At 71.6% G+C, this 56,291-nt stretch carries 52 protein-coding genes; 24 read left to right on the top strand and 28 right to left on the bottom strand.

From position 1 onward, the window contains the following. Window positions 1-105 precede the first annotated feature (105 nt). Both IEJ02_RS38320 and zapE read right to left on the bottom strand, forming a co-directional pair. A complete protein-coding gene (locus IEJ02_RS38320) occupies window positions 106-1,509 on the bottom strand; it encodes an alkaline phosphatase PhoX (RefSeq protein ID WP_191069014.1) in 1,404 nt (467 codons plus the stop codon). Window positions 1,510-1,712: 203 nt separating this feature from the next. Further along, a complete protein-coding gene (gene zapE / locus IEJ02_RS38325) occupies window positions 1,713-2,828 on the bottom strand; it encodes a cell division protein ZapE (protein WP_191069015.1) in 1,116 nt (371 codons plus the stop codon). A 67-nt stretch (window positions 2,829-2,895) separates the two neighbouring features. On the opposite strand from zapE, the gene IEJ02_RS38330 reads away from it, so the two are divergent. The 4 genes from IEJ02_RS38330 (at window position 2,896) to msrB (ending at window position 6,415) form a co-directional block, all read left to right on the top strand. Continuing rightward, window positions 2,896-3,753 carry a pyrimidine reductase family protein gene (locus tag IEJ02_RS38330; RefSeq protein ID WP_191069016.1) on the top strand — a complete coding sequence of 286 codons (858 nt, stop codon included), beginning with the start codon at window positions 2,896-2,898 and terminating at the stop codon, window positions 3,751-3,753. A gap of 75 nt (window positions 3,754-3,828) precedes the next feature. Beyond that, window positions 3,829-4,305 carry an indole-3-glycerol phosphate synthase gene (locus IEJ02_RS38335; RefSeq protein WP_137979937.1) on the top strand — a complete coding sequence of 159 codons (477 nt, stop codon included), beginning with the start codon at window positions 3,829-3,831 and terminating at the stop codon, window positions 4,303-4,305. A gap of 266 nt (window positions 4,306-4,571) precedes the next feature. Beyond that, window positions 4,572-5,993 (top strand): UDP-N-acetylmuramate--L-alanine ligase, encoded by a 1,422-nt coding sequence (murC, locus tag IEJ02_RS38340; RefSeq protein ID WP_191069017.1) that lies wholly within the window; start codon window positions 4,572-4,574, stop codon window positions 5,991-5,993. 14 nt (window positions 5,994-6,007) lie between these two features. Beyond that, window positions 6,008-6,415, top strand: coding sequence for a peptide-methionine (R)-S-oxide reductase MsrB (gene msrB, locus IEJ02_RS38345; protein WP_191069018.1), 408 nt, complete (start codon window positions 6,008-6,010; stop codon window positions 6,413-6,415). A gap of 100 nt (window positions 6,416-6,515) precedes the next feature. On the opposite strand, the gene treZ is transcribed toward msrB, so the two are convergent. Together treZ and IEJ02_RS38355 are read right to left on the bottom strand one after the other, a co-directional pair. Beyond that, entirely contained in the window at window positions 6,516-8,273 is a 1,758-nt protein-coding gene (gene treZ, locus IEJ02_RS38350) for a malto-oligosyltrehalose trehalohydrolase (protein WP_191069019.1), read from the bottom strand. 155 nt (window positions 8,274-8,428) lie between these two features. Further along, window positions 8,429-9,337 (bottom strand): GNAT family N-acetyltransferase, encoded by a 909-nt coding sequence (locus tag IEJ02_RS38355; RefSeq protein WP_191069020.1) that lies wholly within the window; start codon window positions 9,335-9,337, stop codon window positions 8,429-8,431. Between the two features lie 366 nt (window positions 9,338-9,703). Between IEJ02_RS38355 and IEJ02_RS38360 the strand changes: the two genes are divergently transcribed. Further along, window positions 9,704-10,282 carry an AMIN-like domain-containing (lipo)protein gene (locus tag IEJ02_RS38360; protein ID WP_191069021.1) on the top strand — a complete coding sequence of 193 codons (579 nt, stop codon included), beginning with the start codon at window positions 9,704-9,706 and terminating at the stop codon, window positions 10,280-10,282. A gap of 120 nt (window positions 10,283-10,402) precedes the next feature. Here IEJ02_RS38360 and IEJ02_RS38365 read toward each other — a convergent pair whose 3' ends face one another. The 3 genes from IEJ02_RS38365 to glgX all read right to left on the bottom strand — a co-directional run bounded on the left by IEJ02_RS38365 (window position 10,403) and on the right by glgX (window position 16,802). Then, a complete protein-coding gene (locus tag IEJ02_RS38365; RefSeq protein WP_191069022.1) occupies window positions 10,403-11,521 on the bottom strand; it encodes a lytic polysaccharide monooxygenase in 1,119 nt (372 codons plus the stop codon). Between the two features lie 271 nt (window positions 11,522-11,792). Beyond that, window positions 11,793-14,381, bottom strand: coding sequence for a malto-oligosyltrehalose synthase (gene treY / locus IEJ02_RS38370; protein WP_191069023.1), 2,589 nt, complete (start codon window positions 14,379-14,381; stop codon window positions 11,793-11,795). A 276-nt stretch (window positions 14,382-14,657) separates the two neighbouring features. After that, a complete protein-coding gene (gene glgX / locus IEJ02_RS38375) occupies window positions 14,658-16,802 on the bottom strand; it encodes a glycogen debranching protein GlgX (protein ID WP_191069024.1) in 2,145 nt (714 codons plus the stop codon). A gap of 221 nt (window positions 16,803-17,023) precedes the next feature. On the opposite strand from glgX, the gene IEJ02_RS38380 reads away from it, so the two are divergent. The 3 genes from IEJ02_RS38380 (at window position 17,024) to IEJ02_RS38390 (ending at window position 20,604) form a co-directional block, all read left to right on the top strand. Further along, entirely contained in the window at window positions 17,024-17,842 is an 819-nt protein-coding gene (locus IEJ02_RS38380; protein ID WP_191069025.1) for a Tat pathway signal sequence domain protein, read from the top strand. A 99-nt stretch (window positions 17,843-17,941) separates the two neighbouring features. Then, complete coding sequence (locus IEJ02_RS38385) at window positions 17,942-19,267, top strand: copper amine oxidase (RefSeq protein ID WP_191069026.1); 1,326 nt, start codon at window positions 17,942-17,944, stop codon at window positions 19,265-19,267. Between the two features lie 89 nt (window positions 19,268-19,356). Then, a complete protein-coding gene (locus tag IEJ02_RS38390) occupies window positions 19,357-20,604 on the top strand; it encodes a DUF5919 domain-containing protein (RefSeq protein ID WP_191069027.1) in 1,248 nt (415 codons plus the stop codon). Window positions 20,605-20,698: 94 nt separating this feature from the next. Here the strand turns inward: IEJ02_RS38390 and IEJ02_RS38395 are convergent, their stop codons facing one another. Further along, window positions 20,699-21,535, bottom strand: coding sequence for an ABC transporter ATP-binding protein (locus IEJ02_RS38395; protein ID WP_191069028.1), 837 nt, complete (start codon window positions 21,533-21,535; stop codon window positions 20,699-20,701). Next, the gene (locus IEJ02_RS38400; protein ID WP_223865153.1) at window positions 21,532-22,257 is read right to left on the bottom strand and encodes a FadR/GntR family transcriptional regulator; all 726 of its coding nucleotides are present in this window, start codon (window positions 22,255-22,257) and stop codon (window positions 21,532-21,534) included. Before IEJ02_RS38400 ends, IEJ02_RS38395 begins: the two co-directional genes overlap by 4 nt. Window positions 22,258-22,434: 177 nt before the next feature. Here IEJ02_RS38400 and IEJ02_RS38405 point away from each other — a divergent pair, with 177 nt between their 5' ends. Further along, window positions 22,435-23,157, top strand: a complete 723-nt coding sequence (locus tag IEJ02_RS38405; protein ID WP_191069029.1) for a 3'-5' exonuclease — start codon at window positions 22,435-22,437, stop codon at window positions 23,155-23,157. 217 nt (window positions 23,158-23,374) lie between these two features. Further along, window positions 23,375-23,968 (top strand): TIGR03086 family metal-binding protein, encoded by a 594-nt coding sequence (locus tag IEJ02_RS38410; protein WP_317986023.1) that lies wholly within the window; start codon window positions 23,375-23,377, stop codon window positions 23,966-23,968. A gap of 191 nt (window positions 23,969-24,159) precedes the next feature. Here the strand turns inward: IEJ02_RS38410 and IEJ02_RS38415 are convergent, their stop codons facing one another. After that, window positions 24,160-25,080: a phosphotransferase enzyme family protein gene (locus IEJ02_RS38415; RefSeq protein ID WP_191069030.1), complete on the bottom strand. Its 921-nt coding sequence runs from the start codon at window positions 25,078-25,080 to the stop codon at window positions 24,160-24,162. A 258-nt stretch (window positions 25,081-25,338) separates the two neighbouring features. Between IEJ02_RS38415 and IEJ02_RS38420 the strand changes: the two genes are divergently transcribed. The 4 genes from IEJ02_RS38420 to IEJ02_RS38435 all read left to right on the top strand — a co-directional run bounded on the left by IEJ02_RS38420 (window position 25,339) and on the right by IEJ02_RS38435 (window position 29,797). Further along, window positions 25,339-26,310, top strand: coding sequence for a carbohydrate ABC transporter permease (locus IEJ02_RS38420; protein WP_370467189.1), 972 nt, complete (start codon window positions 25,339-25,341; stop codon window positions 26,308-26,310). Window positions 26,311-26,369: 59 nt separating this feature from the next. Continuing rightward, window positions 26,370-27,239, top strand: a complete 870-nt coding sequence (locus tag IEJ02_RS38425) for a carbohydrate ABC transporter permease (RefSeq protein ID WP_191069054.1) — start codon at window positions 26,370-26,372, stop codon at window positions 27,237-27,239. After that, window positions 27,239-28,525 (top strand): ABC transporter substrate-binding protein, encoded by a 1,287-nt coding sequence (locus tag IEJ02_RS38430; protein ID WP_191069031.1) that lies wholly within the window; start codon window positions 27,239-27,241, stop codon window positions 28,523-28,525. Before IEJ02_RS38425 ends, IEJ02_RS38430 begins: the two co-directional genes overlap by 1 nt. Window positions 28,526-28,759: 234 nt before the next feature. Next, window positions 28,760-29,797 carry a CDP-alcohol phosphatidyltransferase family protein gene (locus tag IEJ02_RS38435; RefSeq protein ID WP_191069032.1) on the top strand — a complete coding sequence of 346 codons (1,038 nt, stop codon included), beginning with the start codon at window positions 28,760-28,762 and terminating at the stop codon, window positions 29,795-29,797. Here IEJ02_RS38435 and erm read toward each other — a convergent pair. Beyond that, entirely contained in the window at window positions 29,698-30,642 is a 945-nt protein-coding gene (erm, locus tag IEJ02_RS38440) for an ErmE/ErmH/ErmO/ErmR family 23S rRNA (adenine(2058)-N(6))-methyltransferase (protein ID WP_317986024.1), read from the bottom strand. The two genes, IEJ02_RS38435 and erm, sit on opposite strands and share 100 nt — an antisense overlap. A gap of 576 nt (window positions 30,643-31,218) precedes the next feature. Next, a complete protein-coding gene (locus tag IEJ02_RS38445) occupies window positions 31,219-33,498 on the bottom strand; it encodes an MMPL family transporter (RefSeq protein WP_191069033.1) in 2,280 nt (759 codons plus the stop codon). A gap of 382 nt (window positions 33,499-33,880) precedes the next feature. Between IEJ02_RS38445 and IEJ02_RS38450 the strand changes: the two genes are divergently transcribed. Together IEJ02_RS38450 and IEJ02_RS38455 are read left to right on the top strand one after the other, a co-directional pair. Then, window positions 33,881-35,101, top strand: coding sequence for a S8 family peptidase (locus IEJ02_RS38450; protein WP_191069034.1), 1,221 nt, complete (start codon window positions 33,881-33,883; stop codon window positions 35,099-35,101). A gap of 98 nt (window positions 35,102-35,199) precedes the next feature. Beyond that, window positions 35,200-35,523 (top strand): cupin domain-containing protein, encoded by a 324-nt coding sequence (locus IEJ02_RS38455; protein WP_191069035.1) that lies wholly within the window; start codon window positions 35,200-35,202, stop codon window positions 35,521-35,523. Here the strand turns inward: IEJ02_RS38455 and IEJ02_RS38460 are convergent. Next, complete coding sequence (locus IEJ02_RS38460) at window positions 35,520-36,119, bottom strand: Uma2 family endonuclease (protein ID WP_223865164.1); 600 nt, start codon at window positions 36,117-36,119, stop codon at window positions 35,520-35,522. The genes IEJ02_RS38455 and IEJ02_RS38460 overlap by 4 nt on opposite strands. A gap of 257 nt (window positions 36,120-36,376) precedes the next feature. Here IEJ02_RS38460 and IEJ02_RS38465 point away from each other — a divergent pair, with 257 nt between their 5' ends. Both IEJ02_RS38465 and IEJ02_RS38470 read left to right on the top strand, forming a co-directional pair. Beyond that, the gene (locus IEJ02_RS38465) at window positions 36,377-37,318 is read left to right on the top strand and encodes an STM4015 family protein (protein WP_275562016.1); all 942 of its coding nucleotides are present in this window, start codon (window positions 36,377-36,379) and stop codon (window positions 37,316-37,318) included. Window positions 37,319-37,356: 38 nt separating this feature from the next. Next, window positions 37,357-38,502, top strand: a complete 1,146-nt coding sequence (locus tag IEJ02_RS38470) for a wHTH domain-containing protein (protein ID WP_191069038.1) — start codon at window positions 37,357-37,359, stop codon at window positions 38,500-38,502. On the opposite strand, the gene IEJ02_RS38475 is transcribed toward IEJ02_RS38470, so the two are convergent. Both IEJ02_RS38475 and IEJ02_RS38480 read right to left on the bottom strand, forming a co-directional pair. Then, window positions 38,468-38,671, bottom strand: a complete 204-nt coding sequence (locus tag IEJ02_RS38475) for a DUF397 domain-containing protein (protein ID WP_191069039.1) — start codon at window positions 38,669-38,671, stop codon at window positions 38,468-38,470. The genes IEJ02_RS38470 and IEJ02_RS38475 overlap by 35 nt on opposite strands. Window positions 38,672-38,673: 2 nt before the next feature. Continuing rightward, window positions 38,674-39,531: a helix-turn-helix domain-containing protein gene (locus tag IEJ02_RS38480; RefSeq protein ID WP_191069040.1), complete on the bottom strand. Its 858-nt coding sequence runs from the start codon at window positions 39,529-39,531 to the stop codon at window positions 38,674-38,676. Between the two features lie 192 nt (window positions 39,532-39,723). Here IEJ02_RS38480 and IEJ02_RS49330 point away from each other — a divergent pair, with 192 nt between their 5' ends. Then, window positions 39,724-39,894: a hypothetical protein gene (locus tag IEJ02_RS49330; protein WP_223865154.1), complete on the top strand. Its 171-nt coding sequence runs from the start codon at window positions 39,724-39,726 to the stop codon at window positions 39,892-39,894. Next, complete coding sequence (locus IEJ02_RS49335) at window positions 39,891-40,049, top strand: hypothetical protein (RefSeq protein WP_223865155.1); 159 nt, start codon at window positions 39,891-39,893, stop codon at window positions 40,047-40,049. Before IEJ02_RS49330 ends, IEJ02_RS49335 begins: the two co-directional genes overlap by 4 nt. Before the next feature lie 413 nt (window positions 40,050-40,462). Here IEJ02_RS49335 and IEJ02_RS38490 read toward each other — a convergent pair whose 3' ends face one another. After that, window positions 40,463-41,158 carry an alpha/beta hydrolase gene (locus IEJ02_RS38490; protein ID WP_191069041.1) on the bottom strand — a complete coding sequence of 232 codons (696 nt, stop codon included), beginning with the start codon at window positions 41,156-41,158 and terminating at the stop codon, window positions 40,463-40,465. Window positions 41,159-41,234: 76 nt separating this feature from the next. On the opposite strand from IEJ02_RS38490, the gene IEJ02_RS38495 reads away from it, so the two are divergent. Then, the gene (locus tag IEJ02_RS38495; RefSeq protein WP_191069042.1) at window positions 41,235-41,792 is read left to right on the top strand and encodes a TetR/AcrR family transcriptional regulator; all 558 of its coding nucleotides are present in this window, start codon (window positions 41,235-41,237) and stop codon (window positions 41,790-41,792) included. 105 nt (window positions 41,793-41,897) lie between these two features. Here IEJ02_RS38495 and IEJ02_RS38500 read toward each other — a convergent pair whose 3' ends face one another. The 12 genes from IEJ02_RS38500 to IEJ02_RS38555 form a co-directional block, all read right to left on the bottom strand. After that, complete coding sequence (locus IEJ02_RS38500; protein ID WP_191069043.1) at window positions 41,898-42,650, bottom strand: sirohydrochlorin chelatase; 753 nt, start codon at window positions 42,648-42,650, stop codon at window positions 41,898-41,900. 49 nt (window positions 42,651-42,699) lie between these two features. Beyond that, entirely contained in the window at window positions 42,700-43,674 is a 975-nt protein-coding gene (locus tag IEJ02_RS38505) for an ABC transporter permease (RefSeq protein ID WP_223865156.1), read from the bottom strand. Further along, window positions 43,661-44,485: an ABC transporter ATP-binding protein gene (locus IEJ02_RS38510; RefSeq protein WP_191069044.1), complete on the bottom strand. Its 825-nt coding sequence runs from the start codon at window positions 44,483-44,485 to the stop codon at window positions 43,661-43,663. Before IEJ02_RS38510 ends, IEJ02_RS38505 begins: the two co-directional genes overlap by 14 nt. A 68-nt stretch (window positions 44,486-44,553) precedes the next feature. Beyond that, a complete protein-coding gene (locus tag IEJ02_RS38515; RefSeq protein WP_317986025.1) occupies window positions 44,554-45,711 on the bottom strand; it encodes an ABC transporter substrate-binding protein in 1,158 nt (385 codons plus the stop codon). Between the two features lie 204 nt (window positions 45,712-45,915). Continuing rightward, on the bottom strand, window positions 45,916-47,316 hold the full coding sequence (locus IEJ02_RS38525) for a sulfate adenylyltransferase subunit 1 (RefSeq protein ID WP_191069045.1): 1,401 nt from the start codon (window positions 47,314-47,316) through the stop codon (window positions 45,916-45,918). A 2-nt stretch (window positions 47,317-47,318) separates the two neighbouring features. Next, window positions 47,319-48,257, bottom strand: coding sequence for a sulfate adenylyltransferase subunit CysD (gene cysD, locus IEJ02_RS38530; protein WP_137979966.1), 939 nt, complete (start codon window positions 48,255-48,257; stop codon window positions 47,319-47,321). 121 nt (window positions 48,258-48,378) lie between these two features. Then, window positions 48,379-48,969, bottom strand: a complete 591-nt coding sequence (cysC, locus tag IEJ02_RS38535) for an adenylyl-sulfate kinase (protein WP_174890216.1) — start codon at window positions 48,967-48,969, stop codon at window positions 48,379-48,381. Further along, a complete protein-coding gene (locus IEJ02_RS38540; protein ID WP_191069046.1) occupies window positions 48,951-49,652 on the bottom strand; it encodes a phosphoadenylyl-sulfate reductase in 702 nt (233 codons plus the stop codon). The genes cysC and IEJ02_RS38540 overlap by 19 nt, the downstream gene beginning before the upstream one ends. After that, a complete protein-coding gene (locus IEJ02_RS38545; protein WP_020867772.1) occupies window positions 49,649-49,834 on the bottom strand; it encodes a hypothetical protein in 186 nt (61 codons plus the stop codon). The genes IEJ02_RS38540 and IEJ02_RS38545 overlap by 4 nt, the downstream gene beginning before the upstream one ends. A gap of 31 nt (window positions 49,835-49,865) precedes the next feature. Beyond that, a complete protein-coding gene (locus IEJ02_RS38550) occupies window positions 49,866-51,560 on the bottom strand; it encodes a nitrite/sulfite reductase (RefSeq protein ID WP_191069047.1) in 1,695 nt (564 codons plus the stop codon). A 221-nt stretch (window positions 51,561-51,781) separates the two neighbouring features. After that, window positions 51,782-51,865, bottom strand: a complete 84-nt coding sequence (locus IEJ02_RS50570) for a putative leader peptide (protein ID WP_309471194.1) — start codon at window positions 51,863-51,865, stop codon at window positions 51,782-51,784. Window positions 51,866-51,957: 92 nt separating this feature from the next. Beyond that, a complete protein-coding gene (locus IEJ02_RS38555) occupies window positions 51,958-52,491 on the bottom strand; it encodes a GNAT family N-acetyltransferase (RefSeq protein WP_191069048.1) in 534 nt (177 codons plus the stop codon). Window positions 52,492-52,564: 73 nt separating this feature from the next. On the opposite strand from IEJ02_RS38555, the gene IEJ02_RS38560 reads away from it, so the two are divergent. The 3 genes from IEJ02_RS38560 to IEJ02_RS38570 all read left to right on the top strand — a co-directional run bounded on the left by IEJ02_RS38560 (window position 52,565) and on the right by IEJ02_RS38570 (window position 56,149). Further along, window positions 52,565-53,797, top strand: a complete 1,233-nt coding sequence (locus tag IEJ02_RS38560) for a helix-turn-helix domain-containing protein (RefSeq protein ID WP_317986026.1) — start codon at window positions 52,565-52,567, stop codon at window positions 53,795-53,797. Between the two features lie 181 nt (window positions 53,798-53,978). After that, window positions 53,979-54,530 carry a hypothetical protein gene (locus tag IEJ02_RS38565; protein WP_223865157.1) on the top strand — a complete coding sequence of 184 codons (552 nt, stop codon included), beginning with the start codon at window positions 53,979-53,981 and terminating at the stop codon, window positions 54,528-54,530. Between the two features lie 227 nt (window positions 54,531-54,757). Continuing rightward, complete coding sequence (locus tag IEJ02_RS38570; RefSeq protein ID WP_317986027.1) at window positions 54,758-56,149, top strand: YihY/virulence factor BrkB family protein; 1,392 nt, start codon at window positions 54,758-54,760, stop codon at window positions 56,147-56,149. Window positions 56,150-56,291 lie beyond the last annotated feature (142 nt).

The raw sequence follows: 56,291 nt of genomic DNA on the forward strand, positions 1-56,291 counted from the left end.
CCCCGGCCACCGCCGCGAGGCGGCCCCCGGCCGCCACCGCGAGGCGGCGGCCTCTGAGCCAGACGCCGTCGCGCAGCGACACAAAGCTCCGCCGGGCGACAGACCCTAGTGGCGCCAGGGCCCCGTCACGGCGAACGTCGTGCCCGGGGTGTAGCAGTTCACGTACATCGTGCGGCGGTCCGGCGCGAAGGTGACGCCCGCGAACTCACCCCACTCCGGCTCCTCCGGTGTGCCAATGTTCTGCCGTCCCCGGGCCATCGCGTAGACCTCGCCGCGACGGGTCACCCCGAAGACATGCTGCGCGCCGTTGCCGTCCTCGCAGACCATCAGGCCGCCGCTGGGCGCGAGCGTGATGTTGTCGGGGGACTCGCCGGGGAGCTGGAGATCCGTCTCGGGGCCGAAGACGATCACCAGCGTGAGGCGCCTCCGATCGGGGTCGTAGCGCCAGATCTGGCCGAAGTGGTCGGCCGCCGAGCCGTCCGCGCTCTTGGCGAAGCTGGAGACGAAGTAGACCGACGTACCGCCCCAGTAGCACCCCTCCAGCTTCTGGGCGTGGGTGATGCCCCCGGGGCCGAAGTCCTGGAAGCGGATGGGGGTTTGGCGGGCGAGCGGGTCGGGGACGTCCACCCACTCGACGCGGTCGAAGGTGGTGCCCGGCTCCTGGATGGTGGACAGGTCGGGCACCCCCGGCACGCGCAGCGCCTGCAGCTCCCCGCCCGCGCGCAGCGAACCGATGCCGCCGAGCGGCTTCTTCGGCCGGAAGCGGTAGAAGAGCCCGAAGGGCTTCTCGAAGGCGTCCTCGGTCTCGTAGACGACACCGCTGCGCGGATCGACCGCGATCGCCTCGTGCTGGAAGCGGCCCATGGCGGTGAGCGGGACGGCGCCGGTGCGGCGCGGATCGTAGGGGTCGACCTCGAAGATGAAGCCGTGGTCCTTGGTGTAGCCGTTCGTACCGGCCCGGTCCTCGGTTTCCTCGCAGGTCAACCAGGTGTGCCAGGGGGTGGGGCCGCCCGCGCAGTTGACCGCGGTGCCCGCGATGGCCACCCGCTCGGACAGCACCTGGTTGCCGGAGTCGAGCTCCAGGGCGGTACAGCCGCCCAGGCCCATCGGGTCGTAGGTGAGGCCGGGCACGGCGGGGACGCGGATGGCGGCGTCCTTACGGTTCTCATGGTTGCGAACCAGATGCGTACGGCCGCGGTGGCCGCCGGCACGGCCCGGGAACGCGGCCATGCCGTCGCAGTGGCTGGGGACCTTGCCCTCGCCGGAGCGGAGTTCGTCGCCCTCGCGCGAGAGCACCCGGTAGCGGAATCCCTCCGGGAGGTCGAGCAGTCCGTCGGGGTCGGGGACCAGGGGGCCGTAGCCACCCCGGCCGAGCGGTGGGGAATCCGGTTCGGCGGCCGCGGCCGTCCCGGCGAAGAGCTCGGAGACGCTGCCGGTGAAGGCGATCGAGGCGATGGAGGCCCCCAGCGCGCCGGTGCGGCCGAGAAGCTGACGTCGTGTCGCTGACATGCGGTAACTCCCTGCTGGCGGACAGAGAAGATGACCGGACGTGTGTATCACGCGCGCGGGCGCGCGGGAACCATTCGATCAGCGATGCGCGGGAACCGTTCGATCAGCGATGCGCGGGAACCGTTCGATCAGCGATGCGCGGGAACCGTCCGATCAGCGATGCGTGGGAGCCGTCCGATCAGCGGTGCGCGGGAGCCATCCGATCAGCGCGCGTACGACGCGTCGGCCAGCCCCTTCGCGTCACGGGCGAGGGCGGTGAGCCGGGATATCGCCCGGAAGTACTTCTTCCGGTAGCCGCCGCTCAACATCTCCTCGCTGAAGAGCTGGTCGAACGGCACTCCGGAAGCCAGTACCGGCACCTCGCGGTCGTAGAGCCGGTCGGCCAGCACCACCAGCCGCAGCGCGGTCGACTGGTCGGGGACCGGGGTGACCCCGGTCAGGCAGACGGCCTGGACGCCGTCGCACATCGCGCCGTAGCGGCTCGGATGCACCCGGGACAGATGGTCCAGCAGGGCGGGGAAGTCGTCCAGGGAGGCGCCGGGGACGCGGTGCGCGGCCCGGGTGACCGTCTCGTCGGAGTGCGGGGCCGGGGCCGCGGGCAGTCCGCGGTGGCGGTAGTCCTCGCCGTCGATGCGCAGCGCACGGAAGTGGGCGGACAGCCCCTGTATCTCGCGCAGGAAGTCGGCCGCGGCGAACCGGCCCTCGCCCAGCTTGCCGGGCAGCGTGTTGGACGTCGCGGCGAGCGCCACGCCCGCCTCCACCAGCTTGCCCAGCAGCGTGGAGACCAGCACGGTGTCGCCCGGGTCGTCCAGCTCGAACTCGTCGATGCACAGCAGCCGGTGGCCGCTCAGGGTCTTCACGGTCTGCTGGAAGCCGAGCGCGCCGACCAGGTTCGTCAGCTCCACGAAGGTGCCGAACGCCTTGAGCTCGGGGGCGGCCGGGGTGGCGTGCCACAGGGAGGCCAGCAGATGGGTCTTGCCGACGCCGTAGCCGCCGTCGAGGTATATCCCGCGCGGGCCGCCGCCCGCGGCGGGCTTGGCCTCGCGGCGGAACCAGTGCCTGCGGCGCCCGCCCTTCGCGTCCGCGCCGCCGCCGAGCCGTGCGGCGAAGGCTCTCAGCGCCTCGACCGCCTCGGCCTGGCTGGGCTGGCCGGGGTCGGTGATGTAGTTGTCGAAGCTCACGGTGGCGAAGCGGGGCGGCGGCACCATCTCGGCGACCAGACGCTCCGCCGGAACCTGCGGCGCACGGGCGGTGAGGGCTGCGGGGGCTTCGGCGGCTATGCGGCCTGCCGAGCCGGATGCGGTGGTTGGTGCAGACACGGATGTCCAGGGTAGTCGCTCTTCACCCGACCACTGTCCGAGAGGGAGGCATGTCACACTGCGGCCTATGCGACGCCTGTTCCCCGTGCCTGTCCCCGCGCCTGCTGAAACGTCTGCCGAGACCTCTGCCGAAACGTCCGCCGAAACCTCTGCCGGCCCCTCTCCCGAAACATCCGTCGAAGACCGCGAATGGGCCCTTGACGAACTGGCCGACGCCTATGCGTATCCGGAGCCGCCGCACGGCCCCTCCGGCGCCTATCTGCGGGCCAACATGGTGTCCTCGCTGGACGGGGCGGCCCATCACGACGGCCGGTCGAAGCCCCTGTCCTCCGACGCGGACATGCGGATCTTCGGGGTGCTGCGCGGGCTCGCCGACGCCGTCGTCGTGGGCGCGGAGACCGTGCGCCGCGAGGGCTACCGCCCGGCGCGCGCCCGGGAGGCGTTCGCCGAGCGGCGGGCGGCGCTCGGCCAGCCGCCCGCGCCCGCGATCGCCGTCGTGAGCGCGAGCCTGGACCTGGACTTCTCGCGGCCGCTGTTCACCGAGCCGCTGGTGCCGACGATCGTGATCACGGGCGCGACGGCCGCGGAGGAGCGGATCGGAGCGGCCCGTGCGGCGGGGGCCCAGGTGGTCTTCGCCGGGGCCGGGCCGTCCGGGCGGGTGGACGCGGCGGCGGTCGTGACCGCGCTCGCGGAGCTCGGCCACACCCGGCTGCTCACGGAGGGCGGGCCCACGCTGCTGGCGGAGTTCGCGGCGGCCGGTGTGCTGGACGAGCTGTGTCTGGCGGTGGCCCCCCTGGTCATCGCGGGGGACGCGAAGCGGATCATGAACGGCCCCGTGCTGAGGGAACCGGAAGCCTTCACTCTCGCTTCCGTTCTGGAGGAAGCCGGGTTTCTTTTCACCCGCTACCGTCGGATTTACCAATAACTTACAAAAACGTCTGCAAACCCGCGAAGAGGACCGCGAAGGAGAAGGGCATCCGCCGTGTTCACGAGCGTATTGATGATCGAGAAGCCCCTGACCCCCGCCGACGTGGAATTCGTCACCACCCTGCACGGCGATGACCCGGTCTCCTTCGTCGTCCTGATGCAACCCCGGGGCAGCAAGGACCGGCTGCTGCGCGCGATCGACGACATCGCCCTCGGCGAGCTGGAGCAGGCCGCCCAGGAGGGGGACGAGCCGGAGGGCAAGGAGGCGCTGGAGCCCGCCGAGCGGGCGCTGACCCACTCGGTGGCGGCGCTCGAGGCGGCCGGGAGCCGGGCCCGGGGCCATGTCGTCCAGCGCCGTCCGCTGGAGGTGCTGCGCGGTGTGGTGGAGGAGACCCGGGCCGATGAGGTGATCGTCCTCACCGCCCCGCACTTCGTGGAGGAGTTCTTCCACCGGGACTGGGCCTCGCGGGCGCGCCACAAGGTGGGGGTGCCGGTGCTGAAGCTCTTCTCGCACGCGGTGGACGAGGACCAGCCCACGGCAGGCGGCTGAGCCGCGGCCCCGGCCCCGGCCCCGGCGGCCATCGGCTGAGCCTCGGTCCGGACCCCGGCTCCAGTCCCGGCCCCGGCCCCGGCTCCAGTCCCGACTCCGCCCCCGCCCCCGGCCCCGGTCCCGGTCCCGGCCCCGGTCCCGGCCCCGGTCCCGGTCCCGACCCCGGCCCCGGCCCCGCCTCCCCCCGCGGCCATCGGCGGGGCGGGCCGCCGGGGGTGCGAGAATCGGGCCGACAGCACACACCGCGAACCAGGGGAGACCCGTACATGGCACCGGCCGGCACCGCCTCCGACACGCTGGATCGACCGCACTTCATCGGCATCGGCGGCGCCGGGATGTCGGGCGTGGCGAAGGTCCTCGCCATGCGCGGCGCGCGGGTCTCGGGCAGCGACACCAAGGACTCGCCGATCGTCGGGGCGCTGCGTGAGCTCGGCGCGACGGTGCACATCGGCCACTCCGCCGATAACCTCGCCGCCGACACCACCAGCGTCGTCGTCTCCAGCGCCATCCGCGACGACAACCTCGAGCTGGTCACGGCGCGGGAGCGCGGCATCCCGGTGGTGCACCGCTCCGACGCGCTCGCCGCGTTGATGGACGGCTCCCGGCCGATCGCGGTCGCGGGCACCCACGGCAAGACGACCACGACCTCGATGCTGGCCGTCTCGCTGCGCACGCTCGGCCTGGACCCGTCGTACGTCATCGGCGGCGATCTGGACGCCCCCGGCTCCAGCGCCCTCCACGGCGCGGGCGAGATCTTCGTCGCCGAGGCCGACGAGAGCGACCGCAGCTTCCACAAGTACGCGCCCGAGGTGGCGATCATCCTCAATGTGGAGCTCGACCACCACGCCAACTACGCCTCGATGGACGAGATCTACGAGTCCTTCGAGACCTTCGTCGGCCGGGTCCGGCCCGGCGGCGCGCTGGTGATCTCCGCCGACCACCCCGGCGCCCGTGAGCTGACCGCCCGGGTCAGCGGGCGCGACGGGCTGCGGGTGCTCACCTACGGCGAGGACGCGGGCGCGGACGTGAGGGTCCTGGCCATTCAGCCGCACGGGCTGACCAGCGAGGTCACCGTGCGGCTCGCGGAGTCCCTGGGCGGCGCGGAGCTCACCTTCACCGTCTCCGTCCCCGGCCGCCACTACGCGCTCAACGCCGTGGCCGCCCTCACCGCGGGCGCCGCCCTCGACGTCCCGGCCGCCGAACTGGCCCCCGCCCTCGCCGCGTACACGGGCGTCAGGCGGCGGCTCCAGCTCAAGGGCACCGGGGCCGGGGTGCAGGTGATCGACTCCTACGCCCACCACCCCACCGAGATCGCCGCGGACCTCGAGGCGATCCGCGGCGGCGCCGGGGAGGGCCGGGTGCTGGTGGTCTTCCAGCCGCATCTGTTCAGCCGTACCCAGGAGCTGGGCACCGAGATGGGCGAGGCGCTCGCGCTCGCCGACGCCTCCGTGGTCCTGGACATCTACCCCGCCCGCGAGGACCCGGTCCCCGGCGTCACCAGCGCCCTGATCATCGACGCCGCGGCCCGCCACGGGGCGGATGTGACCGCCGAGCACGACCGCGCCGCGGTGCCCGAGCTGATCGCCGGAATGGCGAAGCCCGGTGACCTTGTTCTCACCATGGGCGCTGGCGATGTGACCGACCTCGGTCCGGAGATCCTCGCCCGTCTGCAGAGCCCGGAGAACTGAGGAGGTCCGTCCCCATGGCGTACGAGATCGACAAGCCGGAGGAGCAGTGGCGCGCGGAGTTGACCCCGCAGGAGTACCACGTGCTGCGGGAGGCCGGCACCGAGCGTGCCTTCACCGGTGAGTACACCGACAGCAAGACGGCCGGCGTCTACTCCTGCCGGGCGTGCGGGGCGGAGCTGTTCCGCTCGGAGACGAAGTTCGAGAGCCACTGCGGCTGGCCGTCGTTCTACGACCCGGCGGACAGCTCGGCCGTCGAACTGCTCGAGGACCGCTCGCACGGCATGGTCCGCACCGAGGTGCGGTGCGCCCGCTGCGGTTCCCACCTGGGCCATGTCTTCTCGGGCGAGGGCTACCCCACCCCGACCGACCAGCGGTACTGCATCAACTCCATCTCGCTGCGGCTGAGCCCCGAGGAGAGCTGAGCCCCGAGGAGAGCTGAGCCCCGAGGAGGGCTGACGCCCGAGGCCAGGCTCAGGCGTCTCGGCCTGGGCTTCGGGCTTCGGGCTTCAGGCCCCGGGCTCCTCAGCGTGAGCCGCAGCGCAGCACGGCGGCGGTCTCGGGCGGCAGCCTCAGCATGCCGTCCGGGCCCGGCAGCTCGATCCGCCGCCAGGCGGCCACCACCTCGGTGACCTCGCCGGTCCGTGGCCCGAGCCAGGTCTTGACCGGCCGGTCGCTCGGGTTGAGCAGCACCCGCAGCGGGCCGCGCTGAAAGCTGAAGCAGCCGTCCGAACCGGAGGACAGGCCCGTGTACGACCACGTGGGGTCGGTCAGGGCCGGTTCGGCGCGGCGCAGTGCGATCAGCCGGCGGTACCAGTCGAGCAGCGCCCGATGCGGCTCCCGCTCGGGCTCCCGCCAGTCGAGGCAGGACCGCAGCCGGGTGGCCGGGTCCTGGGGGTCGGGCACGTCGCCTTCCGCCCAGCCGTGGGCGGCGAATTCCCGGCGACGGCCGGACCGCACCGCCTCGGCCAGCTCCGGATCCTGGTGGTCGGTGAAGTACTGCCAGGGCGTGCGGGCGCCCCACTCCTCGCCCATGAAGAGCATGGGGGTGAAGGGCGCGCACAGCACCACGGCCGCCGCACAGGCCAGCAGCCCGGGGGAGAGCCGGGCGGAGAGGCGGTCGCCGACCGCGCGGTTGCCCACCTGGTCATGGGTCTGGGCGTAGCCGAGCAGCCGGTGCGCGGGGGTGGTGTGGGTGTTCAGCGGACTGCCGTGGCGGCGGCCCCGGAACGCCGAATGGGTGCCGTCGTGGAAGAAGCCGCCCATCAGCGTCTTGACCAGCGCCCCGGGCCCCTCGGCGGCGAAGTCGGCGTAGTAGCCCTGCCGCTCACCGGTGAGGAATGTGTGCAGGGCGTGATGGAAGTCGTCGTTCCACTGCGCGTACAGACCGTGGCCGCCCGCCTCGCGCGGGGCGGTGGTGCGCGGATCGTTGAGGTCCGACTCGCCGATGAGGAACAGCGGCCGGCCGGTGCGGGCGGCCAGCGCGTCCACGGCGGCCGACAGCTCGGCCAGGAAGTGCCGGGCCCGGGTGTCGCGCAGCGCGTGCACCGCGTCCAGCCGCAGCCCGTCGAGGCGGAAGTCGCGCAGCCAGGCGAGCGCGCTGCCGATGAAGTACGCGCGCACCTCGTCGGAGCCGGGCGCGTCGAGGTTGACCGCCGCGCCCCAGGGGGTGTGGTGGGTGTCGGTGAAGTACGGGCCGAAGGCCGGGAGGTGGTTCCCGGAGGGGCCCAGATGGTTGTGGACCACATCGAGGACCACGCCGAGGCCGTGCCCGTGCGCGGCGTCCACGAACCGTGCCAGCCCCTCCGGCCCGCCGTACGGCTCGTGCACCGCCCAGGGCGCCACGCCGTCGTACCCCCAGCCATGGGTCCCAGGGAACGGGCAGACGGGCATCAGCTGCACATGGGTGATGCCCAACTCGGCCAGGTGCGGCAGCCGTTCGGCCGCCGCCTCGAAGGTGCCCTCATGGGTGAAGGTGCCGATGTGCAGCTCGTAGAGGACCGCGCCCGGCAGCGGCCGCCCGAACCACTCCCGCTCCCAGCGGAAGCGGGAGTGGTCGACCACCGCGCTCAGCCCCTCCGGGCCGTCCGGCTGGCGGCGGGAGCGCGGATCGGGGAGCGGCGGGCCGTCGTCGAGCGCGAAGCCGTACCGCGTGCCGGGCCCGGCCTCGGCCTCGGCCCGCCACCACCCCGCGCGGCCCGGGTCGGGCTCCATGGGGCGGTCCCGCCCGTCCACATGGAGCCCGACCCGCTCGGCGTGCGGCGCCCACACCTCGAACAGCACTGGCGTCTCCTCACCTCGACCCGGCTACGGACCTCGACCTGGCTACGGTGCTCGACCTGGTTGCGGTCCTCGACCATGCTGCGGGACGCGGCGCCGGCGGCGCAGCAGGACGACATCAGTCAGACTCAGACGCAGGCTCGGACGCAGGCTCAGGCTCAGACGAGGTCGATGCGCTCCTGGGTGATGGGATACCCCGCCCTGGCGAAGTGCGCGGCCATGGGCAGGTTGGGCTGGTCCGTCGCCGCCGCGATCTTCGTGGCCCCTCGTTCCACCAGATCGTGGGTGCACTCCACGAGCAGGTCGTACGCGTAGCCGTGGCCGCGCTGCTCGGCGACGACCCCTATGAAGCCCACGCAGGGGCCCGACGGATTGTGCGCGGGCACCTGGATGCCGACCAGCTCGCCCTCGGGCGTCCAGGCCAGCCGCCGCCACTCGCGCGGCGACGGGCACCAGGAGAAGAAGTCCATGAGCTCGCGCACCGCGGCGTCGGCACCTCCTCGTTCGATGGCGCGCCGGTCGTGGGCGTCGAGCGAGCCGGGCATGATGCGGCGCAGCGCGTCCTCGATCACCGCGTCATCGGGCTCCGGCCGGAACTCGAGACGCCCCGGTCGGGCGGGCAGTCCGCACTCCGGCGTCCACTCATAGCGGTAGCGCTCGACCAGCGGCTCGAGCCCGCCCGCCACGGCGGCGTCGACCCGGGCCTGGGCGGCGGCCCGCACCTCGGGCCGATCGCGCCAGCCGGGCGGGGCCAGCAGGCTGTACTCGGCGCGCAGCGGTGCGGTGCGCAGCAGTTCGGCGGCGGCGTCGGCCTCGCCCTCGGCGAAGTCGAACCAGTCCAGGGCGATGGGCGCGGCGTCCTCCGGCCCGGCCCACCACGCGGCGCGGGCCACGACCCGCCCCTCGCGCAGCGCCACCCAGGTCCAGTCGGGGCGGTACTCGCCGCCCTGGCCGACGGTGGCGTAGGTGTGTCCGAAGGCGCCTCGGCCGACGAGCGTGGGCACGCGCAGGTCATGGAACAGATGGGCGTCGCCCTCGGTGAGGGGACGGATGACCAGATCGGTCATGGGATTCCTTCCAGGAGAGTGTCGCGCTCCCGGTCGGATGCCTGATCGAACGATGTGTGATCAGACGCGGATACGCCCGGGGGACAGGGGGCGGGAGCGCGGAAACGTCGTGATGTCCATTGCTCTCGCCTCCTTCCTCGATCACGGGCGTGCCCGCACTCTAGCCACATCCCCGCCTCCGCGTCCACGCCTTATGGGACCGGAGCCGATGGGGTCCGGGACGGCCGGGGATGTCACCGGAAAGCCGGAACTTTAGGGGGGTTCCCAAGATTCTTTCGGCGGGGACAACCTGCGCTCCCCACGCTCGGTCACACCTCATGCGTCACGACGACGCACTACCCCGAATCGATTCAACGGAGGTTGGACATGCGACGGTGGGGAACCGCGATCGCGGCGATCGTGCTGGCGAGCGCCGGTCTGGCGGGGACGGCCGGGGCGGCGCAGGCCGTCGGCACGAGCCGGGCGGCGGCGTGCGCGACCGCCTGGGGCAGCCTCGACAGGACAGATCCGGCCCTCAGCGGGAAGCCGCTGGAGAACATCAGAACCGGTCAGAACGAGTGTTACGACCGCATGGTCTTCGACATCAAGGGCGCGACGGCCGCCGACCGGATCGGCTACCGCGTCGGCTACGTCGAGACCCTGAACCAGGCCGGCACCGGTGACCCGATCCCGGTCGGCGGCGGGGCGATCCTGGAGATCAAGGTGGGCGCGTCCAGCTACGACTACGAGACGGGCAAGAGCACGTACCCGGGCAAGGCCCGACAGCCGCTGCCGGGGGTGGACGTCTCGGGCTACCAGACCTTCCGGGACACCCGCTACGCGAGCAGCTTCGAGGGGGAGACCCAGGTCGGGCTCGGGGTGCGGGCGCGGCTGCCGTTCCGCGTCTTCCAGTCGGACGGCCACCTGGTCGTGGACGTCGCCCACTCCTGGAACGCGGCGAGCTGAGCGGGGCCGGTCTGCCGCCCGCTAGGGGGAAGGAGCGGCAGACCGGCGCGCGGGATGAGGTGCACCTGACAGATCGATGAGCGGGTCGGAGCACCTGCGTGGACCGGTGTGAGACGCAGACTAGTGCACCATGCAGATCGGCGCGGCCGTTGTGTCCGGAGAGCCGCCGCCGGCCGTATAGCCGAAGGTCGTCGAGGCCCCGGTGGCCAGTGAACCGTTCCAGTCGGCGTTGGTGACCGAGGCCGAGGAACCGGTGGTGGTCAGCTTGCCGTTCCAGACGCTGTCGATCCGCTGCCCGGACGGCAGCGTCCAGTCGACCATCCATGAGGAGATGGGCGTGGCACCGGAGTTGGAGACCGTCACCTCGGCCTGGTAGCCGCCGTTCCAGGTGCTGGTCACCTCCTGGGTGGCGGCGCAGGAGGCCGTCGGCGGATTGCCCGGCGGGTCCGTGGGGTCGCTGCCACCGCCGCCGCCGCTGGCGGCGCCCGGGACCGTCACTTCGCCGTTGCCGCCGTCGAAGACCACGTCGGAGCAGCTGTAGAAGGTCTCCTGGCTGTCCGAGCGCGTCCACACGGTGTAGATGATGTGGCGCCCGCTCTTGCCGGAGGGCAGATTGGCCGTCCAGGTGTACTTGCCGTCCACCGTGCCGACCTGGCCGGACAGCGGCGGGTTCGTCACCGTGTTGAACGGCTGGTCCTCCAGGTCGTTCCAGGTGAGCGGCTTGGTCGGGTCGATCGGGTTCTTGGTGACATAGCTGCGGAACGACCCCGGGTGCGCGGCCCAGGCGTTGTACGAGAACTGCATCGACTTGCCGGACGTCAGATGCGTCACCGGCCAGTCCTTGCTGCCCACGTCGAAGCCGGAGAAGTCATAGACGGTGGCCGCGCCGCTGCACAGCTTGCCGTCCGGGATGAACCCCTTGGTGCGGCCCGCGCCGTCCGAGCGGAGCACCGCGAACCAGTTGTAGAACGGCGTCGCGCCGCTCTTGTCGTACGCGGCCTTGCACGCCGGGTTGGTCGGCTTGACCTCACCGGTCGAGGACAGGCTGTACTTCCAGCAGAGATAGGTGCGGCTGCCCGGCGCCATCGGTGCGCCGTGCGCGGAGGCGCTGCCGCCGGAGAAGAAGACGAGGCCCAGGGCGGGCAGGACCGAGAGCAGGACCAGCAGTACGGACCTGCGCGCGCGGGAGCCGCCCGGCGGGCGTGCGGAAGAGGCGAGTGCCAGTGATCGTCGAGGCATTGCGCGTGCTTTCCCTTCGACGTGAACGGGTCAGGAACCGTCGGCGTGGGAGCGCTCCCAATTTCTTGGTGAACGTAGCGCGCCCCCGGGCAGCTGTAAATGCTTCAGGGCATGAAGGCCGCAGGCCTTTCTGGCGGGCCGTCAGGCAGGGTGGTGAGGGGGCCGTTCCGGTGGGCTCGGACGGGCCGTTCCGATGGCCCCGGACGGGCTGCTCCGGTGGGCCCGGACGGGCTGCTCCGTTGGCCCCGTACGGGCTGCTCCGGTGGGCCCGTCAGATCCGGATCAGCAGCGCCATCGGAAACCGGGACAGCAGCGCATCCAGCGCTGCCGGGCCCTCGGCGGTCCGCCCGGTCAGCAGGTCCCGCCAGCGGCCCGGTGGCAGCGGCAGCCGGGTGGCGCCCCAGCCGCCCGCCTCCGCCAGCCGCCGCGACAGCCGGGTGACCACGGTGACGGCGCCGCCGTGTGTGCCCTCCGTACTCTCTGTCCGTAAGAAGGCCACGCAGTGCCCGGCGGACGGACCGGAGGCGGACAGCGGCGTATACGCACTCCCGGGGCCGAACCACCCCGGACGCTTCCGGCGCAGGTTCAGTGCCGCCTGGGTGAGCAGCAGCTTCTCGGCCGACGGGCCGTCAGCCGGCTCGCCGCCCAGTGCGGGCGGGCGGCGGTTGTCCGGGTCGACGAGGGCCATATAGACGTGTTCGGTGCCCATATAGAGGTCGGGAACGCCCGGCATGGTGAGCTGGAGCAGGGCGGCGCCGAGCGCGTTGGCCCGCGCCGGTCCGTCGAGTTCGGCGCCGATCGCGGCCCACACGGACGCGTCGGCCGCGCACGGCCCGGCCTCCAGGAAGGCGGTCACCTCCGCCTCGTACGCCGCGTTCTGCTCCGTCCAGGTGGTCCGCAGCCCCGCCTCGCGCACCGCCTTGAGGACGGCCGGGACCAGCCGTTCGGCGTCCCCGTGGCCCAGCGCGAGCGCGGTCTGCCAGGCCGTCCAGGCCAGATGGGGGTCGGGGGCGGGGGCCGAGCGGGTCAGCTCCTCCACCGTCCGCGCCCACCAGCCCGGGCATTCGGTGAGCGCCGCGAGCCGGGACCGGGCGTCCGCGCTGCGCTTGGTGTCGTGCGTGGAGAGCACCGTGCCGGTGGCGGGCCAGTCCCTCAAGCGCCGGGCCGCGAAGGCGTGGAACTCCTCCGGGGCCACGGCCGGTCGCCCCGGATCGCCGCCCACCTCGGCGGCCGACAGCAGCGGGGTGTAGCGGTAGAAGGCGGTGTCCTCCACCGACTTGGCGCGCAGCGCGGCCGCCGTCTGGGCGAAGCGGGCGCAGAAGTCGCGGTGGTCCGGGCCGTCCCCGAGCCCGCCCAGCGCCGCGTCCCGCACCACGCGCACCGCCTGGGCCTCCTGCGCCACCGTGAACGCCTCCCGGGCACCCGCCGCCGCCGAGCGCAGCATCACCGCGTCGGAGTCCGACGCGGGCGGGCCGCCCACGGCGGCGTACGGACGGTAGACCGGCAGCCGCACCAGCAGCTCCCGGATCGCCGTGCGCAGCGCCCAGGGCGCGTGGTCGCGCAGCCGGGGGTCGGACTCGCAGATGCGGGAGGCGGTGCGCGTGAGCCGTTCCACCTCGGCGGCCAGCTCATGCGTGACCACCTCATGGGCGGCACGGCGGACCGTGGCGGCCCAGTCGCCGCCCAGGTCGGCCGGGGGAGCGGCGAAGGCGCGGTAGAGGGCGGTCAGCTTCGCCAGACCGTCCGGGTCGACGAAGAGCCCGTCGATGTGGTGCAGCGCGTCATAGCCGGTGGTCCCGGCGACCGGCCAGGTGGCGGGGAGCCGCTCGTCCCGGGCGAGGATCTTCTCGACGACGGTCCAGCGGGCGCCGCCGCCTTTCGGCGTTGCCCACCGGCCGATGTCGCTTTCTGGCGCGGTCCAGCGGCCGCCGCTTTCTGGCGTGGTCCGCCGCCCGCTCCCGCCTTCTGGCGTGGTCCGCCGCCCGCCGCCGCTTCCTGGCGTGGTCACCCGGCCGCCCCCGCCTTCTGGCGCGGGCCGCCGCCCGCTCCCGCGCTCCCCGTCACCCGTCGCCGCCCGCACCGCCTGGTCCAGCCGCCGCAGATAGCCCTCCGGGTCGGCGAGCCCGTCCGGGTGGTCGATCCGCAGCCCGTCCACGACCCCGTCCCGGACCAGCTCCAGCAGCGTGGCATGGGTCGCGGCGAACACCTCCGGGTCCTCCATCCGCACCGCGATCAGCTCGGAGATGGTGAAGAACCGCCGGTAGTTGAGCTCGGTGCGGGCCAGCCGCCACCAGCCGAGCCGGTACCACTGGGCGTCCAGCAGCTCGGCGAGCGGCAGCCCCTCGGTGCCGGGCCGCAGCGGGAAGGCGTGGTCGTAGTAGCGCAGAGTCCCGCCCTCGACCCGCAGCCGGTCCCATTCCTCGCCGAGCGGGCCGCCGAGCACCGGCAGCAGCACCTTGCCGCCGTGGGCCCGCCAGTCGATGTCGAACCACCGCGCGTACGGCGACTCCGGCCCCTCCCGCAGCACCTCCCACAGCGGCGCGTTGAGCCACTCGGGGGCGGGGGCGGCCATGTGGTTGGGGACGATGTCGACGATCAGCCCCAAGCCGTGCTCCCGCGCCGTACGGGCGAGTGCGCGAAGCCCCTCCTCGCCGCCCAGTTCGGCCCGGACGGCGGAGTGGTCCACCACGTCATAGCCGTGGGTGGAGCCGGGCACCGCCTCCAGCACGGGGGACAGATGCAGATGCGAGACGCCGAGCGAGGCCAGATATGGCACCGCTCGCTCCGCCGCCGCGAAGGGGAAGGCGGGCTGGAGCTGGAGACGATAGGTGGCGGTGGGTGTGCCGGGGTCAGCCGTCATATGAACGTACGTACCCACCCCACGCGCCCCATCAGAGCTCTGCACGCCCGAACGGACGCGACGCGCGCGCCTTGGCGGCGCCTGGCCCGAGGTGTGTTGTCCGGCGGATCGGACGCCTGCGGCGGGCCGCTCCCCTCCCGGCCCCTCCCCGAAACTGGGGCTCCGCCCCAGACCCGGCCGCGTCGCAGGCGGTGCGTTCGACGCCCTGGCCGGTGAGCCGAGCGCGGCGACGATCGGCTCGTCGACCCCGGGGTCCAGGGGCGGAGCCCCTCAGACCTAAGCCGGCCGCTGCAGTACCATCAGACTGCGGTCCACCAGGGTCAGTCGGTCGCCCGCCGCCACCTTCGAGCCGCTGCCCGGCTCCACGCCCTCCGTCGCCGCCGTGTCCACGATGACCTGCCACTGCTTGCCGTGGTCGATGGGCACGACGAAGTCCAGCGGCTCGTGGTGGGCGTTGAACAGCAGCAGGAACGAGTCATCGGTGATCCGCTCCCCGCGCGCCCCGGGCTCGGAGATCGCGCTGCCGTTGAGGAAGACCGCGAGGGACTTGGCGTGCGCCGCCTGCCAGTCGCGCGGGGTCATCTCCTCTCCCTCATGGGTGAACCAGGCGATGTCCGACAGCTCGTCGTGGGTGCCCTCCACCGGCCGTCCGTGGAAGAAGCGGCGGCGCCGGAAGACCGGGTGGTCGCGGCGCAGCCACACCAGCGAGCGGGCGAAGCGCAGCAGCTCAAGCGCCGAGCGGTCCTCCCACTCGCCGTCCTGCCCCTTGGCGTGATCCGGCCACCGCACCCAGGACACCTCGTTGTCCTGGCAGTACGCGTTGTTGTTGCCGCCCTGGGTGCGTCCGAACTCATCGCCGTGGCTGAGCATCGGCACGCCCTGGGAGAGCATCAGGGTGGCGATGAAGTTGCGCATCTGGCGCTGGCGCAGCGTCCGCACCGCCGGATCGTCGGTCTCGCCCTCGACCCCGCAGTTCCAGGACCGGTTGTAGCTCTCGCCGTCCTGGTTGGACTCGCCGTTGGCCTCGTTGTGCTTCTCGTCGTAGCTCACCAGGTCGCGCAGGGTGAAGCCGTCATGGCAGGTGACGAAGTTGACCGAGGCCAGTGGGCGCCGCCCGTCGCCCTGGTAGAGGTCGGAGGAGCCGGTCAGCCGGGAGGCGAACTCGGCCAGAGTCCTCGGCTCGCCGCGCCACAGATCCCGCACGGTGTCCCGGAACTTGCCGTTCCACTCGGTCCACAAGGGCGGGAAGTTGCCGACCTGGTAGCCGCCCTCGCCGACGTCCCAGGGCTCGGCGATCAGCTTCACCTGGCTCACCACCGGATCCTGCTGGACCAGGTCGAAGAACGACGACAGCCGGTCCACCTCGTGGAACTGCCGGGCCAGCGTCGCCGCCAGATCGAAGCGGAAGCCGTCCACATGCATCTCGGTCACCCAGTAGCGCAGCGAGTCCATGATCAGCTGGAGCACGTGCGGGGACCGCATCAGCAGGGAGTTCCCGGTGCCGGTGGTGTCCATGTAGTACCGGCGGTCCTCGGTCAGCCGGTAGTACGAGGCGTTGTCCAGGCCCCGGAAGGAGAGCGTGGGGCCCAGGTGGTTGCCCTCGGCCGTGTGGTTGTAGACCACGTCCAGGATGACCTCGATGCCCGCCTGGTGCAGCGCCCGGACGGCCGATTTGAACTCCAGCACCTGCTGGCCACGGTCGCCCCAGGAGGCGTACGCGTTGTGCGGGGCGAAGAAGCCGATGGTGTTGTAGCCCCAGTAGTTGGCCAGGCCCGCGTCGGCCAGCCGGTGGTCGTGGACGAACTGGTGCACGGGCATCAGCTCCAGCGTGGTGACGCCCAGCTCCGTCAGGTGTTCGATGATCGCCGGATGGGCGAGCGCCGCGTAGGTACCGCGCAGCTCCTCCGGCAGCCGGGGATGGCGCATGGTCAGCCCCTTGACGTGCGCCTCGTAGATGACCGTGCGGTGGTAGTCGGTGCGCGGCGGGCGGTCGTCGCCCCAGTCGAAGTACGGATTGACCACGACCGACGCCATGGTGTGCGGGGCGGAGTCGAGGTCATTGCGCTGGTCGGGCCGCCCGAAGTGGTAGCCGTAGACCTCCTCGCCCCAGTCGATCCGCCCGCTGATCGCCTTGGCGTACGGATCCAGCAACAGCTTGGCGGAATTGCAGCGGTGGCCGAGCTCCGGTTCGTACGGGCCGTGGACCCGGAAGCCGTAGCGCTGCCCCGGCATGATCCCCGGCAGATAGGCGTGGCGCACGAACGCGTCGGACTCCCGCAGCTCGACCGCCGTCTCCGAGCCGTCGTCGTGCAGGAGGCACAGCTCGATGCGGACAGCGGCCTCGGAGAACACCGCGAAGTTGGTTCCGGCGCCGTCGTAGGTGGCGCCAAGGGGGTAAGCCTGTCCCGGCCAGACCTGCATACGTCGACTCTTCCACTTCTTCTCCGGGGGCCGCGAGCACCCCGGGCACCGGACGGAACCTGACCGACCCTGCATCCTTTCCCAACTGGCCGGAGTCATCGGCTCTTTCGACAGAACTTCCTCAGAAGTGAGGCAACCTACGGCCATATCGGTTCGTCCTACCGGGTGACCTGACGCATACGCGTATCCCGCTATGCGGTCTGATATGACGACAGGGGGGAATGGGGGAGGATGTGCGCAAGGTGATGCACCGCCACCTGGGCAAGGTGGTGGCAGGCGCGGCCGTGGCGATCACCGCCACGGCGGTCATGGTCGGGGTGACGCTCCCGGGGAGCGCGTCCGGCGAGGAGGGTTCGGGTGGGGGACCCCAGAGCTCATCGGCGGAGCAGGGCCAGGCGGCCCGGCAGCTGCCCGGTGTGGTGGAGGACGCGCCCGAGCAGGGCAAGACCGGCAGCGGCCGCGATCCGCTGACCGACGACGAGATGAAGCGCGCCCAGAGCCTCGCGGCCGGCCGCGACTTCCGCATGAGCGGTGAGGACGTCAAGGGCGCCAAGGGCCCCGAGCGGCTCTCCACCGACCTCGCGGAGCTGAGCCCCGACGAGGTGGGGGCCGCCGACCCGCCGCGCCGCGCCGAGGTGACGTACTACGACTACAAGGACGACACCTACGTCATCAAGACGGTCGACCTCGGCAGTGGCAAGGTCACCGGCACCGACACCCAGCGCGGGGTGCAGCCGCCGCCCAACCGCGACGAGGTGATGGAGGCCGCGCGGCTGCTGATGGCCGACAAGCTGGGCGAGGGGCTGAAGAAGGACTTCAAGAACGCCACCGGCAAGGCGCTGACCCGTCCGGACCAGCTGACCGTCACCGGCTTCGTCTACCGCGCGGGCGAGGGCAGCAACCCCGGTCCGGCCTCGGTCCAGGACTGCGGCAAGCACCGCTGCGTACGGCTGTTCACCCGGGTGGTGAACGGCCCCTGGATCGACACCCGGCAGATGGTGATCGACCTGAGCGCCCACAAGGTCACCAAGCTCGCCTGATGGCTGATGCCTGACGGCTGACCGCTGACGGTTGACGGCCGAAGCGCCCGGCACCGGCGCTTCGCACACCCCTCAACGCTTCATTACAGGAGTCTTCCCATGCCTGACAGCAGGCTCCGCCGCGCCCGTGCCCGGGCCGCGGCGGCCATCGGCGCCTCGGCGCTGCTCGGCACCGTGGCGATCGCCGCCGGGCCGGTCGGCAGCGCCCAGGCGGCCCCGCGGACCGCTGCCGCGGCGGACTGCAGCGCCCCGTACAGAATCGAGCAGAAGCTCGATGGCGGCACCACCTGGCGGATGTGCTGGCACTACGAGAGCAAGGCCGGGCTCGTGCTCGACGACGTCTCGTACCAGCCCAAGGGCGAAAGCGCCCCGATCAAGGTGCTGACCTCGGCGAAGCTGGGCCAGATCCATGTGCCCTACGACGACGGCAGCAATGAGTACGACGACCTCACCGGGCAGAACTTCGCCCAGGGGCTCCAGCAGCTGGATCCGGCCGAGTGCCCCGGCGGCACGATCAAGACCGTGCGGGTGCCCGACGCCTGGGACCCCGATCACCCGAATGTGAAGGGCCTGTGCGCCACCACCCGGGCCCGCGGTCACGCGTACCGCATGGGCGAGGGCGGCTTCGGGGCCGGCAGTGAGAACAAGGTGTACCAGCTCCAGGGCAAGGACCTGCTGGTCTACACCGTCAACCAGGTCGGCTGGTACGAGTACATCACCGAGTGGCGGTTCTCCGGCGACGGCACCATGACCATGCAGGTCGGCGCCACCGGCACGCTCTCCCCGATGGACTACGACGCGGGCGACGGCCGCGGCTGGCCCATCGGCAAGGGCGCCAAGGACTACGCCACCAGTCATGCCCACAACGTCTTCTGGCGGCTGAACTTCGGGCTGGACGGCTCGCCCAAGAGCAAGGTCGAGCAGTACGACTCCAAGACCACCGCGACCTCCGGGCGGATCCCGAAGACCAAGACCACCCGCACCAAGGTCACCAAGGAGCTGGCCGGTGACGCGGCGGCGGCGCGGTGGTGGCGCGTGGTCAGCACGGCGGGCAAGAACAAGGACGGCCATCCGCGCAGCTACGAGATCGTTCCCGGCCACACCACCAAGTACCAGGGACGTAGTTTCACCAAACACGACGTCTACTTCACCGAATACAACAAGTGTGAGCAGTTCGCCAGCAACAATCTGCGCAGCTGCGCTGCCGGTAAGAGCGTCGACAAGTGGGTCAACGGGCAGACCCTCAAGCACCCCATCGTGTGGGTCAACATCGGGTTCCACCACATCGCCCGGGATGAGGACCAGGAGCCGATGCCGGTGCACTGGCAGGGCTTCCAGCTGTCCCCGCGCGATGTCACCGCTATGAATCCCCTCACGCCGCCTGCACTGTCCGGGCACAACGGCCATACAGAAGAGGCACGTTGATCTGATAGGCAGGACCTGAGTGTCGCACCGCCCCCGCCAGCGCAGTAGTCTGCGGTGATCGTTGGACGGGGGCGGAAGGCGGTGCACAGGTGAGCTCGGGCGGGCTGGAGCTGCCCCCCGGTGACGGAGGTCCCGGGGGTGATGGCTCCACCGACGCACCTCCCGGCGCGGTGTCCCTGGTGCGGCCGATGGAGATCGGAGCGGAACTGGACTGGGGCGCCGAAGCCTGGAGCGAGGTGCGCACACGCGCACGCCGGGCCGGACGGGCGTACATCTGGCTCAACCTCGTGGAACAGCGGCTGCGCGCGGTCGTCAGCGCCGTGCTGCGGCCCATCTACGAACCGGTCCACGGCGAGGACTGGGTCATCGCCGCGGCCGGCCCCGCCGGGCAGGAGTGGGTACAGCGGGCCGTCGCGGTCCGGGAGGTCAGTCGGCGCAAGGGCTATCTGCTCGACCCGGCCGACGACAATGTCGTCAGTTTCCTGACCCTGCCGCAGCTGCGGGAGCTCCTCGTCCAGCACTGGCCGTGCTTCGAGCCGTATCTCGACGACCGCCGCGAGGTGGAGCTGGTCCTGGACGAGCTGGAGGTCGCCCGCAATGTGGTCTCCCGCAACCGCGCCCTCTCCGAGACGGTCCTCGCCCAGGCCGAGCGGGCCTCCGCCCGGCTGCTGGAGATCCTCGGCAGCGGCACCGGCTCCCCCTCCGCCGACCGGCTGCCCATCGACGCCGTCGAAGACCTCGTCGGCGACCGCTACGCCGACGTCGTGGGCGTCCATTCCGACCGGGTGCGGCTCCAGCGCCAGCTGCCCGCCGAGGACCTCTTCGGCAACGCCCGCCGGCTCGACGCCGTCGGCATCGGGCTCAACCTCCTGGTCCAGAACTACTCCGGCCGCCGGCTGGTACGGCTGGCCGAATCCGGCTGCCGGGCCCGGCTGCTCTTCCTCAACCCGGCGAGCAGCGCGGTGCGGCGGCGGGAGCGCGAGCTCGGCCTGAAGAAGGGCGAGATGAGCCGCTCGGTGGAGATGAACATCCTCCATATGCGGCGGGTGCGCGCCCGGCTGCGGGACCCGGGCGCGTTCGAGATCCACGTCTTCGACGAGACGCCCCGCTTCACCGCCTACCTGGTCAACGGGGACGGCGCGGACGGCCTCGCGGTCGTCCAGTCGTACCTGCGCAAGGCCCGGGGCATGGAGGCCCCGGTCCTGGTGCTGCGCGGCGGCGGGCGGGGCCGCGAGGTCGTCCGCGAGGGCGGGGCCGAGGAGGGCGAGGGCGGGCTCTTCGGCACCTACCGCGAGGAGTTCGAGAGCGTCTGGGCGGACTCCCGGCCGGTGTCCTGAACGGACGTTATGCCCGGTGCCCTGCCCCTCCCCGCACAGCGTCGATGTGCGGCTCCGCCGCGTGGGGGCTCCGCCCCAGACAGCTCGACACCCCTCAGGAGCCGCTGCCTCGGTACGGGGGCCGCAGGGCGCGGGCGGCCCAGCGGCCGTCGGTGCGGCTGATGCGCACCGGGTGGTCGAAGCACTTGGTGATGTGGTCGGTGGTCACCACCTCGTCCACCGCGCCCGACGCCAGGCACTCCCCGGTGCGCAGCAGCATGGCGTGGGTGGTGCTGGCGGGCAGCTCCTCCAGGTGGTGGGTGACCAGGACGGTGGCCAGTTCGGGGTGGTCCCGGCGCAGGGTGTCCAGGCTCTCCAGCAGCTGCTCACGGGCGGCCAGATCCAGACCGGTGGCCGGTTCGTCGAGCAGCAGCAGCCGGGGGAGGGGCATCAGCGCCCGGGCGATCAGCACCCGGCCGCGCTGGCCCTGCGACAGGGTCGGCCAGCGCGCGTCCAGCTTCCCGCCCATGCCGAGGGTGGTCAGCAGCCGGTCGGCCCGGTCGCGCTGGTCGGGGGTGGGGCGGTGGCGGGGGACCGGCTCCACGGTGTTGGTCAGCCCGGTGAGCACCACGTCCCGCACCCGCAGCGGGGAGCGCAGCGGATGCCGGGGATCCACATGGCCCACGAACGACCGCAGCTCGCGCAGGTCCACCCGCCCCAGCGTGCGGCCGAGGACCTCCACCGTGCCGCGCGTCGGGTGCACCAGCGCGCCCGCCAGGCTGAGGAGGGTGGACTTGCCGGCGCCGTTGGAGCCGAGCAGCGCCCAGTGCTCGCCCTGGTGGACGGTGAGCGAGATCGAGCGCAGCAGCGGGGCGCCGTCGCGCACCACATCCACATCGCGCAGCCTGAGGACGGGGACGGGGACGGGGACGGGGACGGCCGGGGCGGTCACGGGGCCGCCACCTCCTTTTCGCTGGTGTCGCTTTCGCTTTCGTATGCGCGCGTGTCGCTGCCGAAGAGTTCCATGACGGCCTCGAGGTGGGAGACCGTGGCCGCGATCGCGGCGTCGGCGTCCCCGCGCGCCAGCCCGTCCAGCAGCTCGGCGTGGGCGCAGGACACATCGGGCAGCGCCGGCTCATGGCTGACCATCTCCACCAGCGCCTCGCGCAGGACCGGCAGGACGGAGGCGAACAGGCCGAGCAGCACGGCGTTGCCCGACAGCTCCACCACGGTCCGGTGGAAGGCCAGATCGGCGTCCACGAAGGCGGACGGATCGCCTCCGGCCCGCTCCTCGCGCAGTGCGAGGTGGTCCCGCAGCCGCCCGATGTCCTCGGGGCGGATGCGCCCGGCGGCCAGCCGGGCGGCCTCGACCTCGAGGGCGCGGCGCACCTCGTACACCTCCCGCAGCCGGGCCCGGCGCAGCAGCCGCCGCATATCGCCGTCCCCGGCGGGGGCCGGGGGGCGCGCGGCGTAGGTGCCCGATCCGTGGCGCACCTCGACCAGCCCGTCATGGGCCAGCAGGCGTACGGCCTCCCGCACCGAGGAGCGGCCGACGCCCAGTTCGGCGGCGAGCGCCACCTCGTTGGGCAGTCGCTCGCCGGGCCGCCAGCGGCCCTCGGCGAGCATCGCGCGCAGGGCGCTCTCGATCCGCGGCACCACGGGTCCGTGCCGCAAGCGTGCCGTCTCCGCCGCCACCGCGCCGCCTCTCCCTGAACGATCATCCGAGCACGGCGGACTCTAACACAAAGTCCTCAGACGTCTGAGGACTTGGTACGGGGCACCGGCCGTTGTCAGTGGTGCATGGGAAGGTGGTGCACACATGGGGGAAGCACGACAAAGGGAGGGGCGGCCATGGGCTGGCACCGGGGGCTGCTGATCGGATTCGACCTGGAGACGACGGGCACCGATCCGCGGACGGCACGGATCGTGACGGCGGCCGTGGTCGAGGTGAGGGGCGGGGAGCCGGTCGGGCGGCGCGAGTGGCTGGCCGACCCCCAAGTGCCCATCCCCGACGACGCCGTGGCGGTGCACGGGATCACCGGTGAGTGGGCGGCGGCGGAGGGCAGGCCCGCGCGCGAGGTGGTCGAGGAGGTCGCCGAGGTGCTGGTGGCCCACTGGCGCGCCGGCGCCCCGGTGGTGGCGTACAACGCGGCGTTCGATCTCAGCCTGCTCGCCGCGGAGTTGGGGCGGCACGGGCTGCGCCCGCTGAGCGAGCGGCTGGAGGGCGCGGAGACCGGCCCCGTCGTGGATCCGTACACGATAGACCGCGCCGTCGACCGCTACCGCAAGGGCAAGCGCACGTTGGAGGCCGTCTGCGGGGAGTACGGAGTGGTGCACGACCGCGCGCATGACGCCGGGGCGGACGCGCTGGCCGCGGTGCGGGTCGCCTGCGCGCTCGCCGAGCGGTACGGCGAGGTCGCCGGGCTCGAGCTGTGGGACCTCCACCGCAAGCAGGTGGGGTGGTACGCGCACTGGGCGGCCGACTTCCAGTCCTGGCTGCGCCGCAAGGGCACCCCGGACGCGGTGGTGGACGGCGGTTGGCCGCTGCGGGAGGCGGGGGCCGTGGTGGGGTGACCGGGGCAGCGGCCCGCCGGGCGGACAGCGGACAGCGGATAGCGGAGCGCGCGGCCGCAGCGCGTACGGCCGCAGCGCGTACGGCCGCAGCGCGTACGGCCGCCGGTCCCGCACCGATGAGTTTCCGGCGGCCGCCCGGTCCGTACGGGTGAGGGGGACAGCCGGTCCGTACGGGTGAGGGGGACGGACCGCGGACTCGAGCGAGGAGAAGACGACCGTGACCGACGAACAGACCACCATGATCGATTTCGGACCCACAGCGCAGCGGGTGACGGCGCTGCTCAGCGGCGTCTCGGACGAGCAGCTCACCGCGCCCACACCGTGTGGCGCCTACACCGTGGCCGATCTGCTCGACCACTTCATGGGGCTCGCCCTCGGCATGCGCCACGCCGCCGAGAAGACCACGACCGGGGCGGGCCCCGCCCCCGGGCAGGGGTCGGCCGACCGGCTGGACCCCGACTGGCGGCAGGAGCTGCCTCGCCGCCTGGACGCGCTGGCCGTGGCCTGGCGCGAGCCGTCCGCCTGGCTGGGCACCACGGAGGCCGGGGGCGTCACCATGCCCGCCCAGATGATGGGCATCGTGGCGCTGGACGAGCTGGTGATCCACGGCTGGGATCTCGCCCGCGCCACCGGCCAGCCCTACGACTGCGATCCCGGCAGCGTCGAGACCATCATCGGATGGCTGTCGGCGGTCCCGGACGAGGAGCGCCCGAAGGAGCTGTTCGGCCCCAGGGTCCCCGTCCCGGCCGACGCGCCGCCGCTGGATCGCGCGATCGCCTTGAGCGGCCGCGACCCGGGGTGGCGCGCCTGAGCCAATGCCGCACGGCGCGTTGGCCGGTCCGCCCGTACGCCTGCGGCGGGCTGCTCCCCTCCCCGCCCCTTCCCGAAACTGGGGCTCCGCCCCAGACCCCGCTCCTCAAACGCCGGAGGGGCTGGAAGGCGGGGCTCCGCCCCAGGCCTCGGGGTCCAGGGCCTGCCCCTGGACCGGGGGGAGCCGTTCGCTCAGAACGTGTGCCAGCGCACCGCCGTGTCGCCCTCACGCAGGGAGGCGATGCGGCGGGCGAACTCGGCGCGCGCCGCCGGGTTGCCCGGGGCGTGCTGGGAGACCCAGGCGCAGCTGGCGGTCTCGCGTGCGCCCCGCAGCACCGCGCGGCCGGGCCACTCGCGGACGTCCCAGCCGTACTCCGCCACGAACGCGTCGTATTCCGCCGCGCCGAGCCCATAGCGGTCCCGGGACAGGTCCATCACCACCAGATCGTGCTCGCGCAGATCGTGCGAGAAGGTCTCCAGGTCCACCAGCACCGGGCCGTCCGGGCCGATGTGCACATTGCGCGGCAGCGCGTCGCCGTGGATCGGGCCGGGGGTGAGGCGCGGGGTCAGCTCCTCGACGGCGGCCGCGAAGTCGTCCCGGCGGGCGCGCAGATACGCCGCGTCCGCCGGGTCGATCGCGTCCCCGGCCAGCCGCAGCCAGCGCTCGACTCCGCCCAGCAGATCGCGGCGCGGCAGCGGGAGCGGCGCCGGGTCGCCGGGCGGGTCGGGCAGGGCGTGCACCATCCGCAGCAGCTCCGCGAGGTCGCGCGCCCCGGCGGGGCGTACCGGGTCAGGAAGCCGCTGCCAGTACGTGACGAGATGGTTGGCGAACGGAAGCGGCTGCTCGGAGCCGAAGCGCCGGTCGGGGCGGACCGCGGGCAGCCCCTCCCGGGCCAGCCAGTCGGCGATCCTCAGCTCCCGGGCGGCCCGGTCCCACACCTCCAGGTCGCGGCTGATCCGGACCACCAGGGAGAGGCTGTCGACGGCGAAGACGGCGTTCTCACCGAGGGCCAGCAGCCGGGCCTCCGCCGCACCGGCTCGGTAGGGCGGCAGCGCGGCCGAGAGCACCGCCCGCGCCCGCTCCTCCGTGAACGCGACCTCCGCCACCGCCATGCCCCTTCTCCTCGCCCTCCTCGCCGACCTCTTCCTGCCGACGGCCAAGTCTCGCATTGAGCCCTGCGCCATGTGCCGTACCGAATGTGCCGTACCGACGACCGCATCGACGTCCGTAGCGCCGTACCGACGGCCCGATCGACCGTCGCGTCGTCTGTCGCAGGCAGAACCGCTTGACTGCACCGCCCGCCCTCCGCACGATGACGTGGGCTCTCCCACCCGGGCCGCCCTCCCACCGCGTCCGAAGGGGGCCCAGCCGTGATACCCGCGACCGCCGACCCGGCGCGCTCGGACCCGGGCTCCGCCAAGGGGCGGGGCTCCGCCAAGGGGCGGGGCTCCGCCAAGGGCCCGGGCGGCCGCGTGACGCGCCGTCAGGGGCCCGCCCACGGGGCGTGGTTCCTGGTCCTGCCCGCGCTGATCCCGATCCTCCTCCTCAGTGTCGGCCCGCTCCTCTACGGCATCGCGCTCGCCTTCACCGACTCCCAGGCGGGCCGCACCGAGCCCACCCAGTGGATCGGGCTGCTCAACTTCCAGGACCTGCTGCGCGACACCCTCTTTTGGGAGTCGTTCCGGATCGGCCTGGTGTGGGCGGTGGCCGTCTCCGTACCGCAGTTCCTGCTCGCGCTCGGCCTCGCGCTGCTGCTCCACCAGGACCTGCGGTTCCGCTGGCTGTCGCGGGCGCTCGCGATCGTCCCCTGGGCGATGCCGGAGGTCGTGGTCGGCATCATGTGGCGGCTGGTCTACCACCCCGACGCCGGGGTGCTCAACGAGACGCTGGGCACCCACCGCGACTGGCTCGGCAGTCTGTCCACCGCCCTGCCCGCCGTCGTCGTGGTCGGCATCTGGGCACGGCTTCCGCAGGTCACGGTCACCCTGCTGGCCGGGCTCTCGAATGTGCCGCGCGAACTGCACGAGGCCGCGGCCATGGACGGCGCCGGTGCCTGGCGCCGCTTCCGCGCCGTCACCTGGCCCGCCATCAGGCCCATCGCCCTCGCCATCAGCGCGCTCAGCTTCATCTGGAACGTCAACTCCTTCGCGCTGGTCTACGTCCTGACGGGCGGTGGGCCCGGCGGCCGCACCCGGCTGCCGATGCTCTTCGCCTACGAAGAGGCGTTCCGCTACGGCCAGTTCGGCTACGCGGCGGCGATGGGCTGTGTGCTGGTGGCGGTGGTCTCCATCCTGCTGGCCGTCCATCTCGTGGCCCGGCTGAAGGGGGACGAGGACGCATGAGCACCCGCCCCACCGACAGGCGTCCCCGCCCCGACGCCGCGCGCCGCGACCCCAGCACCATGCGTAGCCCCGCCGCCGTGCGTCGCGGCCCCACCGCCAGGCGCCGCGCGGCGCGCACCGGCCAGTACCTCGCCCTCCTCGGCTATCTGGTCTTCCTCGCCTTCCCTCTGCTGTGGCTGGTCTCCACCGCGTTCAAACCGCCGCGCGAGCTGGCGAGCCTCCACCCCGGCTGGATCCCCGACCATCCCACCCTCGACAACTTCCGCCAGGCGTTCGAGGAGCAGCCGCTGCTGCGGTCCGCGGGCAACAGCCTGATCGCCTCCCTCGCCGCCGCGGTCATCACCGTTGTCATCGCCACCCCGATGGCCTATGTGATGGCCCGCCACCACCGCTCCTCGCTGTCCCGGGCGGCCACCGGCTGGATCGTGGTCAGCCAGGCGTTCCCCTTCGTCCTGGTGATCATCCCGCTGTTCCTGGTGCTCAAGGAGGTCCGCCTGATCGACTCCCTCACCGGGTTGATCATGGTCTACGTGGTGTGGTCCCTGCCGTTCGCCCTGTGGATGCTGGCCGGGTACGCACGGGCCGTACCGCGCGAGCTGGAGGAGGCCGCGGCCGTGGACGGCGCGGGCAGACTGCGGGTGCTGATCTCCGTCACCATGCCGCTGCTGACCCCTGGCATCGTGGCCACTGCCCTCTTCGCGTTCATCACCGCCTGGAACGAGTTCTTCTTCGCGCTCGTCCTGCTCAAATCCCCGCGGAAACAGACGATGCCGATCATCCTCACCCACTTCATCGGAACCGAGGGCGTCGCCGATCTCGGCCCGCTCGCCGCCGCCTCCCTGCTGGCGACGCTGCCCTCGCTCGTGCTGTTCGCGTTCATCCAGCGCCGGATCACCAGCGGCACCCTGGCCGGGGCGGTGAAGCACTGATGCGCCGCCGAACGCTGCTGGCCGCGTCCGCCACCGGGGCGCTGCTGTCCGGCTGTGCGCCCGAGCGGCGGCGGGCGACCGGCGGCCGGATCACCCTGCGCTTCCAGTCCCTGGCCTGGCAGCGGGAATCGGTGGCGGCCAACAAACAGCTGGTGGGGGAGTGGAACGCGGCCCATCCGGACATCCGGGTCGAGTACGTCCAGGGCAGCTGGGACGGCGTCCACGACCAGCTGCTCACCTCCTTCGAGGGCGGTGAGGCCCCCGACATCATCCATGACGCCACCGACGACCTCGCCGACTTCGCCTACGGCGGCTATCTCGCCGATCTCACCGATCTGCTGCCCCGGCGGCTCAAGGCCGAGATCCCGCCCCGGACCTGGCAGACCGCCACCTTCGACGGTGGCGTCCACGGCGTGCCGTTCCTCCAGGAGCCGCGCGTGCTCATCGCCAACCGCACGCTGCTGGAACGGGCCCGGGTGCGGATCCCCACCCCCGAACGGCCCTGGAGCTGGGCCGAGTTCGAGGACGCGGCCGAAGAGCTGACCCGCGACGGGACGTACGGGGTGGCCTGGCCGCTCAAGGAGCCGGTCTCCGCGACCCTCAACCTCTCCCTCTCCACCGGCGGCAAGGTCTTCCACCGGGGCGCGGACGGCAAGGTCACCGTCCGGTTCGACCCCGCCGACCAGCGGGTGCCCCGCGTCATCCACGACCAGCTGGGCGGCGACCGCACCGCCGCGCGGACCACCCTCGGCATGGGCGGCTCCGACACCCTCCCCGGCTTCTTCGGCGGGAAGTACGCCATGGTGCCGCTCGGCTTCTCCTACCGCCAGCAGATCACGCAGCAGGCGCCCAAGGGGTTCGCCTGGACCGTACTGCCGTCCCCGGCCGGGCCCGGCGGCGACCAGCGGCAGGGGGTCAGCCCGCAGACGCTGTCCATCGCCGCCGACAGCCCGTACCAGCGGGAGGCCGCCCGCTTCATCGACTTCCTCCTGCGCCCGCCGCACATGGTGCGGCTCGCCCGGGGCGACTGGATGCTCCCCACCGGCCGGACCGCGCTGCGGGACCCCGCCCTGCACACCCGCCGCCACGGCTGGGCCACCGGCACCGCCCTGGCCGGACAGCTGCGCCCGGCGCCCGCCCAGACGGTGCGCGGCTACCCGGAGTGGAAGGACAAGGTGGCCACCCCGGCGCTGCAGGAGTACTACAGCGGGGCGATCGGAATGGGGGAGCTGCGGGAGCGGCTGGTCGACGACGGGAATCTGGTGCTCGCCCGCTACCAGCGGTAGGACCCGCCCCGCCCCGCGCCGTCTCGCCTCGCCCCGCGCGGCCCCGCGCCGCCTCGCCCCGCCTCGCCCCGCGCCGTCCCGACCAGCCGCCGACGCACCTGGTCCTGCCATGGACCCGGTCCTCCAAGCAGACCGTTGACCCCCGGCAAAGGTTGCCCTTGCCCGACCTTGTCTCTTCTCTTAATGGCTTCTTACCTTCAGGTGAATTCATGCCTAACGCCAGGAAGATTGACCATGCCCCGAGACATACCGCCGCTCGCCGAGGTCCGCCGGATCACCGAGAAGAAGCGAGACGCGTGGTGGACCGTCATGCTCGTGGACCCGGTGGCCACACCGCTGGTCCGCTGGACCGCCAGGTACACCCGAGCCACCCCCAACCAGCTCACCTGGGGTGCGTTCCTGGTGGGCCTCGGCTCCGCCGCGTGCTTCGCTCAGGGCGACTGGAGATGGCTGCTGCTCGGGGCCGTGCTCTACCACGTGAGCTTCATCTTCGACTGCATGGACGGCAAGCTGGCCCGGCTGACCGGCACCGGCTCGGTCTTCGGGGCCTGGCTGGACTTCGTCTTCGACCGGATCCGGGTGCTGGTGTGCGCGGTCGCCCTGATGGGCGGTCAGTACGCGCGCACGGATGACGTCCTGTATCTGTGGCTGGCGCTGGCCGTCGCCTCCCTGGACGCGCTGCGCTACATCGACTCGCTGGAGATCTTCAAGATCCGGCACGGGATGCGCAAGCAGATCAAGGCGCGGATGCGGGCGGCCCGCAAGGCCGAGAACCAGGCCGAGCTGGCCTTCATGGAGGACCTGCTGCGGGAGAACCCCGAGGCCGACCTGGAGACGGACCGCGACACGGTGGCTCCTTTGGAGCCGGTCGCTCCTCGGGAGCCGGTGGCGGCCCAGGAAGCCACGGCGGCCCTGGAGGCCACGGCCGCCTCGGTTTCGGCCCCGGCCGCGCGCCGCCCCGCCGTCGTCGATCTGCACCAGGAGTTCCGGCGCCGCTTCCCGTGGTGGGTCCGGTGCCGGAACTTCCTGCAGCGCCACCGCATCCGCGCTCATCTCATCAGCGGTATCGAGTTTCAGATGGGCGTGTTCATCATCGGCCCGGCCGTCGACGCGGTGGTGGCGACGACCGTCGTATCGGGCGTGCTGCTGCTCGTCTTCGAGCTGGCCATCATCTACAAGTTGCTGTTGTCCACCCGGGACTTCACCCGCACCATCAACTCCTTCGAAACGGCCGAAGCACGCGTTCCGGCCACCACCTCGGTCAGCTCCTGAGCGAGGACCAGCCACTGCTCCGGTGTCACATACGCCACCACCACGTCCCGCCCCAGCCCGGCCGCCCGGAACGCCCGGTCGAGCGCACGGGCGGGGCAGACCCGGCGCAGTGACGCGTGGAGCGAGCCGCCGACCCCGGTGAAGCCCAGCTCGACCAGGTCCGCGTAGGCGGACCGGGCCGCCGGGTCGGTGAGCAGCGGCCGCGGCCGCCGGGTCAGCCGCAGGATCCCGCCGTCCACCGCGGGCACCGGCCGGAAGGCGGTACGCGCCACCCGCCCGCACAGCCGCCACTCGACCTCCGGCCAGGACCGTACGGTCAGCAGGGACCAGCGGCCGTAGTCCCCGGTGCGCTTACGGGCGTACTCCGCCTGGGTGAGCAGCGTGGCGGAGGTCAGCCGGGGCACCGCCCGCAGCGCCCAGGCCACGATCTCGGCGGTACGGGCGTAGGGCACGTTGCCGACCAGGGCGAACGGCTCACGCGGCGGCGCCGCGGTCAGGAAGTCCTGGTGCACGACTCGGACCCGCGGACAGCGGGCGAGCCGTTCCCGCAGCCCCGGGATCAGATGCCGGTCGATCTCATAGCTGATCAGCTCACGGCAGCGCGGGGCCAGCGCCTCGGTGAGCGCCCCCTTGCCCGCGCCGACCTCCACCAGGAGATCGCCGGGCCCGGGGCGGGCGGCGCGGACGACGCGGGCGACGGCGCCCGGGTCGACGAGGAAGTTCTGCCCGTACGCACGCCTCGCCCGGTCGCGTTCGGTACGGCGCGGCTCGGTGCGGGGCGCTCCGGTGTCGCGGCGCGGTTCGCCACCGCGCGGGGCATGGGGTTGATGTCGATTGCGGGCCACGGCCACGGTCCTTTCGGAGCCGGGCGGGCGGCAGCAGCGCGGAACGGGCCCTGCCGCCCGTCCCGGAACGAGTGATTCCTGGACTGGCGGGGGCCCTGGCCGAGGGCGCGTGGATGGGTGCGATCAGCTCACAGCGAGAGATCGATGGGAAGTCTGGCGTGTCAGCCGCTCAGGTGGCGGAACCACCCCGACGGCGAACCGTTCACAGACTCGGAGAGACACCGGGCGCGTCCGGGCCGGCCAGGGCACCGGGGCCGCGCCGCGGGCGGCGGGCAGGCAGAGGAAGGGCGCGCGCACACGCCACCCGGGCACAGCCACGAGTGATGCGGGTGAACACGCCGATGCCGGGACTTCCGCCCATCGGTGTACTCCTCCCGTGCGCGCGTACGCGAAAGGACGCGTATGCGGATCTCCGCCGTATCCCCGCACCGTAGGGACCGGCCGGGCCGCCCCGCAACGCCTTTTCGCACCGCACCGCACCGCCCCACGCCCCCACCCCCGAAACACCGAACCGGTCACACGGCCCGAAGGCCGTGTGACCGGTTGAGGGTTGTCAGGATGTGCGGGACGAGGTCGTCAGACCCGCGCGGGCCGGGGCCGTTCGTCCGCTTCCGGCCTCGGGGAAACACCCGCCAGGGTGCTGGGCCGCCGGGCCGGGGCGTGCTCGTCGTGGGCCAGGTCCGGGAGCCACCCCAGCCACTTCGGCAGGTACCAGTTGCGCTCGCCCAGCAGCGACATCACGGCCGGGAGGAGCACCCCGCGGATGACGGTGGCGTCGATGAGGACCGCGGCCGCGAGGCCCACGCCCATCTGCTTCATGGACTGCATAGACAGCGTGCCGAAGATGGAGAAGACCGCGACCATGATGACGGCGGCGCTGGTGACCACGCCCGCCGTCGTCACCACGCCGTGCACCACCGCGTCCTTGGTGGTGCGGCCGGCCAGGTGCGCCTCGCGGATCCGGGAGACCACGAAGACGTGGTAGTCCATGCTCAGCCCGAACAGGATCACGAAGAGGAACAGCGGCAGCCAGGACACGATCGCGCCCACGCCCTCCGCGCCGACCAGCCCCGCGCCCCAGCCGTGCTGGAAGACCGCGGTGAGGATGCCGTACGCGGCGCCCACCGACAGCAGGTTGAGCACGATGGAGGTCACGGCGACGGTGAGCGACCGGAAGGACATCAGCATCAGCAGGAAGGCGAAGACCACCACGAAGGCGAAGACCGGGGTGACGGCCGAGCCGAGCTTGTCGTTGAAGTCCTTGGAGGAGGCGGTCGAGCCGCCGATGGGGGCGTCCACGCCGTCCACCGCGCCGAGGGTCGCCGGGCGCACCTCGTTCCGCAGCACCTCCAGGCTCTTCTCGGCCTTGCCCTCGTCCGAGCCGCCGATCAGCGGCACCTCCACCACGGCCAGGTTCTGCTTGTGGTGGACGGTCACCTCGACCGGGCCCTTGGAGGCGCCCTTCGCCACGGCCTCGGTACGGAAGCGGGCGATCGCGTCGCGCACCGGCGCCGCGTCGATGTCGTCCGCCTTCACCACGACCCTGGCCGGGTCGGACCCGCCCGGGAACGCCTCGTCGATGTGGTTGTACGCGTTCACGACCGGCAGCCGGTCGCCGAACTCCTGGTCCAGGGTGAGGTTCGCGGTGTTCATCCCCACGGCGGGGACGGCCAGCGCGATCAGCGCGCCACCGGCGAGGGCCAGCGACAGCTTGGGGCGGCGCAGCACCGGGCGGAGGACGGCGCGCCAGATCCGGCTCTCGGTGCCGCCGCGCCGCTTGGCGCGGCCCAGGAACGGCACCCGGCCCTTCTCCACCCGCTCACCGAGCAGCGAGAGCAGCGCGGGCAGCACCGTCACCGAGCCGACCATCGCCACCGCCACCACCATCAGCGTGGCGAGCCCCATCGCCTTGAACTCCGCGATGCCGGTGAAGAGCATGCCCGCCATCGCCACGATCACCGTGACGCCGGAGACCAGGATGGCGCGGCCGGAGGTGGCCGCCGCCACCCGCAGCGCGGTCTGCGCGTCCCGCCCGGCGGCGCGCTCCTCGCGCTCCCGGCGCAGGTAGAACAGGCAGTAGTCGACGCCGACGGCCAGCCCCACCAGCAGCATCACGGAGTTGGCGGTGTCACTCATGTGCACCCAGTGGCTGACCACCGCCACCAGACCGGTGGTGGCCAGGAACGCGGTCATCGCGAGCGCCACCGGCAGCAGCGCGGCCACCAGCGCACCGAAGACGATCAGCAGGATGCCGAGCGCCACCGGCAGCGCGGAGTACTCGGCCTGGGTGAAGTCGTCGCCGAACGCGTCGTCGAACGCCTTCTGGCCGCTGGCGTCGCCGAACTCCTCGATCCGCAGGGCCTGGTGGCCGTTCTGCGCCTTCTCCACCGCGTCCAGGACCGGCTGGATGTGGTCGGCCGCCTTCTCCGCTTCGCCGCGCATCTCGAACTGCACCAGCGCGGAGCGCCGGTCGGCGGAGATGGTCTTGGTCTCGTACGGGGAGCGGAGCGCGGTCACCTGGCCGGTGTCGCGCACGCCGGCCATCACCGCGTCGACCGCCTTGCGGAAGGCCGGGTCGTTCGCGGTGAGCCCGCCGCCCTTCGCCTGGATCAGCACGGTTTCCCCGGCCGCGTCGTCAATGCCCGCCTCGTCGAGAATCTTCGAGACGCGCCCGGACTCGCCGGGAACCTGCTCGCTGTCCGTCACATCGACCCGGCCCGTCATCGAGCCGACGGCCAGGGCGAGGATGACCAGCAGCACCCAGCCCCCGACCGCCGCCCACCGGTGACGGGCGCTCCAACTGCCCGCGCGCGCCGCTATCCCGCGCGGCCTCTCCAAGCGGCCTGTGTCCGCCACGACATCCCCTTATGCCCTGGTGGCGGACCGTCCCGCCACTCGTGGACGACGCTAGGCCGTGGCGTCGGGCCGACCCATCCTGCTGACCGGTGAACCGTCCGGTGGTTCCCTCCAACCGTGGAAGGGGGGACAGCCCTACCCTCCCTGATACGAGCCCCTTACACGCAAAGGGCGTTGACCTCGAGGTCGGGAAGCGGTCGAAGCGGAGAACGTTGCCTATGTCACACCTTGGTGGGGATCTTGAATTGACCCGTACTCATCAGTCAGGGTTTTGTCAGAACCGGAGTGGCCCCAACACACTCCGGATCGGCCGCACTTGAGGGATCGGACGCGATCCGGGTGCGGATTACCCCCCACAACCGCACGAGGAGGAACCCTCGTCATGGCAGTTCACAAGCAGCGCAACGCGCGTCGACTCGGTCTGGCCATAGCCGCCGCGACCGCCGTCACCGCCGGTGTCTTCGTGGCCGTTCCGGCCGGCGCCACCACCGCACAGCCCGCCGAGGGCACCGTCTACGGCACCCAGGCGAAGAACGCCGTGGACGGCAGCTACATCGTCATGCTCAAGGGCGGCAAGAGCGTCAAGGCCGCCGCCGAGGGCAAGGACCTCGCCGAGCAGTACGGTGGCAAGCTGCGCCGCAGCTACGACTCCGCCATCAACGGCTTCTCGGCCAGCGGGCTGTCCGACACCGAGGCCAAGCGGCTGGCCGCCGACCCGTCGGTCGCCAAGGTGGTCCAGAACCACCGCTACACCATCAAGGGCACCCAGGAGAACCCGCCGTCGTGGGGCCTGGACCGGATCGACCAGGAAGACACCCAGGGCGACAAGAAGTACGCCTACCCTGACAGCGCGGGTGAGGGCGTCACCGCGTACGTCATCGACACCGGTGTCCGCACCAGCCACAAGGACTTCGAGGGCCGCGCCACGTCCGGCTTCGACGCGGTCGACAACGACGACAGCGCCGATGACGGCAACGGCCACGGCACCCACGTGGCCGGCACCATCGCCGGTGCCGAGCACGGCGTCGCCAAGAAGGCCAAGATCGTCGCGGTGCGCGTGCTGGACGACCAGGGCTCCGGCACCACCGAGCAGGTCGTCGCGGGCATCGACTGGGTCACCGAGAACCACGAGGGCCCGTCCGTCGCCAACATGAGCCTGGGCGGCACCCCCGACGAGGCCCTCGACGCGGCCGTGCAGAAGGCCATCGACTCCGGTGTCACCTTCGGCGTGGCGGCGGGCAACGAGTCGGCCGACGCCAGCCAGAGCTCTCCCGCCCGGGTGAAGGACGCGATCACGGTCGCCTCCAGCACCGACCAGGACGAGCAGTCCGACTTCTCCAACTACGGCGACGTGGTGGACATCTACGCCCCCGGCTCGGACATCACCTCCGACTGGAACACCGGCGACGACGCCACCAACACCATCTCCGGCACGTCGATGGCCACCCCGCACGTCGTGGGCGCCGCCGCCGTCTACCTCAGCGGCCACCAGGACGCCAAGCCGGCCGACGTGGCCAAGGGGCTGACGGACGGCGCCACCGCCGACAAGATCTCCAACCCGGGCGAGGGCACCCCGAACAAGCTGCTGAAGGTCGTCGAGTAAGACCCCAGCACCAGCAGGTCCCCAGGGGCGCAGCCGGGTGGCGAGACCAACCGGCTGCGCCCTTGGGCGGTCACACCACCGGTGCCACGCTGGGCGGCATGAACCTCACGGATGGATATGTGGCCGCGGCGGTCGAGAACGCCCCGGCGAAAGAGCTCTTCCCCGGCATCCGCCTGCGCCCCCTGTGGACCGGTGACAACGGCGCGAAGACGCACGTCCTGGAGATGGACCCCGGCACCTCATGGGAGGGCGTGGACGTCCATGAACCGGGTCCCGAGGAGGTCTTCGTGGTCTCCGGCACCTTCAACGACGGCGCCCACGACTACCCCGCCGGCACCTTCATTCACGCCCCCGCCGGCTCCTCCCACATCCCCCAGACCACCACCGGCTGCACGCTCTTCGTGTTCTACCCGGAGGGCTAGGGCCGACCCCTGCGGGCCAACCTGCCGCGCAGCGCGGGAACATCGAGGTCGACGGTGAACTCTCCAGCGACCTCCACGGCCTGCTTGCCCGTGATCGTGGCGACCTCGCGGTAGGTGTCCGTCGCCAGCTCATGCGCCACTACATGCAGGTCGGGTTGCAGCTCGACCCGCCAGTAGGCGGGCACCTTCGCCTGAGCGTAGAGTGCGGGCTTAAGGATGCGGTCCATCGACTGATTGCGCGGGGACACGATCTCCACCAGCAGGACCATCGCCTCCAGTGGCACGATCAGCGTGTCCCATTCGACGGCGGAGTGGTCCATGACCGCGATATCCGGGATGAACAACCTGGATTCGGTCCTCACATTCACCGTCTCGGCTGCCACGAATGGCGCGCCGGACCTCTCCAAGGAGTCCTCGAGCTGTTTGTGCAGCTCGTAGGCCACGGTTTGATGGGCCAGGCTGGGGGCGGGAGACATCATGAGGACACCGTCCACGACCTCGAAGCGGGCGCGTGCCGGATGCTCCGGGAGTGCAAGGACGTCCTCGACCGTCCAGGGGCCTTCGTGATCATCGATTCGCGTCTTAGCGACGCTCATGATCGTCACCACCGCCTCCTCGTGTGTTCCTTGGCTCCAGCATGGCACGCAGCTCTGACACCCGCCGACACTTCCAGCCCGAGTCGTGAGGCGGCGGCCATAAGATGCGAATATCACCCACAGGAGTGAATCGAACACATAGCGGTAACGAGCGGTTCTGTCATGACACCACCTGGACCATGTTGTCGGAGACTGCTGGTAGAACATGGCGATCAGCCGTTGGACACGGAAGCCTCGGGAGCCTGCTCTTGTCGTATGTGCAACACGTCCAGAACTTCTACGGGTTACCGGTGCTGACCGTTCCGCCGTATACCCCCGCCACGCTGCTGCCCGATGCCGCTTCCGTGGCCTGGCGTCTGGAGACCGGGCCGTACGCGACGGACGAGGACGCCGAGGACTGCTGGGAGCGGTTCACCAGCACGGTGGAGCTGGAGAAGGTGCGGGCGCTGGTCCTGGGCTACGGCATGGACGGCGTGTCCCGGCTCACCGACCTGAGCTCCCGGCTGACCGGTCTCGAAGCGCTCTTCCTGGGCGACATGGAGGACGAGGAGGAGATGATCTCCTCGATCCGCCAGTCCGACCTCGCATCGCTCCTGGAGGCCTTCCCCGGGCTGCGGGAGCTCGTCGTCCGTGGTGGTGACGGGCTGGACTTCCCCGTCACCGGGCACGCGGGGCTGCGGGTGCTGCGGGTGGAGTCCGGTGGGCTGCCGCCGGAGGCGGCGGCGCACATCGCGGCCGCCGATCTGCCCTCGCTGGAGCGGCTGGAGCTGTGGCTGGGCGACGACGACTACGGGGGCGGCACCACCGTCGAGCAGCTCGCCCCGCTCCTCGCGGGTGACCGCAAGCCCGCGCTGCGCCACTTGGGGCTGCAGAACAGCCCCATCCAGGACGAGCTGGCCGCCGCGCTGGCCTCCGCACCGGTCGTGCCGCAACTCACCTCGTTGAGCCTGGCCATGGGCACGCTCTCGGACGAGGGCGCGGAGGCGCTGCTGCACGGGCAGCCGCTCACCCACCTCGAGGAGCTCGACCTTTCGCACCACTTCCTCAGCGAGGCCATGATGCTGCGGATATGGACGGCGCTGGAGCCCGCGGGGGTCCGGGTGAACCTGCGCGGGAGGCAGGAGGAGGACGACGAGGGCTGGGGGGACGAGGACGACGAGTACGAGGGAAGCGGCCGCTATATCGCGGTGGCCGAATGACCCTCCGGCCCGATCCCGCCGCTTCCGAAAGGTCCATCATGCCGAACAGCACCGAACCGCTCACCCGCATCCGCATCGGACGTGACGTCTCCTGGATCGAGCCCGACCGGCGGGTGCCCTACGGACACGTTCTGTACGCCGCCGCCATGTCCGAGCGCACTCCCGCCGCCATCGTGTCGACCCTGACCGAACTGGGCTTCGCCGACATTGAGTTGCCCGCGATCCCGCTGCCGCTCACGGTGGACCCCGATGACGCGCTGCTGCTCAAGGCGGACACGTACAACCTCTCGTGGCTCGAGGTCGGCACGCCCGTGCCACTGCGGCATCTGCTCGCCGCTGCGGGTCGGCAGGGCCTGAGCCCCGCCGATGCCGCACGGCGGCTGACCGCCTTGGGCTGGACGGTCCCGGCCCCTCATCCGCTCCCCGAGACCCCGGACCCCCGGGACATCGTGCTGATCCGCACCGACCCTCGGGGCAATGGGGAGTGGCTGGACTGGGGCGGGGAGGCGTCGAGCGGGCATGTGCGCGCGGTGGCCACGACCCTGCGGTGCAACCCGCACACCGTGGCCACGCGCCTGATCGCGCTCGGCATCCGGCTGCCGTACACCCCCGAACCCGCTGACGAGCGGATCCTGGAGGACCCCCAGGGGTCCCTCGGCCACGTCCTCACCGTCGCCCAGGAGACCGGCCGCCGTCCGGCGGACATCGTCGCCCGCCTGGCGGAGCTGGGCCACAATCACCCGAGCGCCGTGCCGGACCCCACGGAGCCGGACGACCTGGTCATCCTGAGCGAAAACCTCGACGGCCGAGCCCCCTGGCTGGAGCGGAACAACGTGGTGGGGGTGCGGTTGCACCACATCCTGCGCGCCGCCCTCGCCACGCGCCGGAGCCCCGCGGACATCGCCGAACGCCTGGCCACACTGGGCCACTGGCTCCACGAGAACGCGAACGTCCCCGCCACCGTGGACGAGGAGGACATCCGCCTCCTGGCCACCGTCGACCGCTCCTTCCTCGACGGCGTCCACCTCGAACACGTCCTCCACAGCGCGAGCCGCACCGGCAGAAGCCCGGCAGACGTCGCCGCACGCCTGACCGCCCTGGGCTACCGGCTGCCCGACGAGGTGGACTACCCGGACGTGCGCCCCATGGCTACCGCCGGAAGTGGTCAAACGCCCCCGCCTTGACGGCGCGTATGAAGGTTCTGAGTCCGCCCGGTGTGGTGGTGAGGATGTCGGCGGGGGCGTCGCTTTCCCGAAGCTTGATCTTGCCGTCGACGGGGAGGAGTTCGACGCAATGGTTGTCCTCCCCATTGCCGGAGAACGAAGACTTCCGCCACGTGGCCGGGCTCGACATGGTTACCTCTCTCGTATTTCCTGTGCGATGCGGTGGATGAAATCCCGAGACGCCCCTACCGCGAGGGAAGAAGCCTCGGCCTTGTCCAGTAGCGCGCGGTATCTCGTGAGTTCTGACTCCGCGTCCATCCAGAACGAGCCGTGCATGGCATCGATCTGCGCGGTATCGAGCTTGGGAACGGGCCCGCCGACGTAGAACATGGAGTTTCCGGCTCCGCCGAAGCCGTCCACATCAAAAGGGATCACCCTGACGGTGACGTTTGGGCGCTCCGACTGTTCCAGGATGAAGGCGAGCTGCTCGCGTGCGACCTTCCGGTCGGCTACGCGTGTGCGCAGGACACTTTCGTGAATCAACGCCGAGAACGCGATCGCCGAGTCCTGGGACAACACCTCCCGCCGCCGTACGCGGAAGGAGACCAGCGTGTCGAGATGTTGTGGCGGTAGCGGAGGAACGGCGTAGGCCATGAGCGCCCGGATGTACGCCTCGGTCTGCAGGAGTCCCGGGACGTAGGAGGCTTGAAGCATGCGCATGTAGGTTGCGTGGTGTTCCAACTCGGCAAGGTCCAGTGCGCCATGCGCGAGAAGGCCCCGGTACTCCTCCCACCATCCCTTGCCACGCTCACCCGCCATGGCAACCAGTGCGTCGATCAGCGCGGTGTCGAAGCAAGCGTATTGAGAGGCCATATAGCGCAGCCGTGCCTCGCTGATCCCGGCCTTGCCCGCTTCGACCTGACTCATCTGGATGGGGTTCGTACCGATCAGCTCGGCCGCCCGGCGGGCGGTCACACCAGCCGCTTCGCGCATCTTGCGCAACTCAGCGCCGAGTCGGCGCTGTCGTGCTGTGGGCTGACTTCTCGGCATGCTCTCTTCTCCTCCAGGCTGTTCGGCAGTCTGCCGTGCGCGACGACGCAGGTCCAACGCCCCATAGCTGCGAGCATAAGGTTGTGTCAGCATAACCTTATGCTCTACTGTGAGTGACGCACTCATCACGTAGTGGTGGTCGGTCGCCGGAAGCGTATCTGCCCCTTCATGCCTGCTCTCTCGGAGGTCCACATGCAGACACCGGACACCTCGGAACCCTTCGACAAGGAACTCTGCGACCTCGTCCTCGCCATCGTGCCCAGGCTCTTCGCCGTCGTCCAGGAGTGCGAAGTGCGGCCCGGGCTGAAAGACGGGTGTGTCGCGGCGTGGGGGTGGTCTTCGACGAGGGGCCCGTCCACGTGATCACGGCCGACGGCACCGGCCAGATGGTTCTCAACTCGCCCGAGCGGGCCCTTCGATGGTTCACACGAGGCAGCGGTGAGGACGGCGTGACAGCGCGGCTGGTGTGGCTCAGCCGGTCGGGGAGCGCCGCGCTCGATCATGCCGAGGCCGCTTGACCATCGATAGTCTGCGCAGAGGCACTCGCCCCGTTCAAGCACCCTCACGGCGCGTCGCCCGTCACCAACGTCCCCGGACAGCACAGCTAGAGCCCTCGACGGTGGCGGTGCGCTTCTCCTTCCTCACCATTGTTTTTCCTGCGGGAACTCCTGGGGCCCTCGACGCACCAGACTCACGACCAGGGCCTTCGGGTGACCCCGTGCCGGAGCACGGGGTCAGCCGAAGGCCGCCCGCATGCCCGCCGAACTGCGAGCCGTCCGGCCGGTCGACGTCGTCGCCGACGAGAGCGGGCAGGGCGTCGACGTCCTGCCCATCGCAGGCCAGGCAGGCCCTCGACAGCAGTTCTTCCCAGGCACTCATGACACGGTCTCCTGGTCCTCGGTTCGCCGGCCCAGCTCGTCCGCGGCTGCCGTCACAGGCTCAGCAGCAGGTCCCGGACCGCGGCAGGCTGGGACAGGAACGGGTGGTGGCCGGTCTCGAGTTCGACGACGCTGCCGGCCCGGCGGGCGAACTCACGCTGCAGCCGCGGCGGAGTGCCGCGGTCCTGGGCGCAGACGAGGTACGTCGAGGGCACCTGCTGCCATGCGGCCGCCCCGACCGGCTGTCCGGTCACCTGCACGCTCTGCCGGGCGAGGTGGTCCGCCGCCTGCGCCTGGACCTCAGGGTCACAGTCCTGCAGGAACGTGTCCACCAGCAGCTCGGGGCGGACCCCGAAGGTGCCGGCGTCGGGGTCGACGTCGAGGAACGGGGCGGGGCTGCCGTCCCCGAACTCCGACAGGCTCTGCCCGACCTCGGGCAGATAGCTGGAGACCAGCAGCAGGTGGCGTACCGACCCGATTCCCGCGGCGGCTTCCGCAGTGACGATGCCGCCGTAGCTGTGGGCGACCACGACGGTCGGCTCGTCGCCGGCCTGCAGCACCTGCCGCACCGCGGCAACGTCCTCGGACAGCCCCGGACCGCCGACGCCGCCAGGCAGGTCCGCCTCTCCGCAGCTCGGCAGCGCCGGGGCCACGCTCGGCACCCCTCGTTCCCGCAGCAGCTCGGCGGTGCGGTGCCACCACCACGACCCGTCCCGCACACACGCCCCATGCACGAATACGACCCTCATCGCTGCCTCCACATCCGCGTTGACTGGCTTTCGATCAACGGTAGACGTAGCCGTCGTTACGTGAAAAAGTCGAGACGTGGGCAGGCGACCGCAACCGCACATCAAGGAGAGGCTGCTCGAGGCCTGCGCTGATCACGCCCTCGCGCACGGCCTCCCCGACCGGCTCGAACCGCTGGCCACCGCCACCGGCACCTCGGCCCGCATGCTGATTTATCACTTCGGCACCCGCGACGCCCTGCTGCGGGCCGTCCTCGGGCGCGCACGGCAACGCCAACTCGACACATTCGGCGACCTCCTGCGGGTGCGGCCCGACGAGCCCTACACGACCACCCTGTATCGCGCCTGGACCTCCATCACCGGCCCGGACGGCCAGCCGTACCTGCGCATGTTCGGTCAGTTGCGGGAGAGTACGGAGCAGCAGCTATGGCCCAACTTCCGGCGCACCGCGACGACCGACTGGCTCGGGCCGCTCGAGGACGGTCTGCGCAGCATCGGCCGGCCGGATCTCGCGACGCTCGTTCTCGCTGTCATCCGCGGTCTCCTCATGGACCTCGACGCCACCGGCGACACCACCCGCACCGACCAGGCCTTCCGCGACTTCCTCGGCGCAGTCGAGCACCTGTCCAGCGGTTAGCGGGCCACCAGGGCCAAGGACAGGCACGCTCCCCTACCCGGTACTCGTCATGGACTCCAACGGCATCAGGGCCCCGAGTCGGGCGCGTTACGGCTCGCCGGCCCGCTAGGCCGTCAGCAGGGCCGGAGGTGCCGTGCGGGCCTCGTCGTAGCGGTGGAGGAGAAGGCGGGCCAGTTCCGGGGCGGGGCCCAGGACCGGGGCCAGGAGGTCGGCGCCCGCGGCTTCGGCGCCGTGGGCGATGCGGTCGGGGAGGCGGCCGGGGGCGATGACGTAGGGGGCCACGGCCACCCGGCGGACGCCCTCCGCGCGCAGGGCGCGGACGGCGTCCTCGGTGCGGGGAAGAGAAGCGGAGGCGAACGCGGGTCGCACGGCGCACCATCCGGTGTGCCGCCACTCCCGCGCGATTTCAGCGATCACCGCGATCGCCTCCGGGTCGGTGGACCCCGCCGAGGCCAGGACGACCCCGGTCGAGGAGCGGTCGGCGGGGCGCAGCCCCGCCTCGTGCAGGCGGCGTTCCAGGGCGTCCACGAGCAGCGGGGACGGGCCCAGGACCTCGGCCTGGCGGACGGAGAGGCGGGGGTGGCGGGCCGTGGCCTCGCGCAGCACCGCCGGGAGGTCGGTCTTCGCGTGGAAGGCGCGGGTCAGCAGCAGCGGGAGGGCGATCACCTCGGTGGCGTCCTCCGCGGCGAGGCGGGCCAGCACCTGCGGTACCCGTGGCGCGTTGAACTCCAGGAACGCCGCCTCCACCCGCAGCCCCGGCCGCAGCGACCGCACCCGCGCGCACAGCGCGTCGACGGTCGCCGCATGGCGGGGGTCGCGGCTGCCGTGGGCGATGATCAGCAGGGTCGGGGCAGACATGGTGATGGCTTTCCGTGGCCTTCCGTTCGGTGGGCTTGGTTCAGTTCGGTCAGCGCGCGCTCGCCAGCAGGCCGCGGCTGCGCAGCACCCGGCGCTCGATCGGGGCGAAGATCAGCAACTCGATGGCGATGCCGACGACGAGGATCAGCAGGATGCCGAGGAGCACCCCCGCCATATCGGAGTTGTTGCGCTGGTTCTCCAGGTACTGGCCAAGTCCCAGGCCCAGGTCCGGGGACTTCGCGATGATCTCGGCGGCCATCAGCGAGCGCCACGAGAAGGCCCAGCCCTGCTTGAGCCCGGCGACGTAACCCGGCAGCGCGGCGGGCAGCAGGATGTGCCGGGCGCTCACCAGACCGCGGGCGCCCAGGGTGCGTCCGGCGCGCAGGAAGAGCGGGGGCACCTGGTCGATGCCGGCCACCAGCCCGTTGGCGATGGACGGGACCGCGCCCAGCAGGATGACGGTGTACATCATCTGGTCGTTCAGGCCCAGCCAGATCACCGCGGGCGGCACCCAGGCGACCGACGGCAGCGACTGCAGCCCGGACAGGATCGGGCCGAGCCCGGCGCGGATGAACTTCACCCGGGCGACGACCAGACCCAGCGGGGTCGCGATCGCCAGCGCGATGAGGAAGCCGAACAGGCCGCGCGAGACGCTGGTCCAGATGATGTCGAGCAGCTCGCCCTGGAGCCACAGCTGGCGCAGCGAGTCCCAGACCAGCCCCGGGTCGGGCAGCTTGTAGTCGTCGGTGACCTTCGCGACGACGAGCACCTTCCACAGGGCCAGCACGACGGCCACGGCCACGATGGGCGGCAGCACCTTCTGGACCAGCACCTCGGCCGGTGAGACCCGCTTGGTCTGCACCGCGTCCAGGGCGTCCAGACCGGCTTCCAGGCCCGCCAGGTCCTGCCCGGGACCGGCCTTCGCCGTGGACTTCTCCACGGACTTCTCTATCGGCTGCTTCCCGCCGTCTCCGCCGTCGGCTTCCTCGACCGCGGCGCCGCGGGTGGTCTTACTGCTGGCCATGGCGGCGGATCTCCCCACGCAGTTCTTCGGTGATCTCAACGGACAGGTCGGCGACGGCCGCGTCCTCGATGCGGCGCGGCTGCGGAATGTCCACCGACCACTCGCGGACGACCCGCCCCGGCCGGGAGGACAGCAGCACCACGCGCTCGGCCAGCCGCACGGCCTCGCGGACGTTGTGGGTCACGAACAGCACCGAGACGCCGGTCTCGCTCCAGATCCGGGTCAGCTCCTCGTGCAGCACATCGCGGGTGATGGCGTCGAGCGCGGCGAACGGCTCGTCCATCAGCAGCACGCAGGAGTCCTGCGCCAGCGCGCGGGCCAGCGCCACGCGCTGCCGCATCCCGCCGGAGAGCTCGTGCACCCGCTTGCCGTGGGCGCCGCTGAGCCGCACCAGCTCCAGCAGCCGCTCGGCCCGCGGCCTGCGGTCGGCGCGCGGCACACCGCGCAGCCGCAGCGCCAGCTCGATGTTCTTCCCCGCGGTCAGCCACGGGAACAGGGCGTGCTCCTGGAACATCAGGGCCGGTCGGCCGCCAGGGACCTCGATGGCCCCCGAGGACGGCTTGTCCAGGTCGGCGATCAGATTGAGCAGCGTGGACTTGCCGCAGCCGGAAGCCCCCAGGATGCAGACGAACTCCCCGGGCCGCACCTGGAGGTTGATGTCCTCGAGCACGGGCTGGGCCGCCCCGGGACGGCCGAAGGCCTTGTGGACGTGGGCGATCGATACGGATCCGGTGGCGTCGGCGGGACCGGGGGAGCCCGCCGCCGCGGCGCTCGCCCGGTCGTCCTTCTCGGTGGTCAGTGCCGGGGACATCCGGTCACCTCCTGGTGGATGCGTACATGCGTGTACATACGTACGGTGCGTACGGGACGGACGGGCGGCTACTGGCTGCCGAGGCCCGCGGCGGAGACCGTCGGCTTGCCCTCGGCCTTCAGGACCTTGTTCAGCGGGCCCAGGTCGTAGATCCCCTTGAGATCGGGCTTCTCCAGGAGCCCCGCCTGGACCGCGTGGTCGGCCTCGGTGTTCAGCGTCGAGGCCAGGGGGTCGTCGGTGACCTGGATGGACTTCCACGCCGGGTCGATCACCTCGGCGGGCAGCGGCTTGCCGGTCTCCTCCTTGAGCGCCGCGTTGGCCGCGTTCTTCGCCTGCTCGGGGTTGGCCTTGATGAAGGCGTTGGTCTTCACCGAGCCGCGCAGCACGGCCTCGACGACCTTCGGGTGCTCCTTCAGGAACGACTGCTTCACGATCAGGTTGGTGATCACGAACTTCTTGTCCGGCCACAGCGAGGACTCGTCCAGGAGCACCTTGCCGCCGTCGGCGACCAGCTTGGACGCGGTCGGCTCGGGCACCCACGCGCCGTCGATGGCACCGGACTTGTACGCGTCGGGCGTCACCTTGTTGTCGCTGCGGACCACCGAGACATCGCCCTTGCCGCTCTGGGCGTCGACCTTCCAGCCCTTGCTCTTGACCCAGTTGAGGAAGGCCACGTCCTGGGTGTTGCCCAGCTGCGGGGTGGCGATCTTCTTGCCCTTGACGTCGTTCAGCGTCTTGATCTTCTTCGGGTTGACCACGAGCTTGACACCGCCCGAGACCGAACCCGAGATGATCTTGAGGTTGGAGCCGTGGGACTTCACATAGCCGTTGATGGACGGCGACGGGCCGATCCAGCCCATGTCGATGGAGCCCGCGTTGAGCGCCTCGATCTCCGACGGCCCGGCGTTGAAGACGTACGGCGCGACCTTCGTGCCCTTGAGCTCCTGCTGGATCGGGCCGCCCTTGCGCAACCCCACCAGCGCGGTGGCATGGGTCAGGTTGGCGAAGTAGCCGACCTTCACCTTGTCCAGACCGTCGACCTTCGCACCGCCGGCCGCGGGGACCGCCGAGGATCCCGTGTCGTCGGACTTCTTCTCCGATCCGTAGCCGCAGGCGCCCAGCGCGCCCATCAGCAGGGGGAGGACGGCCGCCGCGGCCAGGATCCGGGTGCGGCGCCGGGGGTGCGTGGCTGGTCGCGGGGCGATGGGGCGGACGGCAGACGACACGGGGGTGTTCCTCTCGACGGGCCGGGGCGGCGTCAGAGGACGCCCGGCAGTTCAGAAGGGATTCGGCGGCGGCGCTGGTGGACGGGGGCGGACTGCGGCGTCAGCGCACACATCGTCCGACCCCGCCCTGCCCGCTGCCGAGCGCCCCGCTGCCCACGCGGCCGCCCTCCTTGGCGAATGTCGAGAACACCTCACCGGCCATGGTCAGAAGTCCCATCCCTCGTCGTCCCGCGCGGCCTCGGCGCCTTCCGCCGGCGCCGCGAAGGAGTCGCCCGCCATTCCGGCGGTGAGCGTGGTGCCGTCGGCGGGGTCGATCAGCAGGAAGGAGCCGGTGCGGCGCGAGGCGTCGTACGCGTCCAGCGCCAGCGGCTCGGAGGTGCGCAGCACGACCCGGCCGATGTCATTGGCGGCCAGCTCACCCGGCGCCGGGTGGTGCGACAGATCGGCCAGCGTCAGCCGGGACGGGATGTCCTTGATGATCGCCTTCACCGTGCGGGTGGTGTGCTTGAGCAGCACCCGGTCGCCCACGCGCAGCGGACGGTCGTGCAGATGGCAGACGGTGGCCTCGACGTCCCTGGTGGTCTTCGGCGCGTGGTCGCTCGGCGCGAGCAGATCCCCGCGCGAGATGTCCAGGTCGTCGGCGAGGGTGAGGGTCACCGACTGCGGGGCCCACGCCACGTCCACCATCGCGCCCAGCGCGTCGATCCCGGTGATGGTGGACGTCCGGCCGGACGGCAGCACGGTGACGGCGTCGCCGACCCGCAGCACACCGGAGGCGATCTGGCCCGCGTAGCCGCGGTAGTCGGGGTGCTCGGCGGTCTGCGGACGGATCACGTACTGCACCGGGAAACGCGCCGGGTCCTGGGACGGGTCGGTGCCCACCGGCACGGTCTCCAGGTGCTCCAGCACGGTCGGCCCGCCGTACCAGTCCATGTTCGCCGACGCGGTCACCACGTTGTCCCCGGCCAGCGCCGAGATCGGGATGGCGGTACACCAGTTTTCCTGGGGGTTCCCCCCAGACCCCCAGGCGGGGACGCCCAGCGACGCCGCGTAGGTGGTGAACTCCTCGGCGATGGCCGCGAAGACCGGCTCCGCGTAGTCCACCAGGTCCATCTTGTTGACGGCGAGGACCACATGCGGGACCCGCAGCAGGGCGGCGACCGCGGCGTGCCGCCGGGTCTGCTCCACCACGCCGTTGCGCGCGTCCACCAGGACGACCGCGAGCTCGGCGGTGGAGGCGCCGGTGACCATGTTGCGGGTGTACTGCACATGGCCGGGGGTGTCGGCGAGGATGAACCGGCGCTTGGGCGTGGCGAAGTAGCGGTAGGCGACATCGATGGTGATGCCCTGCTCCCGCTCCGCCCGCAGCCCGTCCGTCAGCAGCGCCAGGTCCGGCGCCTCCTGGCCACGGCTGCGCGAGGCGTGCTCCACGGCCTCCAGCTGATCGGCCAGCACCGACTTGGAGTCGTGCAGCAGCCGCCCGACCAGCGTGGACTTGCCGTCGTCCACCGAGCCCGCGGTGGCGAACCGCAGCTGCGAGGTGGCCGCGGACCGCTCCACGGCGGCCGCCGCGGCCTGCTCCCCGGAGGTCAGATTGCTCGTCATCGTTAGAAGTACCCCTCGCGCTTGCGGTCCTCCATCGCGGCCTCCGACAGCTTGTCGTCGGCGCGGGTCGCACCCCGCTCGGTCAGCCGGGAGGCGGCTATCTCATCGATGACCTGCTCGATGCTCACCGCGTCCGACTCCACGGCACCGGTGCAGGACATGTCGCCCACGGTGCGGTAGCGCACCATGCGCCGCTCCACGGTCTCGCCGTCCTTCGGGCCGCCCCACTCACCGGGCGCCAGCCACATGCCGGCGCGCCGGAAGACCTCGCGCTCATGCGCGTAGTAGATCCGCGGCAGGTCGATCTTCTCCCGGGCGATGTACTGCCACACGTCCAGCTCGGTCCAGTTCGACAGCGGGAAGACCCGGACGTGCTCACCGGGGGAGTGGCGGCCGTTGTAGAGCTGCCACAGCTCGGGGCGCTGCCGCCGCGGGTCCCAGCCGCCGAACTCGTCCCGGAGGGAGAACACCCGCTCCTTGGCGCGGGCCTTCTCCTCGTCCCGGCGGCCACCGCCGAAGACCGCGTCGAAGCGGTTCTTCTCGATGGCGTCCAGCAGCGGCACGGTCTGGAGCGGATTGCGGGTGCCGTCCGGGCGCTCGCGCAGCCGGCCGTCGTCGATGAACTCCTGGACCGAGGCCACGTGCAGCCGCAGCCCGTGCCGGGCGACGGTGGCGTCCCGATAGGCGATGACCTCGGGGAAGTTGTGCCCGGTGTCCACATGCAGCAGCGAGAACGGGACCGCCGCCGGGGCGAACGCCTTGAGCGCGAGGTGCAGCATGACGATCGAGTCCTTGCCACCGGAGAACAGGATCACCGGCCGCTCGAACTCGCCCGCCACCTCGCGGAAGATGTGCACCGCCTCGGACTCCAACGCGTCCAGGTGCGCGAGCGCGTACAGGCCCGCGCCCTCGTCCGCGTTGATCGCCGTCACGGCCGTCATGCCGCGCCCCTTTCGTTCGCTCGGCTGCGGTAGTAGCTTCCCGTCGTATCGGCGGGGCTCGCCATGGGTACGGCGCCCGGGTGCGGGGAGCGCCGTGACGCGGTGGCCGCGCGTGCGTGGCTCACAGCAGGCCCCTTTCACTCAACAGCAACCGCACCTCGGCCGCCGACTCCTGCACGCTGTTCCTGTGGGTTTCGATGCGCAGATCCGGGTCGGCAGGGGCCTCGTAGGGGTCGTCCACACCGGTCAGACCCGAAATCTCGCCCGACGCCTGCTTCGCGTACAGCCCCTTGACGTCCCGCTCGGAGCACACCTCCACGGGCGTGGCCACGTGCACCTCCAGATACGGGGTGCCCTCGCGCTGGTGGCGCTTGCGCACCGCCTCGCGGCTGTCCGCGTACGGCGCGATGACCGGCACCAGCACCGTGACCCCGTGGGAGGCCAGCAGCTCGGCCACGAACCCGATCCGCTGGACATTGGTGTGCCGGTCCTCGCGGGAGAAACCCAGACCCGAGGAGAGGAACTCGCGGATCTCGTCCCCGTCGAGCACCTCCACCCGGCGGCCCTCGCCGCGCAGCCGCTCGGCCAGCGCATAGGCGATCGTGGTCTTTCCCGCGCTCGGCAGACCGGTCAGCCACACCGTGGCACCGGTGGTCGTGGGGGCGCTCATCTCGTTCTCCTGGTCGACAGCCATCAGCCGTGCAGCCCGCATTCGGTCTTGGTGCTCCCCGCCCAGCGGCCGGACCGGATGTCCTCGCCCTCCAGAACCCGACGGGTGCAGGGCGCGCAGCCTATCGACGGATAGCCGTCCATCAGCAGGGGGTTGGTCAGCACGCCGTGCTCGGCGACATAGGCGTCGACATCCGCTTGCGTCCAGCGGGCGATCGGGGAGATCTTCACCTTACGGCGCCGGGCGTCCCAGCCAACGACCGGGGTATCGGCGCGGGTTGGCGATTCGTCCCGGCGCAGTCCCGTGGCCCAGGCGTCATACTCCCGCAACCCCTCCTCGAGCGGCTGGACCTTGCGCAGCGCGCAGCACAGGTCGGGGTTACGGTCGTGCAGCCGGGGGCCGTGCTCGGCGTCCTGCTCGGCCACCGTCCGGCGCGGGGTCAGGGTGATGACGTTGACGTCCATCACGGCCGCCACCGCGTCACGGGTGCCGATGGTCTCGGGGAAGTGGTAGCCGGTGTCGAGGAAGACGACGTCGACACCGGGGAAGGCGCGGGAGGCGAGGTGCGCCACCACCGCGTCCTCCATCGAGGAGGTGACGCAGAAACGCGAGCCGAAGGTGTCCGCCGCCCAGCGCAGGATGTCCAGCGCCGGGGCGTCCTCGAGCTCGCGGCCCGCCTTCTCGGCGAGCCCTTCGAGATCGGTGTCCTCAAGCCGTGTCGTCATATCGCCGTGCCCCCTTCATCGATCGGGTCGCGCCGCAGGCCCTTGGCCAGCAGCCCGAGGAACGACAGGCGGAACGCGCGGTTGCAGGACGCGCATTCCCACGCGCCATGGCCCTCCTCCGAGGGACGCAGATCCTCGTCCCCGCAGTAAGGGCAGTAGAACGGCGCGGCACGCTCGGTCACTTTGCCCTCCGCTCGATCCCGAAGCGCTCACTCATGTCAGGGCCTCCTCCTCGGCCCTGGCCGCCCAGGTGGCGAAGCGCTCGCCGTCCTCGCGCTCCTCCTGGAAGCGGCGCAGCAGCCGCTCCACATAGTCGGGGAGCTCGGCGGCGGTGACCTTCAGTCCGCGCACCTTGCGGCCGAAGCCCGGCTCCAGGCCCAGGGCGCCGCCCAGGTGCACCTGGTAGCCCTCGACCTGCTGGCCGCCTGCGTCCATGACCAGCTGGCCCTTGAGGCCGATGTCCGCCACCTGGATACGGGCGCAGGCGTTCGGGCAGCCGTTGAGGTTGATGGTGATCGGCTCGTTGAACCCGGGCAGCCGGCGCTCCAGCTCATCGATGAGCCAGGAGCCGCGCGCCTTGGTCTCGACGATCGCCAGCTTGCAGAACTCGATACCGGTGCAGGCCATCGTGCCGCGCCGGAACGTCGACGGTTTGACCTGGAGGTCCAGCGCCTCCAGCCCGGCGACCAGCGAATCCACCTGGTCCTCGGTCACATCGAGCACGATCATCTTCTGCTCGACGGTGGTGGTCAGCCGCCCGGAGCCATGCGCCTCGGCCAAGTCGGCGATCTTGGTGAGGGTGGCGCCGTCGACCCGGCCGACGCGCGGTGCGAAGCCCACGTAGTAGCGGCCGTCCCGCTGGCGGTGGACGCCGATGTGGTCACGCCACTGCTGGACGGGCTGCTCGGGCGCCGGGCCGTCGATCAGCGGGCGCTTCAGGTACTCGTCCTCCAGCACCTGGCGGAACTTCTCCGGGCCCCAGTCGGCGACCAGGAACTTCAGCCGGGCGCGGGTGCGCAGCCGCCGGTAGCCGTAGTCGCGGAAGATGGCGACGACCCCGGCCCAGACCTCCGGGACCTCCTCCAGCGGGACCCAGGCGCCGAGCCGGACGCCGATCTTGGGGTTGGTGGAAAGTCCGCCGCCGACCCACAGGTCGAAGCCGGGGCCGTGCTCGGGGTGGCGTACGCCGACGAACGCGACGTCGTTGATCTCGTGCACCACGTCGAGCACCGGCGAGCCGGAGATCGCGGTTTTGAACTTGCGCGGCAGGTTGGAGAACTCCTTGCTGCCGATGTAGCGCCGGTGGATCTCCTCGATGGCGGAGGTGCCGTCGATGATCTCGTCCTCGGCGATCCCCGCCACCGGCGAGCCGATGATCACACGCGGGGTGTCACCGCACGCCTCGGTGGTGGACAGCCCGACGGCCTCCAGCCGCTTCCAGATCTCGGGCACGTCCTCGATCCGGATCCAGTGGTACTGGATGTTCTGCCGGTCGGTGATGTCCGCGGTACCGCGGGCGAACTCCTCCGAGATCTCGCCGACGACCCGCAGCTGCTCGGTGGTCAGCCGGCCGCCGTCCACCCGCACCCGCATCATGAAGTACTCGTCGTCCAGCTCCTCCGGCTCCAGGATCGCGGTCTTGCCGCCGTCGATCCCGGGCTTGCGCTGGGTGTACAGACCCCACCAGCGCATCCGGCCGCGCAGATCGGCGCCGTCGATGGAGTCGAAGCCGCGGTGGGCGTAGATCGTCTCAATGCGTGTCCGCACATTGAGACCGTCATCGTCCTTCTTGGTCTGCTCGTTGCCGTTGAGAGGGGTGAAGTGCCCCGCGGCCCACTGGCCTTCGCCGCGGTGGCGTCCGGCCTTGCGGCGGGGCGTAGCGCTTGCGCGTTCCGGGGTGGCAGCCATGGCGGTGTGTGTCCTTCTGAGCGGCTCAGGTGCGGCGGGTAGTACGTGCGCGCGCACCGTCTGACCTGCGCATGCGCAGGCGGGCAGGGGCTACGGCGGTGACCGGTGCGGCATGCGGCGGGGAGTGTCGAGGCGTGCGCGCCCGCCCACGTCGTCGGGGGCGTGCGGAAGATGCGGTGGTGCTGCCCGGGGCCTTGGTGACGGCCCTGTCGAGGTGCGGGTCAGCCCGCCGGACAGATCGCGCTGGACATGCGGCCGAGGTCGACGTGGCGTCGACTCACCAAGGCAATTCCAGCTCGAGACATGAGGGAAGCGTCGCATGGTGGTCTCTGACGAGTCCACCTTTATCCATTATTCGGACGTATCTGTCTCGCACTGCAAGACGCTGTGGCGTTGGTCACTCCTCTTCCGATGTCTTGACGTCGAACACCCTGAAGCCCCGGCGGCGGTAGTTGTCCAGTGCGTACGGCCCGTCCTTGCTGCAGGTGTGCAGCCACACCCGCTTGGTCGGCACCCGGTCCGGCCACCGGTCGGCCATGTCCCAGGCGCGGGAGGTCCCCCAGGTCAGCAGGTGCCCGCCGATGCGGCGGCCCCGGAAGGCGGGCAGCAGACCGAAGTACACGATCTCCACCACGCCCTCGTCCTGGCCCTCCAGCTCGATGTACCCGGCCGGGGTCCCGCGCTCGTACGCCACCCAGGTCTCCACGCCGGGCCGGTGCAGATACTCCTCCCACGCCTCCCGCGACCACACCAGCCGGTCGGTCCACGCCACGTCCGAGCCCACCGCCGTGTAGAGGAAGTGGCTGAACTCGGGGCTCGGCACCTCGGCCCGGGCGATCCGCACCCCGGCCGTGGCGGGCGGCTCCTGCGCCGGGCTGAGATCGGAAGGAGCGGTCTGCTCCAGGTGCCAGGTGGTCACGGTGGTAGTCACGGTGGACAGATAACCATGGACGCCGTTGACTCGCCTTGACGGGTATCGCTCAAGCGGGGAGGGCGGGGTCGGGGTGTCCGGGAACGGGGATGTGGAGGAGTTCGCGGAGCTGTTGCGCGAGCTCAAGGGGAGGGCGAACCGCAGCTACGCGGCGCTGGCGGCGCGCAGCGGGGTGAGCGCGTCGGCGCTCCACCGCTACTGCTCGGGGGCGAGCGTGCCCGGCGACTACGACGTGCTCGCGCGGTTCGGCAAGGTGTGCGGGGCCGACGCTGAGGAGCTGCTGGAGCTGCATCGGCGGTGGGTACTGGCGGATGCGGAGCGCAAGCGGGCCGTTTCGCGGGCGCCGGCCGCGGTGTCGGCGGGGCGCGCTGGGGCCGCCGGGTCGGTCGTCTCACGCGTCGAGACGGCGGGTGGGTCGGATGCCGAGACGGGGGCGGAGTCGGGGCCAGAGCCTGAACCCGAGCCGGAGCTGGTGCCCGGGTCCGAGCCGGAGCCGGATTCCGGGCCGGAGTCCCTGCGTGCTGCTCCGGCACTGGCCCCTGCCCCGGAGCCGCCGCGTGCTGCTCCAGTCCCGGGCCCGGAGCCCGGGTCTGCCGCGTCGCCGCCGCGTCGTCGGCCACTGCTCGCCGTACTCGCCCTGGCCGTGTTCGCCGTCGCCGGGGTGGCGGCCGCGCTGTGGGGGAAGGCGCTGACGTCGTCGGGCGGGGCGGACGGGCCGGGCGGGTCCTCGGACGGCCGGCTGCTGCTGTCCTCCCGCTGCCCGGTCGTGGTGAGCATGGGGCAGGCGGACACGTGTGTGCACGAGGTCCAGTCGCTGCTCGCCCGCGCGGGCGGCAGGCTCGACGTCGACGGGGCGTTCGGACCGGTCACCCAGATGCGTGTCGTGGTGTTCCAGCTCCGCAGCGGGCTGACGCCCAACGGGTCGGTGGACGAGGGGACCAAACGGGCGCTGTACGAGAGCGAGGGCAAGCCGCTCGACACCTGGACACCGGACCGGGTCGCCCGGCGCATCCGCGAGGTCTTCACCGAGGACCCCGAGCGCGCGGTCGGCATCGCGGACTGCGCCTCGTACCTCGATCCCCTCTATACCCTGCCCAACTCCAACGCCACCCGGAACTGGGGCGTCTTCCAGCTGTACGACGGCACGCTGCGCAAGCTGGGCGGCACCCGGGAGCAGGCGCTGGACCCGGACTGGAACATCCGGGCGGCCCATCGGCTGTGGGCGCTCACCAAAGACTTCAGCGCCTGGAAGGCCTGCGACCGCGCCTACCGCGCCGGGGAAACCAGGGCTGCCACGGGGAGCTGATCGCCGCCCGGCATCCCAGCGGGCGTCCCAGCGCCCGCCGTCCCCGCAGCTCAAAGACGGTTTCCGATCCCGCTGTCCCGAATTCCCCGGTGAGTCGCCCACCCGCCCCGAAGGGCTGGGATCGTGCTGCCGCCGTCCTCGACGGTTCACGGATCCGCAGACGAAGGAGACGAAGACGACCATGGCTGTGACCAGCACCCGGATCAGACTCGGCGCCCTGCTCGGCGGCGCGGTTCTCGCCACCACCGTTCTCACCGCCCAGAGCGCGGTGGCCGCCCCCAGCGCCCCGGTGGCCGCCCAGGCGCCCTCCGCCGCCGCGGTGACCAAGCTCAGCCACTCCGACGCGGCGAACCGGCTGCGCGGCGCCGGGATCTCCTGGACCTCCAGCGGGGGCTGCTCGGACCGCAACAACCCCACCTGTACCTCGTTCGAGCAGATCAACCTGACCACCGTGCAGGGTGCCATCACCCTGAAGGGGGCCACCGGCTGTGCCCTCACCATCACCGGCGGCACGGAGACCGGGCACGCCTCCGGTACGTACAGCCACTGGAACGGCTACAAGCTGGACTTCAGCCCCACCAGCTGCCTCAGCAACTACATCACCGGCACCTTCACCAACATCGGCCCGCGCCCCGGTGACGGCGCCCAGCAGTACAAGTCCGGCTCGGGCAACATCTACGCCCGTGAGAGCAACCACTGGGACGTGACCTACTACAACTGCGGAGGCTGCTGACCCTCGGCCCTCGGCCCCCGACCCTCCCACCGACCGTCCGGACGGCTGCAACGCGGCGCAACCTTTGCGCATGGCTGTATCCGGCACGGACAGTGGGCCCGGCGGGCGGAGGGTGGTGCCGAGTCGGCGCGGCATCCCCTCCGCCCATGCCTGCGCGGCGACCTTTTGCGGCGATTCGGCCTGGTCACCGGATGAGCGGCGGTGAAGACCCCCGATACGGTGAGAAGGTGCAGCCAGCAGAAGAAACATCGAAGCCGTCCGGCCGGCTCCGCAAGGCCCGCGCCCTGTACCGCAATGTGTCCAAGCGCAGGATGGTCTGGCTGCTGCTGAAGGACACGATCCATTCCTGTATGGAGTACCGGGTCACCGGGCTGGCCGCCGAAGCGGCCTTCTTCACCCTGCTGTCGCTGCCCCCGCTGCTGCTCGGCCTGATCGGGCTGCTCGGCTACTTCGACGCCTGGACCAGCACCGACACGGTGGCCACCATCCGGCAGAACATCCTCGACGCCTCCGCGACCGTGCTGTCCGACCGGGGCGTCAAGGAGATCGCCCGGCCGCTGCTGGACGATGTGATCAAGGGCGGGCGCCCCGATGTGATCTCGCTGGGCTTCGCCATCGCCCTGTGGTCCGGCTCCCGCGCGGTGAACGTGTTCGTGGACACCATCACCATCATGTACGGGCTGGAGGGGAAGCGCGGGATCGTCAGGACCCGCCTGCTGTCCTTCCTGCTCTATCTGGTGGCGCTCCTGGTCGGGGCGGTGGCGCTGCCGCTGATGGTGATCGGTCCTGAGGCGGTGGTGGACCTGCTGCCGTCGAGCGGGGATCTCGTACCGGTCCTCTACTGGCCGGTGGTGATCCTGCTGTCCATCGCCTTCCTCACCACGCTCTACCACGTGTCCGTGCCGGTGCGCTCGCCGTGGCCGGAGGACATCCCGGGGGCGCTGGTGGCCCTCGCGATGTGGGTGCTGGGCAGCTTCCTGCTGCGGATCTACCTGGTGCATACGGTCGAGGGCCCGACGATCTACGGCTCGCTCGCCGCGCCCGTGGCGGTGCTGCTGTGGATCGGGGTGTCCGCCTTCGCGGTGCTGGTCGGGGCGGCGGTCAACGCCGCGATCGACCGGGTCTGGCCCTCGGTGGCCACGGCCGCCGCGCGCGCGGAGCGCGCCTCCCGCGCCCGGGAGGAGACGGCCCGTCTGCGGGCGAAGGACCAGCGGACGGCGGACGACGGCGCGGCGGAGATCACCCCGCCGTCGGAGTTCCCCGAGCGCTGGGCCCAGTTCCTGCCGCACGGCGACATACGCTCCCGGCTGCACACGAAGCGCGAGGCGGGCGAGAAGCCAGGCGAGAAGCCGGGGGAGAAGGCCGCCGGGAGGGCCGGGAAGGTCGGGAAGCCCGCCGGTCAGCCCGCCGAACAGCGCACGGGGAAGGCGCAGCCCACGGGGACACAGCCGTCGGGGAAGGCGACCGGCGAGCCCCGGACACCCCGGCAGGGGCCGAGGCGTCCGGAGGTACGGTCCGCGGCGGACGGCGCGGGCGGCGCCACGGACAGCACCGCCGCCCAGGACGACGCCACGGCCAGGGGCGACACCGCGGCGGACGACGACCACCCGGTGCGCTGACCGCGCCGCGCCCTGCCCCGTCCGGCGGATCTTTCCCCTCCCCGCCCCTTCCCGTTACCAGGGGCTTCGCCCCTGGACCCCAGGGGTCTGGGGCGGAGCCCCAGTTTCGGGAAGGGGCGGGGAGGGGGCGGCCCGCCGCAGG

The organism is Streptomyces sp. 5-10 (assembly GCF_014712245.1).
Lineage (GTDB): Bacteria > Actinomycetota > Actinomycetes > Streptomycetales > Streptomycetaceae > Streptomyces > Streptomyces violaceusniger.

What these genes read in the sequence shown, in the direction of transcription:
- IEJ02_RS38320 (WP_191069014.1), bottom strand. Translation starts at nt 1,509, where the DNA reads ATGTCAGCGACACGACGTCAGCTTCTCGGCCGCACCGGCGCGCTGGGG.
- IEJ02_RS38330 (WP_191069016.1), top strand. Translation starts at nt 2,896, where the DNA reads ATGCGACGCCTGTTCCCCGTGCCTGTCCCCGCGCCTGCTGAAACGTCT.
- IEJ02_RS38335 (WP_137979937.1), top strand. Translation starts at nt 3,829, where the DNA reads ATGATCGAGAAGCCCCTGACCCCCGCCGACGTGGAATTCGTCACCACC.
- murC (WP_191069017.1), top strand. Translation starts at nt 4,572, where the DNA reads ATGGCACCGGCCGGCACCGCCTCCGACACGCTGGATCGACCGCACTTC.
- msrB (WP_191069018.1), top strand. Translation starts at nt 6,008, where the DNA reads ATGGCGTACGAGATCGACAAGCCGGAGGAGCAGTGGCGCGCGGAGTTG.
- IEJ02_RS38355 (WP_191069020.1), bottom strand. Translation starts at nt 9,337, where the DNA reads ATGACCGATCTGGTCATCCGTCCCCTCACCGAGGGCGACGCCCATCTG.
- IEJ02_RS38360 (WP_191069021.1), top strand. Translation starts at nt 9,704, where the DNA reads ATGCGACGGTGGGGAACCGCGATCGCGGCGATCGTGCTGGCGAGCGCC.
- IEJ02_RS38365 (WP_191069022.1), bottom strand. Translation starts at nt 11,521, where the DNA reads ATGCCTCGACGATCACTGGCACTCGCCTCTTCCGCACGCCCGCCGGGC.
- treY (WP_191069023.1), bottom strand. Translation starts at nt 14,381, where the DNA reads ATGACGGCTGACCCCGGCACACCCACCGCCACCTATCGTCTCCAGCTC.
- glgX (WP_191069024.1), bottom strand. Translation starts at nt 16,802, where the DNA reads ATGCAGGTCTGGCCGGGACAGGCTTACCCCCTTGGCGCCACCTACGAC.
- IEJ02_RS38380 (WP_191069025.1), top strand. Translation starts at nt 17,024, where the DNA reads ATGGGGGAGGATGTGCGCAAGGTGATGCACCGCCACCTGGGCAAGGTG.
- IEJ02_RS38385 (WP_191069026.1), top strand. Translation starts at nt 17,942, where the DNA reads ATGCCTGACAGCAGGCTCCGCCGCGCCCGTGCCCGGGCCGCGGCGGCC.
- IEJ02_RS38405 (WP_191069029.1), top strand. Translation starts at nt 22,435, where the DNA reads ATGGGCTGGCACCGGGGGCTGCTGATCGGATTCGACCTGGAGACGACG.
- IEJ02_RS38415 (WP_191069030.1), bottom strand. Translation starts at nt 25,080, where the DNA reads ATGGCGGTGGCGGAGGTCGCGTTCACGGAGGAGCGGGCGCGGGCGGTG.
- IEJ02_RS38425 (WP_191069054.1), top strand. Translation starts at nt 26,370, where the DNA reads ATGCGTAGCCCCGCCGCCGTGCGTCGCGGCCCCACCGCCAGGCGCCGC.
- IEJ02_RS38430 (WP_191069031.1), top strand. Translation starts at nt 27,239, where the DNA reads ATGCGCCGCCGAACGCTGCTGGCCGCGTCCGCCACCGGGGCGCTGCTG.
- IEJ02_RS38435 (WP_191069032.1), top strand. Translation starts at nt 28,760, where the DNA reads ATGCCCCGAGACATACCGCCGCTCGCCGAGGTCCGCCGGATCACCGAG.
- IEJ02_RS38450 (WP_191069034.1), top strand. Translation starts at nt 33,881, where the DNA reads ATGGCAGTTCACAAGCAGCGCAACGCGCGTCGACTCGGTCTGGCCATA.
- IEJ02_RS38455 (WP_191069035.1), top strand. Translation starts at nt 35,200, where the DNA reads ATGAACCTCACGGATGGATATGTGGCCGCGGCGGTCGAGAACGCCCCG.
- IEJ02_RS38460 (WP_223865164.1), bottom strand. Translation starts at nt 36,119, where the DNA reads ATGAGCGTCGCTAAGACGCGAATCGATGATCACGAAGGCCCCTGGACG.
- IEJ02_RS38470 (WP_191069038.1), top strand. Translation starts at nt 37,357, where the DNA reads ATGCCGAACAGCACCGAACCGCTCACCCGCATCCGCATCGGACGTGAC.
- IEJ02_RS38475 (WP_191069039.1), bottom strand. Translation starts at nt 38,671, where the DNA reads ATGTCGAGCCCGGCCACGTGGCGGAAGTCTTCGTTCTCCGGCAATGGG.
- IEJ02_RS38480 (WP_191069040.1), bottom strand. Translation starts at nt 39,531, where the DNA reads ATGCCGAGAAGTCAGCCCACAGCACGACAGCGCCGACTCGGCGCTGAG.
- IEJ02_RS49330 (WP_223865154.1), top strand. Translation starts at nt 39,724, where the DNA reads ATGCAGACACCGGACACCTCGGAACCCTTCGACAAGGAACTCTGCGAC.
- IEJ02_RS38490 (WP_191069041.1), bottom strand. Translation starts at nt 41,158, where the DNA reads ATGAGGGTCGTATTCGTGCATGGGGCGTGTGTGCGGGACGGGTCGTGG.
- IEJ02_RS38500 (WP_191069043.1), bottom strand. Translation starts at nt 42,650, where the DNA reads ATGTCTGCCCCGACCCTGCTGATCATCGCCCACGGCAGCCGCGACCCC.
- IEJ02_RS38505 (WP_223865156.1), bottom strand. Translation starts at nt 43,674, where the DNA reads ATGGCCAGCAGTAAGACCACCCGCGGCGCCGCGGTCGAGGAAGCCGAC.
- IEJ02_RS38510 (WP_191069044.1), bottom strand. Translation starts at nt 44,485, where the DNA reads ATGTCCCCGGCACTGACCACCGAGAAGGACGACCGGGCGAGCGCCGCG.
- IEJ02_RS38525 (WP_191069045.1), bottom strand. Translation starts at nt 47,316, where the DNA reads ATGACGAGCAATCTGACCTCCGGGGAGCAGGCCGCGGCGGCCGCCGTG.
- cysD (WP_137979966.1), bottom strand. Translation starts at nt 48,257, where the DNA reads ATGACGGCCGTGACGGCGATCAACGCGGACGAGGGCGCGGGCCTGTAC.
- cysC (WP_174890216.1), bottom strand. Translation starts at nt 48,969, where the DNA reads ATGCGGGCTGCACGGCTGATGGCTGTCGACCAGGAGAACGAGATGAGC.
- IEJ02_RS38540 (WP_191069046.1), bottom strand. Translation starts at nt 49,652, where the DNA reads ATGACGACACGGCTTGAGGACACCGATCTCGAAGGGCTCGCCGAGAAG.
- IEJ02_RS38550 (WP_191069047.1), bottom strand. Translation starts at nt 51,560, where the DNA reads ATGGCTGCCACCCCGGAACGCGCAAGCGCTACGCCCCGCCGCAAGGCC.
- IEJ02_RS50570 (WP_309471194.1), bottom strand. Translation starts at nt 51,865, where the DNA reads ATGTCTCGAGCTGGAATTGCCTTGGTGAGTCGACGCCACGTCGACCTC.
- IEJ02_RS38565 (WP_223865157.1), top strand. Translation starts at nt 53,979, where the DNA reads ATGGCTGTGACCAGCACCCGGATCAGACTCGGCGCCCTGCTCGGCGGC.